The 57,671-nt window shown below is 40.3% G+C and carries 58 protein-coding genes (1 of these 58 running past the window's edge); 51 read left to right on the top strand and 7 right to left on the bottom strand.

Annotated features, from left to right (window positions below):
* The 17 genes from ACFQZ9_RS27205 to ACFQZ9_RS27125 all read left to right on the top strand — a co-directional run.
* A protein-coding gene (locus ACFQZ9_RS27205; protein WP_498946504.1) for an ATP-binding cassette domain-containing protein crosses the window boundary here: on the top strand, positions 1–336 show its final stretch. Its footprint begins 663 nt before the window's first position; the window shows 336 of its 999 coding nt (coding positions 664–999); its start codon lies off the left edge, out of view; the stop codon is at positions 334–336.
* A gap of 148 nt (positions 337–484) precedes the next feature.
* Positions 485–2,197 carry a putative 2-aminoethylphosphonate ABC transporter permease subunit gene (locus tag ACFQZ9_RS27200; RefSeq protein WP_498946744.1) on the top strand — a complete coding sequence of 571 codons (1,713 nt, stop codon included), beginning with the start codon at positions 485–487 and terminating at the stop codon, positions 2,195–2,197.
* A 191-nt stretch (positions 2,198–2,388) separates the two neighbouring features.
* Positions 2,389–3,723 carry an MFS transporter gene (locus tag ACFQZ9_RS27195; RefSeq protein WP_498946503.1) on the top strand — a complete coding sequence of 445 codons (1,335 nt, stop codon included), beginning with the start codon at positions 2,389–2,391 and terminating at the stop codon, positions 3,721–3,723.
* A 44-nt stretch (positions 3,724–3,767) separates the two neighbouring features.
* Positions 3,768–4,901: a 2-aminoethylphosphonate--pyruvate transaminase gene (phnW, locus tag ACFQZ9_RS27190; protein ID WP_498946502.1), complete on the top strand. Its 1,134-nt coding sequence runs from the start codon at positions 3,768–3,770 to the stop codon at positions 4,899–4,901.
* Between the two features lie 127 nt (positions 4,902–5,028).
* Positions 5,029–5,820 (top strand): DeoR/GlpR family DNA-binding transcription regulator, encoded by a 792-nt coding sequence (locus ACFQZ9_RS27185; protein ID WP_498946501.1) that lies wholly within the window; start codon positions 5,029–5,031, stop codon positions 5,818–5,820.
* 61 nt (positions 5,821–5,881) lie between these two features.
* Complete coding sequence (locus ACFQZ9_RS27180; protein ID WP_498946500.1) at positions 5,882–6,400, top strand: MgtC/SapB family protein; 519 nt, start codon at positions 5,882–5,884, stop codon at positions 6,398–6,400.
* 205 nt (positions 6,401–6,605) lie between these two features.
* A complete protein-coding gene (locus ACFQZ9_RS27175; RefSeq protein ID WP_498946499.1) occupies positions 6,606–7,802 on the top strand; it encodes a saccharopine dehydrogenase family protein in 1,197 nt (398 codons plus the stop codon).
* Positions 7,803–7,958: 156 nt separating this feature from the next.
* On the top strand, positions 7,959–8,771 hold the full coding sequence (gene phnX / locus ACFQZ9_RS27170; protein WP_498946498.1) for a phosphonoacetaldehyde hydrolase: 813 nt from the start codon (positions 7,959–7,961) through the stop codon (positions 8,769–8,771).
* A gap of 72 nt (positions 8,772–8,843) precedes the next feature.
* Entirely contained in the window at positions 8,844–9,353 is a 510-nt protein-coding gene (locus ACFQZ9_RS27165; RefSeq protein WP_498946497.1) for a BMC domain-containing protein, read from the top strand.
* Positions 9,353–10,828, top strand: coding sequence for an aldehyde dehydrogenase family protein (locus tag ACFQZ9_RS27160; protein WP_498946496.1), 1,476 nt, complete (start codon positions 9,353–9,355; stop codon positions 10,826–10,828). Before ACFQZ9_RS27165 ends, ACFQZ9_RS27160 begins: the two co-directional genes overlap by 1 nt.
* Before the next feature lie 13 nt (positions 10,829–10,841).
* Positions 10,842–11,123 carry a BMC domain-containing protein gene (locus ACFQZ9_RS27155; protein WP_071355009.1) on the top strand — a complete coding sequence of 94 codons (282 nt, stop codon included), beginning with the start codon at positions 10,842–10,844 and terminating at the stop codon, positions 11,121–11,123.
* 3 nt (positions 11,124–11,126) lie between these two features.
* A complete protein-coding gene (pduL, locus tag ACFQZ9_RS27150; RefSeq protein ID WP_498946495.1) occupies positions 11,127–11,909 on the top strand; it encodes a phosphate propanoyltransferase in 783 nt (260 codons plus the stop codon).
* The gene (locus ACFQZ9_RS27145; protein ID WP_498946494.1) at positions 11,906–12,733 is read left to right on the top strand and encodes a hypothetical protein; all 828 of its coding nucleotides are present in this window, start codon (positions 11,906–11,908) and stop codon (positions 12,731–12,733) included. Before pduL (ACFQZ9_RS27150) ends, ACFQZ9_RS27145 begins: the two co-directional genes overlap by 4 nt.
* A 6-nt stretch (positions 12,734–12,739) precedes the next feature.
* Positions 12,740–13,012: a EutN/CcmL family microcompartment protein gene (locus ACFQZ9_RS27140; protein WP_498946493.1), complete on the top strand. Its 273-nt coding sequence runs from the start codon at positions 12,740–12,742 to the stop codon at positions 13,010–13,012.
* A 61-nt stretch (positions 13,013–13,073) separates the two neighbouring features.
* Positions 13,074–14,420 (top strand): aspartate aminotransferase family protein, encoded by a 1,347-nt coding sequence (gene pbfA / locus ACFQZ9_RS27135; protein ID WP_498946492.1) that lies wholly within the window; start codon positions 13,074–13,076, stop codon positions 14,418–14,420.
* Positions 14,421–14,596: 176 nt separating this feature from the next.
* Complete coding sequence (locus ACFQZ9_RS27130) at positions 14,597–16,222, top strand: ATP-binding protein (RefSeq protein WP_498946491.1); 1,626 nt, start codon at positions 14,597–14,599, stop codon at positions 16,220–16,222.
* A 132-nt stretch (positions 16,223–16,354) separates the two neighbouring features.
* Positions 16,355–16,837 (top strand): PaaI family thioesterase, encoded by a 483-nt coding sequence (locus ACFQZ9_RS27125; RefSeq protein ID WP_498946490.1) that lies wholly within the window; start codon positions 16,355–16,357, stop codon positions 16,835–16,837.
* Between the two features lie 125 nt (positions 16,838–16,962).
* Here ACFQZ9_RS27125 and ACFQZ9_RS27120 read toward each other — a convergent pair whose 3' ends face one another.
* A complete protein-coding gene (locus ACFQZ9_RS27120) occupies positions 16,963–17,853 on the bottom strand; it encodes a TetR/AcrR family transcriptional regulator (RefSeq protein WP_498946489.1) in 891 nt (296 codons plus the stop codon).
* Positions 17,854–18,041: 188 nt separating this feature from the next.
* Between ACFQZ9_RS27120 and ACFQZ9_RS27115 the strand changes: the two genes are divergently transcribed.
* The 3 genes from ACFQZ9_RS27115 to ACFQZ9_RS27105 all read left to right on the top strand — a co-directional run bounded on the left by ACFQZ9_RS27115 (position 18,042) and on the right by ACFQZ9_RS27105 (position 20,966).
* Positions 18,042–19,568 (top strand): efflux MFS transporter permease, encoded by a 1,527-nt coding sequence (locus tag ACFQZ9_RS27115; protein WP_498946488.1) that lies wholly within the window; start codon positions 18,042–18,044, stop codon positions 19,566–19,568.
* A gap of 124 nt (positions 19,569–19,692) precedes the next feature.
* Entirely contained in the window at positions 19,693–20,148 is a 456-nt protein-coding gene (locus tag ACFQZ9_RS27110) for a branched-chain amino acid aminotransferase (protein ID WP_198311668.1), read from the top strand.
* Positions 20,149–20,198: 50 nt separating this feature from the next.
* The gene (locus tag ACFQZ9_RS27105) at positions 20,199–20,966 is read left to right on the top strand and encodes a cobalamin-binding protein (RefSeq protein ID WP_498946487.1); all 768 of its coding nucleotides are present in this window, start codon (positions 20,199–20,201) and stop codon (positions 20,964–20,966) included.
* Positions 20,967–21,003: 37 nt separating this feature from the next.
* On the opposite strand, the gene ACFQZ9_RS27100 is transcribed toward ACFQZ9_RS27105, so the two are convergent.
* Positions 21,004–21,303 carry a hypothetical protein gene (locus ACFQZ9_RS27100; protein ID WP_498946486.1) on the bottom strand — a complete coding sequence of 100 codons (300 nt, stop codon included), beginning with the start codon at positions 21,301–21,303 and terminating at the stop codon, positions 21,004–21,006.
* Positions 21,304–21,589: 286 nt separating this feature from the next.
* Between ACFQZ9_RS27100 and ACFQZ9_RS27095 the strand changes: the two genes are divergently transcribed.
* The 28 genes from ACFQZ9_RS27095 (at position 21,590) to ACFQZ9_RS26960 (ending at position 50,234) form a co-directional block, all read left to right on the top strand.
* Positions 21,590–22,102, top strand: a complete 513-nt coding sequence (locus tag ACFQZ9_RS27095) for a YbaK/EbsC family protein (protein WP_498946485.1) — start codon at positions 21,590–21,592, stop codon at positions 22,100–22,102.
* Between the two features lie 145 nt (positions 22,103–22,247).
* A complete protein-coding gene (locus ACFQZ9_RS27090) occupies positions 22,248–22,856 on the top strand; it encodes a chromate transporter (protein WP_498946484.1) in 609 nt (202 codons plus the stop codon).
* A gap of 11 nt (positions 22,857–22,867) precedes the next feature.
* Complete coding sequence (locus ACFQZ9_RS27085) at positions 22,868–23,407, top strand: chromate transporter (RefSeq protein ID WP_498946483.1); 540 nt, start codon at positions 22,868–22,870, stop codon at positions 23,405–23,407.
* 21 nt (positions 23,408–23,428) lie between these two features.
* Positions 23,429–25,675, top strand: a complete 2,247-nt coding sequence (locus tag ACFQZ9_RS27080) for an AAA domain-containing protein (protein ID WP_498946482.1) — start codon at positions 23,429–23,431, stop codon at positions 25,673–25,675.
* Positions 25,676–26,180: 505 nt separating this feature from the next.
* Positions 26,181–27,530 carry an NAD(P)-dependent oxidoreductase gene (locus tag ACFQZ9_RS27075; RefSeq protein ID WP_498946743.1) on the top strand — a complete coding sequence of 450 codons (1,350 nt, stop codon included), beginning with the start codon at positions 26,181–26,183 and terminating at the stop codon, positions 27,528–27,530.
* 40 nt (positions 27,531–27,570) lie between these two features.
* Positions 27,571–28,854 carry an NAD-dependent dihydropyrimidine dehydrogenase subunit PreA gene (gene preA / locus ACFQZ9_RS27070; RefSeq protein ID WP_198311661.1) on the top strand — a complete coding sequence of 428 codons (1,284 nt, stop codon included), beginning with the start codon at positions 27,571–27,573 and terminating at the stop codon, positions 28,852–28,854.
* A 13-nt stretch (positions 28,855–28,867) separates the two neighbouring features.
* Positions 28,868–30,283 (top strand): dihydropyrimidinase, encoded by a 1,416-nt coding sequence (gene hydA, locus ACFQZ9_RS27065; protein WP_498946481.1) that lies wholly within the window; start codon positions 28,868–28,870, stop codon positions 30,281–30,283.
* Positions 30,284–30,393: 110 nt separating this feature from the next.
* Positions 30,394–30,609: a hypothetical protein gene (locus ACFQZ9_RS27060; protein WP_498946480.1), complete on the top strand. Its 216-nt coding sequence runs from the start codon at positions 30,394–30,396 to the stop codon at positions 30,607–30,609.
* A gap of 58 nt (positions 30,610–30,667) precedes the next feature.
* Complete coding sequence (locus ACFQZ9_RS27055; protein WP_498946479.1) at positions 30,668–32,281, top strand: PucR family transcriptional regulator; 1,614 nt, start codon at positions 30,668–30,670, stop codon at positions 32,279–32,281.
* Positions 32,282–32,447: 166 nt separating this feature from the next.
* Positions 32,448–33,908 carry a CoA-acylating methylmalonate-semialdehyde dehydrogenase gene (locus tag ACFQZ9_RS27050; RefSeq protein ID WP_498946478.1) on the top strand — a complete coding sequence of 487 codons (1,461 nt, stop codon included), beginning with the start codon at positions 32,448–32,450 and terminating at the stop codon, positions 33,906–33,908.
* Positions 33,909–34,011: 103 nt separating this feature from the next.
* Positions 34,012–35,367 (top strand): aspartate aminotransferase family protein, encoded by a 1,356-nt coding sequence (locus ACFQZ9_RS27045; protein ID WP_498946477.1) that lies wholly within the window; start codon positions 34,012–34,014, stop codon positions 35,365–35,367.
* A gap of 281 nt (positions 35,368–35,648) precedes the next feature.
* Positions 35,649–36,608, top strand: coding sequence for a DNA-binding transcriptional repressor DeoR (gene deoR / locus ACFQZ9_RS27040; RefSeq protein ID WP_198311655.1), 960 nt, complete (start codon positions 35,649–35,651; stop codon positions 36,606–36,608).
* Positions 36,605–37,282, top strand: coding sequence for a phosphate propanoyltransferase (gene pduL, locus ACFQZ9_RS27035; RefSeq protein WP_498946476.1), 678 nt, complete (start codon positions 36,605–36,607; stop codon positions 37,280–37,282). The genes deoR and pduL (ACFQZ9_RS27035) overlap by 4 nt, the downstream gene beginning before the upstream one ends.
* Complete coding sequence (locus ACFQZ9_RS27030; protein ID WP_498946474.1) at positions 37,260–37,973, top strand: hypothetical protein; 714 nt, start codon at positions 37,260–37,262, stop codon at positions 37,971–37,973. Before pduL (ACFQZ9_RS27035) ends, ACFQZ9_RS27030 begins: the two co-directional genes overlap by 23 nt.
* A gap of 14 nt (positions 37,974–37,987) precedes the next feature.
* Complete coding sequence (locus ACFQZ9_RS27025; RefSeq protein ID WP_498946473.1) at positions 37,988–38,287, top strand: EutN/CcmL family microcompartment protein; 300 nt, start codon at positions 37,988–37,990, stop codon at positions 38,285–38,287.
* Positions 38,288–38,289: 2 nt separating this feature from the next.
* Positions 38,290–39,708: an aldehyde dehydrogenase family protein gene (locus ACFQZ9_RS27020; protein ID WP_498946472.1), complete on the top strand. Its 1,419-nt coding sequence runs from the start codon at positions 38,290–38,292 to the stop codon at positions 39,706–39,708.
* Positions 39,709–39,806: 98 nt separating this feature from the next.
* Entirely contained in the window at positions 39,807–40,085 is a 279-nt protein-coding gene (locus ACFQZ9_RS27015; protein WP_026576337.1) for a BMC domain-containing protein, read from the top strand.
* An 11-nt stretch (positions 40,086–40,096) separates the two neighbouring features.
* Entirely contained in the window at positions 40,097–40,924 is an 828-nt protein-coding gene (tpiA, locus tag ACFQZ9_RS27010) for a triose-phosphate isomerase family protein (protein ID WP_498946471.1), read from the top strand.
* Positions 40,921–41,376 carry an RpiB/LacA/LacB family sugar-phosphate isomerase gene (rpiB, locus tag ACFQZ9_RS27005; RefSeq protein ID WP_498946470.1) on the top strand — a complete coding sequence of 152 codons (456 nt, stop codon included), beginning with the start codon at positions 40,921–40,923 and terminating at the stop codon, positions 41,374–41,376. Before tpiA ends, rpiB begins: the two co-directional genes overlap by 4 nt.
* Positions 41,377–41,391: 15 nt before the next feature.
* Entirely contained in the window at positions 41,392–41,676 is a 285-nt protein-coding gene (locus ACFQZ9_RS27000) for a EutN/CcmL family microcompartment protein (RefSeq protein WP_198311648.1), read from the top strand.
* 3 nt (positions 41,677–41,679) lie between these two features.
* Positions 41,680–41,955: a BMC domain-containing protein gene (locus ACFQZ9_RS26995; protein WP_026576341.1), complete on the top strand. Its 276-nt coding sequence runs from the start codon at positions 41,680–41,682 to the stop codon at positions 41,953–41,955.
* Complete coding sequence (locus tag ACFQZ9_RS26990; protein WP_198311647.1) at positions 41,955–42,218, top strand: EutN/CcmL family microcompartment protein; 264 nt, start codon at positions 41,955–41,957, stop codon at positions 42,216–42,218. The genes ACFQZ9_RS26995 and ACFQZ9_RS26990 overlap by 1 nt, the downstream gene beginning before the upstream one ends.
* A 174-nt stretch (positions 42,219–42,392) precedes the next feature.
* On the top strand, positions 42,393–43,040 hold the full coding sequence (deoC, locus tag ACFQZ9_RS26985; RefSeq protein ID WP_498946742.1) for a 2-deoxyribose-5-phosphate aldolase: 648 nt from the start codon (positions 42,393–42,395) through the stop codon (positions 43,038–43,040).
* A gap of 97 nt (positions 43,041–43,137) precedes the next feature.
* Positions 43,138–43,338 (top strand): helix-turn-helix domain-containing protein, encoded by a 201-nt coding sequence (locus ACFQZ9_RS26980; protein WP_498946468.1) that lies wholly within the window; start codon positions 43,138–43,140, stop codon positions 43,336–43,338.
* Between the two features lie 377 nt (positions 43,339–43,715).
* Positions 43,716–45,026, top strand: coding sequence for an FAD-dependent oxidoreductase (locus ACFQZ9_RS26975; RefSeq protein WP_498946467.1), 1,311 nt, complete (start codon positions 43,716–43,718; stop codon positions 45,024–45,026).
* Positions 45,027–45,351: 325 nt separating this feature from the next.
* Positions 45,352–46,476, top strand: coding sequence for a glutamate 5-kinase (proB, locus tag ACFQZ9_RS26970; protein ID WP_498946466.1), 1,125 nt, complete (start codon positions 45,352–45,354; stop codon positions 46,474–46,476).
* Positions 46,473–47,714: a glutamate-5-semialdehyde dehydrogenase gene (locus tag ACFQZ9_RS26965; RefSeq protein ID WP_498946465.1), complete on the top strand. Its 1,242-nt coding sequence runs from the start codon at positions 46,473–46,475 to the stop codon at positions 47,712–47,714. The genes proB and ACFQZ9_RS26965 overlap by 4 nt, the downstream gene beginning before the upstream one ends.
* 240 nt (positions 47,715–47,954) lie before the next feature.
* A complete protein-coding gene (locus ACFQZ9_RS26960) occupies positions 47,955–50,234 on the top strand; it encodes a helicase C-terminal domain-containing protein (protein WP_498946464.1) in 2,280 nt (759 codons plus the stop codon).
* 36 nt (positions 50,235–50,270) lie between these two features.
* Here the strand turns inward: ACFQZ9_RS26960 and ACFQZ9_RS26955 are convergent, their stop codons facing one another.
* The 3 genes from ACFQZ9_RS26955 to ACFQZ9_RS26945 all read right to left on the bottom strand — a co-directional run bounded on the left by ACFQZ9_RS26955 (position 50,271) and on the right by ACFQZ9_RS26945 (position 53,435).
* Positions 50,271–51,497, bottom strand: coding sequence for an MFS transporter (locus ACFQZ9_RS26955; protein WP_498946463.1), 1,227 nt, complete (start codon positions 51,495–51,497; stop codon positions 50,271–50,273).
* A gap of 17 nt (positions 51,498–51,514) precedes the next feature.
* Entirely contained in the window at positions 51,515–52,396 is an 882-nt protein-coding gene (locus ACFQZ9_RS26950; protein ID WP_198311640.1) for a LysR family transcriptional regulator, read from the bottom strand.
* A 193-nt stretch (positions 52,397–52,589) separates the two neighbouring features.
* Entirely contained in the window at positions 52,590–53,435 is an 846-nt protein-coding gene (locus tag ACFQZ9_RS26945; protein ID WP_498946462.1) for a class I SAM-dependent methyltransferase, read from the bottom strand.
* Between the two features lie 201 nt (positions 53,436–53,636).
* Between ACFQZ9_RS26945 and ACFQZ9_RS26940 the strand changes: the two genes are divergently transcribed.
* Positions 53,637–53,906, top strand: a complete 270-nt coding sequence (locus ACFQZ9_RS26940) for a DUF1292 domain-containing protein (RefSeq protein ID WP_198311638.1) — start codon at positions 53,637–53,639, stop codon at positions 53,904–53,906.
* A 36-nt stretch (positions 53,907–53,942) separates the two neighbouring features.
* Here ACFQZ9_RS26940 and ACFQZ9_RS26935 read toward each other — a convergent pair whose 3' ends face one another.
* The gene (locus ACFQZ9_RS26935) at positions 53,943–55,232 is read right to left on the bottom strand and encodes an NCS2 family permease (protein WP_498946461.1); all 1,290 of its coding nucleotides are present in this window, start codon (positions 55,230–55,232) and stop codon (positions 53,943–53,945) included.
* A 252-nt stretch (positions 55,233–55,484) separates the two neighbouring features.
* Here ACFQZ9_RS26935 and ACFQZ9_RS26930 point away from each other — a divergent pair, with 252 nt between their 5' ends.
* Positions 55,485–55,733 (top strand): hypothetical protein, encoded by a 249-nt coding sequence (locus tag ACFQZ9_RS26930; protein WP_133335264.1) that lies wholly within the window; start codon positions 55,485–55,487, stop codon positions 55,731–55,733.
* Positions 55,734–55,796: 63 nt separating this feature from the next.
* The gene (locus tag ACFQZ9_RS26925; RefSeq protein WP_498946460.1) at positions 55,797–56,093 is read left to right on the top strand and encodes a 4a-hydroxytetrahydrobiopterin dehydratase; all 297 of its coding nucleotides are present in this window, start codon (positions 55,797–55,799) and stop codon (positions 56,091–56,093) included.
* A 20-nt stretch (positions 56,094–56,113) separates the two neighbouring features.
* Here the strand turns inward: ACFQZ9_RS26925 and ACFQZ9_RS26920 are convergent, their stop codons facing one another.
* The gene (locus tag ACFQZ9_RS26920; RefSeq protein ID WP_498946459.1) at positions 56,114–57,484 is read right to left on the bottom strand and encodes an aldehyde dehydrogenase; all 1,371 of its coding nucleotides are present in this window, start codon (positions 57,482–57,484) and stop codon (positions 56,114–56,116) included.
* Positions 57,485–57,671 lie beyond the last annotated feature (187 nt).

Raw genomic sequence — 57,671 nt, 5'->3', positions numbered from 1 at the left:
GAAATCTATGAAAATCCGAAAACACCTTTTGTTGCTGATTTTATCGGAACAGTCAATATGCTTGCTCATGAGGGAACAACCGCTGCCATTCGGCCAGAACATATTCAAATTATGGAAACTCCCTCTCACACTAGTATTCAAACGGTTGTAAAAGCGATGGAATTTCGCGGGGCTTTTTATCGGTTATTTTTGGACATTACCGATCCGAACTATCAGGTTGAGGACGGACTACTAGCCGTCGATGTATCCGCCTCAGTAATTAAAAAGCTAAATATTGATAAAGAAAGTGTTTTGAATGCAGAGCTGCCGCACAACCATCTCGTTACATATGCCTAAGCGGTTCAGGTAAATATGCAATCAGGTAGAGGTGGAAAAGAATGCTGAGGTGATAATGTTGATTAGTGAGGAACAAGTAATAAATCCACCAGAGGTTCCAGTACAAAGTAATGTACATCGAAAGAAAATCCGCCAAAAGACCGGTAAAATGGAATGGTTTCATAAATCATTAATTGTCCTGATGCTATTAGGACTAATTATTGGAATTGTCCTGCCGTTAATTCAGTTATTTTTTGAAGCACTTAAGGATAAAAATGGAGCATATGCCGGCTTTGTCAATTTTGTTCATTATTTTCAAACCCCATCTCTCGTTCAGTCCATGTACAATACCTTAAATATTTCAATTTTAACAGGAGTAATCTCGGTAGTGCTGGCATTTTTCTATGCTTATGCATTAACCCGGACGCAAATCCGCTGGAAGGGTTTTTTTAAATATATCGCTTTTCTCCCCTTGTTTGCCCCTACGATGATGCATGGAATTGCGCTGATTTATTTATTTGGTAATAAAGGGGTATTCACAACAGGCTTTTTTGGCTTTTTTGAAAAAATATTTGGAACTCCTGTCGGAATGGATATCCATTTATATGGGCCTGTCGGAATTGTAATCTCTGAAGTCATCTACACCTTTCCACAAGCGTTTTTAATTTTAATGGTGGCGATATCTGTTACGGATTACAGGCTTTATGAAGCAGCGGAAACACTTGGATCAGGGAAAATGAAGAAGTTTTTTACGGTAACGATTCCCAGTATTAAATATGGTTTGGTTAGTGCCTTTTTTGTAGCCTTTATTTTAAGCTTTACAGATTTTGGGGCGCCAAAGGTTGTTGGGGCTCAATACAATGTGCTTGCAACGGATATTTATAAGCAGGTGGTCGGACAGCAGAATTTAAGCATGGGTTCAACCGTTGGGATTATTTTAATCATACCGGCTTTGATTGCGTTTCTTGCTGACCGAATGATGCAAAGGAAACAAAGTGCTTCGTTTTCTTCAAAATCTGTTTCCTATAAAATTAAGAAAAATCCTTGGCGTGACAGGGCTTACTTTGTATATTGCCTTTTGATTTCCTTAGGTGTTTTATCCTTAATCGGTGCCATCATTGCTGCTTCCCTTGTGAAGGTCTGGCCCTATAATTTTTCATTGACGCTCGAGCATTTAACTTTTAAAAACGTCTCCGGGAATGGGCTTGAGCCTTATTTTAATAGCCTTTATGTATCGCTTATTACCGCTATTATTGGTACGATGGTCATTTTCTTTGGGGCCTATCTCATTGAAAAAACAAGGTTTATGAAGGTAACAAGGCAGGTAAGTTACTTTTTATCAATTTTACCGCTGGCATTGCCTGGACTTGTTATTGGGTTAGCGTATATCTTTTTCTTTAATAAACCGGAATTTCATTTTTGGGGGCTGACGATTGTTAATCCGTTTCAATCCCTATATGGAACGTTTATGATTATCATCATAGCGAATATTATCCATTTTTATTCGGTCAATCTCATTACGGCAACCACTGCCTTGAAAAAATTAGACAAGGAATTTGAGCCGGTTTCTGAATCAATGAATATTCCTTTTTATAAGACATTTTTCAATGTAACGGTTCCAATGTCGCTTCCAGCTATTTTGGAGATTGGAATTTATCTGTTTGTTAACTCAATGACTACAATCTCTGCGGTCATTTTCCTTTACACAGCGGATACAAAGCTTGCTTCGATCTCGATTGTTAATATGACAGATGCAGGAGATACTGCCCCTGCAGCTGCTATGTCCTTCATCATTGTTCTCACCAATATTTTCGTTCGGGTCGCTTATGAATTTGCTACCAAGAAAATTAGAAAACGAACGCAGGCATGGCAGCAGCGATAAAAAAATCTTGTGGATGTAGAGAGCCTCTACATCTTTTTTTTATAAAAAGTACCAAGTAAAACAAATAAAAACCAATTAAATATCGAAAAAACTATTCACAATTATCTGAAAACGTGATATTCTTATTTACAAGATACGTAACGAAAGCGCTTGCAGACGTAGCTTAGTCCCAGAAAAACAGGAGGTTGTATATGTCGACAAAAGTTCATTCAAAGAAGGTGAGGGTAAAAGCATTAGTTGCTAGTTTGATAGGGAGTTCAATCGAATATTATGATTACCTTCTCTATGGAACAGTTGCTGCACTCGTTTTTAACAAGCTTTTCTTTCCAAACTTCGATCCAACCGTAGGGCTTTTAATTTCTCTGGCATCGTTTGGAATTCCTTATTTCTTTCGTCCGCTTGGAGGAGTAATCTTCAGTCATATCGGCGATCGGCTTGGAAGAAAGAAATCTTTGGTTTTAACCCTTGGAATCATGGGAATAAGCACTGCGCTAATTGGAGTATTACCAGTCTATGGCAATATCGGTCCATGGGCTCCGATATTGCTAGTAGCTCTTAGACTCATCCAAGGGATTGCCGTTGGCGGTGAATGGGGAGGCGCTGTCCTTTTAGCAGTGGAATATTCCGAGAAAAAGAAGCGTGGGTTTGCCGGGAGTGTTCCGATGATGGGTGCAGCCGTCGGGATGATTTTAGCGACAGGAACAATCTCCTTAATGAGATTGCTGCCGGATGCCCAGTTTCTTGCATGGGGCTGGAGAGTTCCGTTTGTTGCGAGTCTATTATTGGTAATCCTTGGCTTGTGGATTCGGAATGGTTTAGAAGAGACACCTGATTTTCAAAAAGCAAAAGATGAAGGAACCGTCTCCAAATTGCCGATTGCGGACACCTTTAAAAATCACTGGAAAGAAGTGATTTTAACAACTGGCGCAAAGGCAATCGAGACCGCACCCTTTTATATCTTTGCAACCTTTGGAATTTCCTACGCGACCAATACACTGAAGATGCCTGAAGGCCCTGTTTTAAATGCTGTAACCATTGGTACACTGATTTCCTTGGTCATGATTCCCACCATGGGTCATTTATCTGACCAATTTGGCCGGAAAAAAATATTCGTTATTGGGACAATCAGTGTCATTTTATTTTCCATGCCTTACTTCTTTTTGCTTTCAAAAAAATCAATCCTCTTATTAACCATTGCCGTTATGATCGGATATGCCATCTGGTCAATCATCACCTCTGTTTTAGGCACCATGTTTTCTGAAATGTTTCGTGCAGAAGTTCGCTATACTGGTATTTCAATGGGCTATCAGCTTGGCGCTGCCATCTTTGGTGGTACCGCCCCGTTAATCGCCACATCATTGGTTACCGCTTTCCATGGTTCCTGGATTCCAGCTGCACTCTATTTGATGCTTCTCGGAGTCATGTCCCTTATTTGTGTTAGTCTTATGAAAACCATGAGTGATAAAGAATTAGATAAGCCTAGAAAACAATCGAAACCATCGCTCCAAAAAGCGGCTAATAAATAAAGAAACCTTTACCTTAAATAATATTTTTAAAGGAGAATATACGAATGAATAAAAATGATTTCACAAACAACCCATACTTATTGCTGACTCCGGGTCCTTTAACGACTACGGATACTGTAAAACTTGCAATGATGAAGGACTGGTGTACATGGGATGATGACTATAACAATATTGTCCAAGATATCCGAAAAAGGCTTGTCGGGCTTGCAACTGAATCAATTGATCAGTACTCAGCTGTATTAATGCAGGGAAGCGGTACCTTTAGCGTAGAATCCGTCATTGGTACTGTTTTACCGCAGGATGGAAAATTATTGGTGATTGCAAACGGAGTCTATGGAAGCCGAATCGTTAAAATCGCTAAAACGCTTGGGATAAATACTGTCGTTTTAGAAAGCGGTGAGGTGGAGGCTCTTGATTTAAATCGTTTAACGAATGAGTTGGAAAATGATTCGAAGATTTCCCATGTGGCGATCGTTCATTGCGAAACCACAACAGGCATGCTGAATCCAATTGAAAAAGTAAGTGAAATTGTTAAACGATACAACCGCGTGTTTATTGTCGATGCGATGAGCAGCTTCGGCGGTGTTGAAATGGATATCGCCTCGCTAAACATTGATTACCTCATCAGCAGTGCCAATAAATGTATTGAAGGTGTCCCTGGATTCGGGTTTGCGATTGTCAAAAAGGCTGAATTTGAGAAGTGTAAAAATAATGCCAGGTCTGTTTCTTTAGATTTATATGATCAGTGGAAAACGATGGAGGAACAAAATGGGAAGTGGCGCTTTACTTCGCCGACGCATGTTGTTCGTGCCTTTGCTCAAGCCTTAAAAGAGTTAGAGGTTGAAGGCGGAATTAAGAATAGAGCAAGCAGGTATAAGACCAATCAAATGGTTCTCTCCGAAGGAATGAAAAAGCTTCAGTTTGAGCCAATCCTTCCTGAGGAATTGCAATCCCCAATCATTACGTCATTTTATTATCCGGAGTCTGAAAAGTTCGACTTTAAAGTGTTCTATCAAAGGTTAAAAGAAAAAGGATTCGTTATTTATCCTGGAAAGGTTTCAGCTTTAGATACCTTCCGGATTGGGAATATCGGAAACGTTCATCAGAAGGATATTGAGGGTTTATTACAAGCAATCGAACAAAGCAGCTTTTGGCTCGACGCTGTTTCTAAGAATTAATCACCCAAAATCGATCTGTTTTCTCACTATAATTTTGTTTTAGCAAAATAAATAATCAAAATAATTCTATCTTTTTCCAATGTTATAGTAAAATTATAGTGGATATTTATATCGTGGGGTGAATGAGTTGTCATTAGCAGGGGAAGAAAGAAAAAGGAAAATACTTGAACTCCTTGAGATAAGCGGGAAAGTTAAAGTTAATGAATTGGCAGAAATATTAGAGGTTTCAACTGAAACCATTCGTAAATATTTAGATGAACTGCAGCAGGAAGAAAAATTAAAAAAGGTTTATGGCGGGGCAATCAATATATCCTTTTTTAATGAGGAGCCTCCAACAGTAGAAAGAGAGGTGATCCACTCTGAAGCCAAACAACGAATCGGAGAGTACGCGGCAAGCCTAATTAATGATAATGATGTCATTGCGATTGATGACGGAAGCACGCCGCTGCAGCTCGTTAAAAACTTGCATAAAAAGCGAAATTTAACGATTTTTACTACCTCAATTTCGGCTCTATCGGTGTTAATCGACTTGCACCAGCAAAATATTTTCACAGGGAAGATTATTATGCTTGGCGGGGAGATAAACACCACCCATCATCGTGTAACGGGAAGTTTTACGATTGAAATGCTGGAAAATCTTTATGTGGATAAATATTTTATTTCGGCTGACGGTATAACAAAGGAAGCAGGAATAACGAGCTTTGATTCTTCCAAAGGAATGGTGACGAGAAAACTAATCGATCATTCGAATAAACAAATTGTTCTGATTGACTACTCCAAAGTCGGGAAACGCACCCACTATAAGATGGCTGACTTGCAGGATATCGATATCATCGTTTCCGATAAAGAACATCCGGAAGATTGGGAATATTTATTAAAGGAAAATGATGTAAAATGGCTGGTTGCCGACAAAAAATAAATCCTATCTTAGACTCTCTAAACAATGGGCAAACGAGCTCCATGAGTAAAGGAGGATATGTATGGAGCATTTGGGAGTCTTATATGAAGAGCATTTCTTGAAAAATATCGAAATTTATCTTCGCTTAGTCATCAGTGCGCTCCTTGGGATGTTTATTGGCTGGGACCGAAGTGCCAAAAATAAGCCCGCCGGTTTAAAAACCTTTACCTATGTTTCCGTTTCGTGCACGCTCATTACGCTCGTTTCCATTTATAGTGCGGAGATTTTTGGCAGTTCTAATCCCAATAACCGTATGGATCCTATGAGACTAACAGCGCAGATTGTTTCCGGGCTTGGCTTTTTGGGGGCTGGCTTGATTTTAAAGGATGGTTTACAGGTTAAAGGGTTAACATCTGCGGCGATGATTTTTTTTGCAGGCGGCGTTGGGATTGGCATAGGAGCTGGTTTTTATGGCTTGGTTTTTGCTTCGGTCCTAATTACTTTTATCCTAGCAAAAATAAGCCAGGTAATTGAACACCGTCATCTTATGACATTGGAAAAAGAAGAGGAAAAACACGGCTTCCATCGAAGTTCAGGATAAAAGTAACGGCAGATTCTAGATTGCTAGAATCTGCCGTTTTTCTATTGTAGGAAACCAACTTGGAAATACAAACTAAAACCAACTAAAATGAATCAAAAAAATTTAAAAAATAACAACTAAAACCAAGACAATCCAATTAATTTGTGATACAATCAAATCAACTCAAGAGTTGAGTGAATATTTTTAATCTTCAGGAGGCGGAAGAATGAAGGTTTTTTGTTTAGGTGGAGCAGGGAGAATTTGTCGGGAAGCCGTTTTAGATCTTGTCGAGCATTCTGATTTTGATGTCATTACCATAGGTGATTTTAATGAGGAGTTGGGCCTTGAATTAGTAAATGAACTGAATGATCCCCGTGTAAATTTTGTGAAGGTAAATGTATTTAACCATGAGGAAACAGTCAAACAATTGAAAGGCTACGATATTGTCATGGATGGAACAACGATCACCCTAAACGGCCTTTCTACTGCCTGTATTGCAGAAGCCGGCTGCCATGGGATCAATTTAAACGGCTTTGGAGCAGAAGATGAATTTACCGATATCTTCAAGAAACATAATCGAACCGCGCTTCCCGGTTTTGGAATGACTCCGGGTGTTACACAAATGATGGCAATGCACGCTGCCAACCAATTAGATGAGGTAGAAACAGTACGAGTAAGCCACGGCTCTTTCCGGCCAATTGCATTTTCAAAATCGATTACCGAAACCACCACCTACGAATACGACCCAGACCTTCCTGGACGAATCGTTTTTGAAAAAGGCGAATTCGTTCAAGTCCCTCCTTTTGCAAGACCAAGAAAAATTCAGCTCCCAGAGCCTTATGGCGAAACCATTCAATACATTATTCCGCATTCAGAAACTCGTACCCTGGCAAAAGCGCTTGCGAATAAAGGTGTACAGCTGATTGAAGTGCGGGGAACCTGGCCAAAACAGAACATGCAATTAGTTCGTGCCCTCTATGATTATGGAATCATGCGCAACCCAAAGGTTGAAATTAACGGTCAAGAGGTTGGTGTAATGGATGTAATAGGTGAGTATCTCCTTCAATCAAAAGAAGGCCAAGAAACAGAGTTGTACGGATATTCGCTGCATATTGAAGTCGTTGGGAAAAAGGCTGGAATACGGAAACGCCATATTTTATACCATACGCATCCTGCCAGTGATGGAACTGTTAAAGGATGGGAAAAATTACGCGCTTATACCCGAAATGTTGGGATTCCGATGGCAATTGCAACTGAGTTGATTGCCAAAGGATTAGTTAAAAAAACGGGCGTGTTAATTCCGGAAGAGGCATTTGAGCCAACCGTCATTTTTGAAGAACTGAAAAAACGCGGCATCCATATTCACGAAGAAATTGAAGTAGTGAATGAAAGAGTCGAAGAAGAAACAACAATCCAAGCATAACAATCTATAACTACTGACAAGGCAGGTATTACATAAAAATAATTTTAAATGCCTGCCTTTAATAAAAAACTACCAACCAATAATTTTTATTTTTCCTTTTGCACATCTATGTGACGAAGACGATTGTATTGGTTGTTGATAAAGGAGGTTCGTCTTTTGAGTAATTCATCTCCCCAGATTGAAGCAGTTATCTTTGATTGGGCAGGAACAACAGTGGACTATGGCTGCTTTGCGCCATTGAATGTATTTTTAGAGATTTTTAGAAAAAGAGGAATCGAAGTAACGGATGAGGAAGCACGGGCACCAATGGGGCTTTTAAAATGGGATCATATTCGCGCCATGTGCGATATGGACCGGATTGCCCAATCGTGGAACGTAAAATTCGGCAGAATACCAACGGATAAGGATGTCGATGATTTATATGCCGATTTTGAACCAATGCTGTTCTCAAGCCTCCGCAATTATTGCACACCAATCCCAGGGGCACTGGATTTAGTCGGAAGACTAAGACAGAAGGGAATAAAAATTGGGTCGACTACCGGTTATACATCGGAAATGATGGCGGTTGTTGCCCCTGAAGCAAAGAAAAAAGGATATGCTCCAGATTACCTGTTTACACCTGATGATGCACCGGCAGGGCGCCCGTATCCATGGATGTGTTACTTAAATGCTATGAATTTAGGGGTATTCCCAATGAAACATATTATCAAGGTTGGAGATACGGTTAGTGATATTAAAGAAGGCGTCAATTCCGGGGCTTGGAGCGTTGGTGTGATTAAAGGCGGAAGTGAACTAGGTTTAAAGGAAGAAGAAGTCAATTCAATGGATCCGGATTTATTGGCAGATAAGATGGAAGTTGTGGCGAAGCGTTTTAAAGACGCAGGTGCTCATTATGTGATTGATAGTATTGGTGAATTAGATAAACTCATTCCGAAAATTAATCTGCGACTGGCAAATGGTGAGGATTAAGTGAAGTTTTTAAATTAGAGGCCTTTGGTGGAATGATTCTATAAAAAGCCAAAAGGTGAAGAGGTGAATGGATTGCAAAAACATGCCTATGCACTGGGGATGATCGAAACAATAGGCTTTCCGGCACTGATTGCTGCGGCAGATGCTGCTTCAAAGGCAGCGGATGTGAGGGTTGTCACCTACCAGGGAGCAGATTCGGGTATAGTGACTATTTACATCATCGGCGATGTCGCAAGCGTAAAATCAGCTGTCGAGGTTGGGACAGAAGCTGCCAAAAGGGTTGGTCAATTACGTCATTCTCATGTCATTGCCAGACCGGATGATCATATCATTCAAATGCTTTTTCCGGCGCTGTTAAAGAAAGCCGAGGATAAAACGGAACCGTCAGAATTTAAAGAAGTAAAAATTAAAGAACAAGAAAAACCAAAGGAATGGACTAAAAGTAGTCTTCAAGAGCTAAGAGAACTTGCTAATTCATACGAAGGTTTTCCTTTATCGCCCCAAGAAATTTCTTCGGCTAAAAAAGAGGATTTAGTAAAACAGATTAGCAGGTTCCTAGCTGAGAAAGGTGGCGATAATTGATGTCCTTGGATCAGGATCTGGAATCGATGCAAGAGGGAAGACGAAATCTCGAGCAAGCAAAACAAGCACAAAAAACGCTTGGCGCTTTGACACAGGACCAAGTGGATCAAATTGTCTACAGTATGGCCCAAGCGGCTATCAGGGAAGCAGGCAGGCTTGCGGCATTCGCGGTGGAAGAAACAGGGTATGGGAATGTCGAAGATAAACGGGCCAAAAATCTTTTTGCCGCGAATGGTGTGTATGATTCGATAAAAGATAAGAAAACAGTGGGGATCATCTCTCGTGATGAGGAGAAGCAGGTTTGGGAGGTGGCTGAACCAGTGGGCACGATTGCAGCGGTTATTCCTTCGACAAACCCAACTTCAACAGTGATTTTTAAAGCTTTGATTGCAATGAAATCAAGAAATGCCATCGTTTTTAGCCCGCATCCCTCTGCAGCAAAATGCACGAATGAAGCTGTTAAGGTGATGAAGGAGGCTGCTGTGGCAGCAGGTGCACCAGATGGAGCCATTTCCTGTATTTCAAAGCCGACGCTTGCTTCGGCCCAGGAAGTGATGAATCATAAACTGACTGATTTGATTTTAGCGACTGGTGGTCCGGGTATGGTAAAGGCAGCCCATAGCTCAGGAAATCCGGCATATGGAGTTGGACCCGGGAATGTACCAGTGTATATCCACTCAAGTGCAAATATTGGGAAAGCAGTCAGTCAAATCGTTCAGAGTAAAACCTTTGATTATGGAACAATCTGCGCCTCCGAACAAGCACTAGTGGTGGACGGGTCCGTTAAACGAAAGGTTAAAGCAGCTCTAGAGCAAGAAGGAGCTTATTTCCTTGATGACTATGAAAAGAAGAAATTAGAAGAGATTATTTTAAAGAATGGGAGTCTGAATCCGGCATTGGTCGGAAAATCTCCGCAAGTCTTGGCACAATTGGCGGGAATTCTCGTTTCTCAGGATACAAGATTGCTAGTGGCGGAAGAGACAAACGTTGGCATAGCCTATCCATTTTCTCTTGAAAAGCTTTCCCCAATTCTTGCTTTTTATACGGTTGAAGGCTGTTCCGAGGCGAGGATTGTGTGTAACGAATTATTGGAACTTGGTGGTTTGGGGCATACCATTGGGATTCATAGTGAAGATAAACAAGTCATTGAAAGCTTTGGTCTTTCACAAAGGGTTTCGCGGGTTGTCGTGAATTCAGGGACGACATTTGGTGGAATCGGTGCGTCAACCGGTATTTCACCATCGATGACACTTGGCTGTGGTACCTACGGAAACAATATTTCGTCTGACAATATTGGTCCGGAGCATTTATTGATTACAAAACGGATCGCTTTTGGCATCAGGGAGATGAAAAATGAAGCACCAGCAGTGACTTCAGGTTCACAGCTAACAGTTTCAAACAATGAAACGCTTATTTCTAAAGCTGAGGTTATGGAAATTGTAAAGAGTATTTTAAAAGAATTAAATTTTAAATGAGGAGGAATAAACAATGAGTGGAGAAGCATTAGGAATGATTGAAACAAAGGGTTTGGTTGGGGCTGTTGAGGCAGCTGATGCGATGGCAAAAGCAGCAAATGTAAGATTAATAGGAAAGGTTCATGCCGGCGGCGGGCTAGTGACCGTAATGGTTCGCGGAGATGTCGGAGCTGTAAAAGCTTCCGTAGATGCCGGGGCTGCAGCTGCAGAAAGTGTAGGAGAATTGATTTCTGTCCATGTTATTCCGCGCCCGCATTCAGATATTGAGTTGATTCTTCCGAAATTGGAAGGATAGACCATGACGATCATTACGGAATCCAAACTAAGAGCCATGCTGAAAAATGGGATTCCTAATCCTTTCACCCTTGATGAGGGGGAAAAGCTTACCCCTTCTGCAAGGGATTTTCTTCGCGAAAGACGGATTGTTGTAAAGCAACAGCACATGATTAAAAAGGCAGCGTCTGTTAATGAAATCGCTGAAATCCATTTAATTCCTGTAGGTGTATCTAACCGGCATGTCCATTTAACATTGGCAGATGTGGAGACCCTATTTGGAAACGGTTATTTGTTAACACCGTTTCGGGAATTATCACAGCCGGGTCAATTTGCTGCCGTCGAGCAGGTGACCTTACTGGGGCCAAAGGGGATTATCCAAAATGTAAGAATTCTCGGACCTGCCAGGGGAGAAACACAGGTGGAAATTTCCATTACGGATGGATTTCAATTAGGAGTCCATCCCCCTGTCCGTTTATCCGGTTCGATTGAAGGCACACCCGGACTGACCCTCGTTGGTCCAAAAGGGTGTGTGGTGATGGAAAAAGGAGTAATTATTGCGAAACGCCACGTTCATCTTTCGCCTAATGATGCAAAAGAACTCAATGTGGAGCAGGGGGATCGACTATTCCTCGAAACCGTCGGGGACCGGCGGATTATTTTTTCAGATGTGGTTGTCCGTGTGAATCCTTCTTATCATAAGGATTTCCATGTAGACCTCGACGAGGGGAATGCTGCGGGATTAAAAACGGGTGACCTTGTTAAAATCATTGGAAAAAATGATCAGTTTTATTGGCAAGGGAGGTGAGGAGCATCGATATTCGAGCGATGATTGAGTCGGTTGTGAAGGAAGTTGTCCAATCAATGAAAGTTGAAAAGGAAAAAGAGCAGATTGGGAAAGTGTTATTCGTTTTTTGTGATAGTTCGGCACATGAGCCGTTTGCTGATCAGTTTATTAAATTAAAGAACAATAAAATCGGGTATGACTTGTTATTTTTAGATGGTGAAACTTCTTCCTGGCTGGGGATGCAGCGAATTGAGTCAAGCGGTTCTGAAAGAATGATCGCGGCCGATGAATATTCGCCTGCTGCGATCGAACTGCCGAAGGAATACGATGGGATCGTCATTCCGGAAATTGATTTGGATAATGCAGCGAGAATCGTAACAGGCTTAAAAGGTACTATTAAGGCTGAATTGATTTTTTCGGCGATTATCCTGGAAAAGTTTCTAATTGTCGGGTGTGAAACTCCTGGAATTATGAGAGCCGACCGCCGCTGTTTAAAAGTACTTTCTTTACCAGGACCTTACCGGAAACGGTTTGATTCCTATGTGGATGGGATGAAGGAGCTAGGTATTGAGTTTTTGCCGCAAATGGAGTTAGCAGATGCAGTAATTGAAAAATTCAGTAATCGGCTGGCAAAGATGCCAGCTGCTAAAACGGAAGAAATAAATCATGCAGATGATGGAGGTTTGACCTTCAAGAAAAAACTTCTCACCCCCGAATGGATTAAGGCCCAGCAGGAATTTCCGAATCATACCCTTACCCTACCAAAAGGCGTTATTATTTCCCCTTTAGCAAAGGATTTGTTAAAAGAGAAAAAATTGACAATCAAGTATATCGGTAAAGGATGATGTAGAGTGCGGCTAGCGAGGGTGGAAGGAAGTATCTGGGCGATTCAAAAGGAAAAGGGAATGGAAAACATCAAACTTCTCATTGTTCAGCCTATTAATGTGGAAAAACAACCTGAGGGAAATGTCATCATTGCGATGGACCGAATTGGTGCCGGAATTGGTGAATTTGTCATCATCACTCAGGGAACGCCCGCACAAAAATTGATGGGCGAAAAGTGCGCCCCCATTGATGCAGCAATTGTGGGAATTGTCGATTCCTTAGAAGTGCCTGTGAACTAATCAGTTCTTTTAAACTCAATTTTTTTAAAATGGGAGTCTTTTAAAAAATGGGGTGGCAAATATGAGAAACCTTGATTCTGAGCTATTAAGAACGGAAGGAGATATTAATTTATCTCAAAATCGTAAAGAATGGCAGGAGCGCCATCTAAGTAAAGAAGCCTTTCAACTTTTAGAAGAAGATTCCGAATATTATCTGCATCAGTCGCTTTCCACCCCATGCTTAAATGTGGTTGAAAAAAGCTATGGGATTTACCTTGAAGATATTGATGGAAGAAAATATATGGATTTCCATGGGAACAGCGTTCACCAGGTTGGCTATGGAAATGAGTACGTGATCAAGGCGGTAAAGGATCAGTTGGATGTTCTGCCTTTTTCCCCGCGCCGTTATACGAATAAAACAGCGATTCAATTGTCGAAACAACTGGTGGAACTTGCTCCGGGAAAATTGAATAAAGTACTTTTAGCGCCAAGCGGAGCTGCTGCCGTAAGTATGGCCTTGAAGCTCGTCCGTAAGGCAACAGGAAAGTTTAAAACCATTTCAATGTGGGATTCCTTTCATGGAGCTAGTTTGGATGCGATATCCGTCGGCGGCGAAGCTATTTTTCGCAATGGAATGGGTCCGCTTATGCCAGGAACCCTCCAGGTGATGCCTTATAATTCCTATAGATGTTTTTTCGGGGATTGTAATGCCAGCCATGAGAAGGGTCTGGATTATCTTGAGTATGTTTTGGAGCGGGAAGGGGATGTAGGTGCAATTATCCTTGAACCGATCAGGTGCACAGATGTACAAATACCACCGAAGGCATATCATCAACGATTAAGACAAATTTGTGATACCCACGGAGTATTGTTGATTTACGACGAAATACCAACGGCACTGGGCCGAACAGGGAAAATGTTTGCCTTTGAAAATTTTGGGGTCCTTCCAGATATTGTCCTGCTTGGCAAAGGCCTTGGGGGCGGTGTATTTCCGATGGCGGCGATGCTCGCCCGCGAGGATTTAGATGTTGCCGGGGATATTGCTTTAGGACACTTTACACATGAAAAAAGCTCCCTTGGCTGTGCGGCCGCACTCGCCACCCTCCGATATATTGAGGAATTCCATTTGCTAGAGCGAGCAAACTCCTTAGGTGAATATATGAAAACTCGATTGCTAGAAATGCAAAACCGAATTGAACTGATTGGGGATGTCCGCGGAATCGGTCTGCTATATGGGGTGGAACTGGTTCTTGACCGTAAGACAAAAGCAAAGGCCATTTCCGAAGCCGAACAAATCATGTATAAATGCATGGAAAAGGGATTAAGCTTTAAGGTATCACAGGGGAATGTATTAACCCTTGCCCCGCCATTAACTATTAACGAAAAAGAATTAGAAGTGGCAATGGATATACTTGAGAAGTCTTTTTAATGGTGATACTACCCGAATTTTACCTAAAAAAGTTGCTGCATTCCCTATCTGGCGGGCAGCAACTTTTTTATTTGAAAATGGTGGCGGCCATGTATAAAATTATTTTTTTAGTATGGAAATGGTAATAGCTCTAGTTTATGATTAAAGAAGAATACATAAAGTTTGGGTGAATACATTTGATTCTATTGGACTACATTGTAAATCTTTCTATTTTTTCACTCATGGTCAGTACGCCTTTGGTCATTCGTTCATTTAGTAGTCATCGATCCCTAAAACAGTTAAGAGTTTGGGTAGGGGTATATGCAGGGATCGTTTCCATACTATTGGTAGCATTATCAATCCACCAGCAAGGATATTCCTATGATATTCGGTATGCCCCGGTTATTTTAGTTTTTGCCTATCTTGGACCTGTAGCCGGCACCATCACAGGCAGCTTCGCCCTGATTGCCAGATTGTTTTCTAGTGGACACTGGACACCGGCTATTATTGGCTGGATCCTAATTATGATAAGCTTCATCATCATCCATTTTTTGACAAAGCGTTACATGCCTGTAAAAAAATGCCTTTATCTATTTGTTACCTACGTTGCCATTTATATTGTCACTGTGCCGATTATCTATAATGTTTTCAGACATGAACCTATTTTTCACTTCCAATACCTGCTTTTTGTCTTATTGGGGGTCATTCTTGGGGCATTATTGATTGAGTCATATGAACGGCTCCACCGGATTATTATCGAAAAAAAGCAAATGGAGAAAACCTTAGCTGAGAGTGAATCAAATTATCGATTAATAGCAGAAAATACTTCTGACCTCATTATGGTGATGAAACGCGACCATTCCGTTCAATATTTTTCACCTTCTCATGAACATGTTTTGGGATATAATGGGGTTAAGTTGGAAAAATTTGAATTATGTAAGTTCATTCACCCTGATGATGTAGGGATGTTTAGAGAAACGATTGAGTGGATGTTTGAAAATAAAGAATCCGTTTCGATGGAGTTCCGCTTTCATCATAAGGACGGTTATTGGGTTCAGTTTGAATCCCGATGTATGCCGGTAGAATGTGAAAATAATTCTGTCGAACATATTGTGATCATAAGCAGGGATATATCTGAACGTAAAAAGTCAGAAGAAATTCTCCTTCAATCTGAAAAGCTTTCCATTGTAGGGGAATTAGCTGCCGGAGTGGCACACGAAATCCGAAATCCATTAACAACAATTAAAGGCTTTATACAGCTATATAAAAAGGAAAATGGTCCAATTGAATATAATGAACTGCTTCTCAGTGAATTAGAGCGAATTGAAACGATTACAAGCGAACTGCTTTCGTTGGGAAAACCGCAGGCCATCCAACTTAAGAAAACGGATTTACGGGACTTGGTTGAAAGTATTCTTGAGCTTTTAGCACCGCAGGCGTTAATGAATAATATTCAATTAAAATTAACGTTCGAAAATCCAGATTTTCTGATCATTTGTGAGAGAAATCAATTAAAACAGGTATTTTTGAATCTCTTAAAAAATGCCTTTGAAGCAATGCCGGAAGGCGGGGAAATCCATGTTCACTTAAGAAATGGCATCGACGGAACGGTGGTTATTTCCGTTCGCGACGAGGGCTGCGGGATTCCTGAAGAACTGCTGCCGCGCTTAGGTGAGCCTTTTTACACATTAAAAGAAAAAGGGACTGGGCTTGGTTTAATGATCTGTCACAAGCTCATTAAGCAGCATCATGGCAGAATACATTATCAAAGTAAAATAGGAGAAGGTACACTGATCGAAATCACTTTGCCTTTAGCTAGCTAATGGAACAATACTGGGAAGTAAATCTCATAAATTTTAAGTTTAACCAAAATCATTTATATAAAAGCCAGGAATCCTCCTGGCTCTATTTTTGTCCAAAATATGGTATAATTTTCTGAAAAGGGAGGAGAGAGTGTGGAAGAAAAGGTTATTAAAGCGGTTCAAGATGAATATCCGGATGATTTTGCCTGGTGTTATGGGTGTGGCCGTTTAAATGAGGAAGGTCACCATTTTCGCACTGGTTGGCAGGGAGACCAGACGGTAACGATTTATACACCTGAAGCAGCCCACTTGGCTCTGCCAGGATTTGTTTATGGAGGGATTATTGCTTCTTTGATTGATTGCCATGGGACAGGTTCGGCTGCACTAGCACTACATCGAAAAAATGGTCATGAGGCTGGAGACGGGGTTGAGCCGCCTCGTTTTGTAACCGCTTCCTTAAAGGTGGATTTCTTAAAGCCAACTCCGCATGGTATCCCGTTAAAAGCAGTCGGAACAGTTACAGAAATTCATCCGAAGAAGTGGAAAGTGGATGCAGAGGTCTTTGCAAATGATGAACTTTGTGCACGCGGTGAAGTTGTCGCAGTTGTTATGCCATGTACGTTTATATCCAAATAGTTTCAATAAAAAAGCAGTGAACTTCAATTAAGCTGAAATTCACTGCTTTCTTATCGGCAGAGGTGTCCACCCCATATGGACAAAAGAAGCAAAAAGTCCACGGGCGGTGCCTGTCACTTAAACCGTCACCCAAAATGGGCAATAAGCTTCTCCAGTTGCTGAAGTTCTTTTTGGGCAAAGGGTGATATTTCTGTTGTTAGGGCTGAGAGGGTACTCTCAATTAAATGTTTGCGTGGTGCTCTTATTTGCAGGAGTTCATCTTGAATAAAGTCCAATAATTCAAGATGTTTTTCTTGATCCCCTTCATTTGGGCAGTTTTTCGTAATCATTTTCTTTAAAGCAGAACTTAATTGAAGCAGTTGGTCTTTTAGCTCCTGTCCATTTTTTTTACATTCCGGAATCCATTTTGCCAAAAGTTCCGGACTAATTAAATAATCTCCAGATTCCACGACCTCACCAACTATGCCTACCATCCGCTCAACACTATATCGGACAACCCGGCTGAAATCGGTATTCGCTCCATTAGCAAGGTGGTCGAAGTGGATGTTTTGCTGCAGAATCCCCATGAACATGATGGCACAATCCATTAAATAAGCCTTTTTATCCTCACCAAATAAGTCAATAAATCGGTTATAGAGCCAGCGGAGCATGAAAAATTGTCCTCTTTTGAGAAATTCCTTCATTTCCGCATCATTCGAGAATAATACCTCCTCAAAAAGGGTAAAAAGCCGATTCTTTTTATTTGACCTCATTTGTATTTCCATTTGTTTAATAAATATTTCGATATCAGCTGGGTCTTGTCCGATTAGTAACTCATTCCGCTCCCTGTCCATGTTTTTAAAGATGGACTTAAAAATGGCGATTAATAATTCGTTTTTCGAAGAAAAATAATTATAGAAGGTCCCTTTCGAAATTCCGCTAAAATCCAAAATATCCTGAATAGATGTTGCTTGGAATCCCTTCTCAATAAATAATTGATGTGCTTTTTCAATCACGTGCTGCTTTCGATCTTTCATCTATATCACCTTAAATTTGAATTATACCTCTTGTATAAATCTATAGTACCTTATTTTCATTGTTAAAACAAACCCAATAAAAAACATGAAATTTTCTTGTTGCAAAAATTGAACTGCTGGTATATGATATTGTCTATGTGAAATAGCAGTACAAAAAAATGAACTGTTAGTTTATAGGGGGTATTACAATGGATAATTCTGTTAAAACAATAGATCGGCCACCGTGGGGGATTCTAGCAATTCTAATGATTGGCGCTTTTATTTCCATGCTAAACGAAACATTATTAAATGTCGCTTTACCATCCATAATGAAAGACCTTGATGTTTCTGCATCAACTGTTCAATGGCTTTCAACCGGATATATGCTTGTAAATGGAGTCATGATTCCTGCTACAGCCTTTTTAATCCAAAAGTATACAGCAAGACGTTTATTTTTAACAGCCATGAGTTTATTTTTAATTGGTACCATTCTTGCTGGTTTTGCAACTTCCTTTCCTATTTTACTCGTGGCAAGGATGATTCAAGCCTCTGGCTCTGCGATCATGATGCCTTTATTAATGAATGTCATGCTAACAAGCTTTCCTCCTGAAAAAAGAGGGGCTGCGATGGGGCTTTTCGGCTTAGTCTTCATTTTCGCACCTGCAGTTGGGCCTACCTTATCAGGCTGGTTAATTGAACACTTTGATTGGAGAATGCTCTTCCATTTTGTTACACCGATTGCAGCAATTGTTCTTGTGATTGCAATCTTTTTGCTTAAAGATAAAAAGAAAGATGTCGAAATCCGTCTTGATTTTCTATCCTTTTTATTATCAAGTATTGGTTTTGGCGGTTTATTGTACGGTTTTAGTTCCGCAGGGAATAAAGGCTGGGACAGTCCGCAGGTTTATATAACGATTATTGTTGGGGCAGTCGCAATAGTCCTATTCATTTGGCGTCAATTAAAGCTTGAAGTACCAATGCTTAATTTCCGAATTTACAAATATCCAATGTTCACATTATCATCGGCGATTTCGATCGTCATAACGATGGCAATGTTTTCTGCGATGTTGCTTTTACCAATCTATGTTCAATCGATTCGCGGTATTTCGCCAATCAAGTCTGGATTACTCATGCTGCCTGGTTCTATTTTAATGGGGATCATGTCACCGATTACTGGTAAATTATTTGATAAATATGGCGGCCGTTTATTAGCCATTACTGGTTTATCGATTACGATTATCACAAGTTACTTCTTAAGCACCTTAACACTTCATACTACTTACACGGAATTAATCCTAATTTACTCAGCGCGGATGTTCGGAATGTCGATGGTTATGATGCCGGTTATGACAAATGGTTTAAACCAATTGCCTGCCCATCAATATCCTCATGGAACAGCAATGAACAGTACTCTGCAGCAAGTTTCAGGTGCAATTGGCTCGGCATTATTGGTTACCATCATGTCTAATCGTACAAAAACGCATGCAACAGACTTAGCAGCTTCAGCGATGAAGCATTTGACTGGAAAACCAACTCCTGAGGCATTAGCTGAAATGAAACACCAAATTGCCATGAAAGCGATGCTTGAAGGAATTAATGATTCTTTCTTAGTATCAGTTGGAATTGCTAGTATCGCGCTAATTCTTGCTTTCTTTATTAAAAGGGTTAAACCAGCAGGTAACCCACATGAGGGAGCACCCGATAAAAAAGTTGTTACGAAATTAGCTGAAAATTAATTCGAAGGTAAACAGGGAGCAGCGAGATTGAATCGTTGCTCCTTTGTTTTGTTATTTAAAAGTTGCTATCAAACGATGATTATTGGGATAATATAGTACAGTTAAGAGATTTAGGAGGAATACGATGTCAAATCAACAATTTTTAGAAGATGCTTTTATTGAACGCTGTGACAAGGAAACAGAAGAATTGATTGCTAAAGAAACAGATTCATTTTTAAGCCAGCCCCTTGATCACTTGAAAAAACATAAGAAGGAATTTTTATTCTTAGAGTCCAAACAGTTTGAGGCAATACATGTCGATGCTGTTTCTTTAGAGGTGGATGATGTTTTTGGTACATATGATGTAATGTTAGGCCTTAAACTTCAAAAGAAATTTGGTAATGTGTTAAAAGAAGAGTTAAATCAAAATTTAAAAGGCAGTGAGGCTAAGTTTGATTTATTGTTCAGCAATGAGGACGGGCTGTGGGATTTAAATTTTGCTTTGAATTATGTGGATGGGTTTAGAGAAGATTTATCCATTGGAGAAGCTTTTGAACTTATACATCAATTTTTAGTGAAATTGGTTGAAAAAGTCAAATAGGCGTTTGTATCTAATTTTAAAAATTTGTAGAAACAATGAGAGGTGAAACCGTGCGAGTTATATCCATATGCCCCAGTAACACAGAATTGATGGAATATCTAGGATTAACACATCTTCTAGTGGGAGTTGATGATTTTTCTGATTGGCCGGCTCAGATTGTAAATCTTCCGAGATTAGGCCCGGATTTATCAATTAACATGGATTTGGTCGAAGAGTTGAAACCGGATATGGTTTTAGCTTCTTTAAGTGTGCCTGGGATGGAAAAAAACGTGGAGGCACTTGTTGAAAGAGGAATCCCCTATATTGTGTTAAATCCACAGTCCTTATCCGATATTGAAGAAGATTTGGTAAAAACGGCTGAGGTTCTTAAGCAGCGAGAACGCGGGATCGATGCAGCCAAGGAATTTCGATCTAGAATAGAAAAGGTAAAAGAAAGAGGGAAGACGATTCAACATCGGCCAGCGCTTTATTGGGAATGGTGGCCAAAACCGATTTTTACCCCGGGAAAAATCAATTGGCTGACCGAGATTTCAGAAATAGCCGGAGCAAGAAACATTTTTGCAGATGTTGAACTTGCTAGCGTTCAGACTGATTGGGAGGATGTTTTATCTCGAAAGCCTAATTTTATCTGCCTTGCCTGGGTCGGTGTTCGAAAGGCGAAGGTGCAGAAAAGTGTGGTTATGAAACGTCCAGGCTATGAAAAGCTAGATTATAAGAATGAGAGCCAAATTCTGATTTTGGAAGAAGAATTGTACTGCCGACCATCACCTCGTTTATTGGAGGGCCTTGAAAAACTTTATAGTATCATTCATTCATAAAAATAAGTCTTTGCGCAAAAGCGCAAAGACTTATTTTTTAAGTAAGGCCTTCATCCTGAATGGAATATGGGGAACCAGATGAAGTATGTTCATTTACCCAGCCAAGAGACATCTCGGAAACAGCTGCCCAATTAGGGATTTCATTACTATGCTGTTCGACCCAGCTCATGCAGAACTGTGGATCTATATTATAATCTAAGCACTGAGATAAAAACGATTGAATGGTCGTTTCGGTGCAGTTTTGCCATGAACCACATGTATTGAGCCAAACATTTTCCATTTTCGTTTGTAATGAAAGCTCATTTATAAAATCGCTGAATTGATTTTCGTAAGTCATTTTGAACCTCCTTGTCATAAATTTCGTATTTTTTCACAAAGATACTTCATAAGTATGTCCAAGGAAAATTGAAAAAATCACGGGCGTTTATTATTTATATTCAAAAGGAAAATGGATGGCGAATCAAAATTGTAAGTAAAAAGTCTGACAAAGCTTAAGTTGTGATTAGCTGAATAATAACGAAAAAAACACACGGGTTAAAATAACCTATGTGTCTCTTTTTATGTTTATTTTTTAAATTGTGATATTATTCTACATAAAAGTGATAGGGAAAGGATGAAATAAATTGTCATTTGAAAGTGTGAAGGCTCATTTTAAACAATGGAATCGTGAGCAAGATATTATGGAATTCGCGACCTCTAGCGCAACAGTAGAGTTGGCCGCAGAAGCCATTGGTGTAATTCCCGCTCGAATTGCCAAGACATTATCCTTTAGGGGCGAAGAGGAAAAAGCAATTTTAATCGTCGCAGCAGGAGACGCAAAAATTGATAATAAAAAATTTCGCCAAACATTTGGCTTCAAAGCACGGATGCTAAATCCCGACGAAGTGCTTGAACAAACGGGGCATGCGATTGGCGGGGTATGCCCTTTTGGATTAGCAAAGGATTTGGATGTGTACTTGGATGTTTCAATGAAACGGTTTGATACCCTGTTTCCGGCCTGCGGCAGCTCTAACTCGGCCATCGAATTGACCCTCGATGAATTATCCCAATATTCCTTTGCAAAGGACTGGGTAGATGTTTGTAAAGGATGGCAGGAAGCAGAGCTCGAAGAAAAAGTTATTCAACATCATAAATAAGCAGTGAAAATAAGTAGTCGTCTTTTCAAACGACTGCTTATTTTTATGCAGATTTTGTCAATCTTCTGATAACAAAGGGATTCTATTATTTTTGTACTATAATAGAAAAGTAATCTCAATGCTTATTCGAGAAAGTTGGCTTGTGATGAAATCAAATTTGAAATTATTAATTGAATTATTTTGGATCTTTTTTAAGATTGCCCCTGTGACCTTTGGCGGCGGTTATGCAATGATCCCATTAATTGAACGGCAATTTGTTCATAAAAAACAATGGCTGAACATGAAAGACGTTTCCGATATTTTCGCCTTATCCGGGACAGCGCCGGGGGCGATTGCCGTGAATTGTGCCACCTTTATTGGTTATCGATTTGGAGGTTTTTGGGGAGCCATTGCAGCTTTGGCGGGTATTCTATTTCCAACTGTTTTAATTGTATGTTTTCTCAGCATATTTTTTATTTTATTTAAGGATAATTCATATTTTGAGGCAGCATTCCTTGGGATTCGTGCTGCTGTAGTCGCTTTAATCCTTTATGCGGCCATCGAAATATCAAAAACAGCTTTATTGGATAAATCAACCTCTATCCTCTGTGCAGGCATGGTTGTGATGATGCTAGTTTTCCATTTACACCCCGTTATCGCGATTTTTTTAGGAGCATTATTCGGAATTATGATCGTCAAAGTGAAAAAATGGTTAGGAATCGCTGTTCGATTAGAAAAACTACAGGATCCTCAAAAGGGTAAAAAAGCAGGGTAGGAGGGAAAGGTGTGTTACTGCAATTATTTTTATTATTTTTCTTGATTGGTGCCGTTTCTTTTGGCGGCGGATATGCGATGATCCCCGTTATTGAACGGGAAGTGACACAGCGCGGCTGGCTGACCACCTCTGAATTTACCGATTTTGTTGGTTTATCCGGTATGGCTCCCGGTTCCATTGCCTCAAATAGTGCGACAACCGTAGGGTATCATATAGGAGGGATTTACGGTGCGCTGATTTCTTCTCTGGCGATTACCCTTCCATCGTTAATTTTCATTCTTGTGATGGCTAAAAATTATGAAAAAGTGAAAGATCTTCAACTCATTACTTCAGCCTTTTATGGGCTGCGTCCGATTGTTACCAGTTTAATTATTTATGCAGCCATCAATTTTGCGCTGTCAAATGGGGTTATTGCCTTTGATTTTTCAACAAAAATGGTGCGAATGTTCATCATTTTTACGGTATCCTTATGTTCACTCCTATTTTTAAAACTCCATCCGACGATCGTGATTATCGCAGCAGGCATCCTCGGAATGTTCGTATTTAGATAATAATTTATAAGGAAGGATTTAATGAATTCAATCATTACATTAATAAAAGAATGGCAGCAAGCACTGCAGAATGAAATCAATTATTTAAAAAAATTTGGCAGTAATAAGCATATTGTTTCAAATGGTCGTTTTTTAACAAATGACCATTCGTTTACCTATTATTTTGATACCGCAGCCCCTTTAAAAATTCCAGTCGGGTCTACGATAAGACTAGAGTGGGGCGGGCTAAAACAAAACGGGCGGATTTTATCATCAGAGGGCAGAGGAATCATCATCGCCCTAGAGCAATCATGGGGAGATTTGATTCCGGAGGCTTTTTTATTTCATGATCCGTGGGAACTATTGGAACATCTTATCCAACGCTTGGATGAGATAAAAAAAAGCAAGCAAAAACGCCTTAGAGTAAAAAGGTTAATGGACCCTTCCATGCCTGCTAAGCATCCTCTCGATAAAATTAAAAGCAATGTCCACGAATTGGTATTAAGGTCAAAATACAATCCTGTCACATTTGTCTGGGGACCGCCTGGAACAGGGAAAACCTACACGCTTGCTAGGGTGGCAGCAAATAAATATTTTCAGAAAAGAAGAGTTTTGATCCTTTCTCATAGCAATCAAGCTGTGAATGTATTAATTAGTGAAATTTCTCATTTTATCAACAAAAAGCAGCGTTTTCAGGAGGGAGAGGTTCTTCGCTACGGGTTTCATTCCGGTGAAGGTTTGCCTAACGGGGAAGCTCTGACCACAAGCCAGTTAATTGAAAAGCAGGATCCGGGACTTGCCGAAAATAAAAACATCTTGTTGGAAGAACGGAGGATGTTGAAACAAGATTTAGCTCGATCCTTTAGCAAAAGGGACTCCAATCAGCTTTTAGAGCTTGAAACCAAGATTGCCAAGGTATTAGAGAAGATTCGCCAAAAAGAATTGCAGTTTGTTAAGGATGCACTTATAGTCGGGACAACGCTTGCGAAAGCCGCTAGTGATGCTTCTATTTATGAAAAGGATTTTGATGTGGTTATTTTGGACGAAGCAAGTATGGCCTATGTTCCACAAGCAGCTTTTGCTGCAACCCTCGGTAAACGAATCATTATTTGCGGTGATTTTAAACAATTGCCGCCGATTGCTTCAAGCCGTGATGCTTTAGTGGCGGAATGGCTGAGGGAGGATGTGTTTCATCGTGCCGGTGTTGTGGAATGGGTGAATAAAGGAGAGCTCCACCCTCATTTATTTTTATTAAAAGAACAAAGAAGAATGCATCCGGAAATTTCTGCGTTCACAAATCGCTTTATTTATCAGTCGCTGGTCAGTGACCATGTGAGCGTTCATGGCAGCCGCAGCCAAATCGTTGAAAAAGCACCGTTCCCACAAAAAGCATCCGTCATGGTAGACACAAGCTATACTGGAGCCTATTGTATGACAGAGCGGACCTCCAATTCGCGCATGAATGTTTGGCAGCTTTTGCTTTCCTTCCAATTGATTCACGAATCCTATTTAGCCGGAGCAAAATCAATTGGTTATGTGACTCCTTATCGTGCTCAAGCAAATTTAATGGAGCTTTTACTGAATGAATTGTTTCAAAATGAACGGATGTCTGCTGATATAATCGCTGCTACCGTCCATCGGTTTCAAGGTAGCGAGCGGGATGTAATGGTATTTGATACCGTTGACGGCTGGCCTCTGGAACGGGCTGGAATGCTGTTAACTGGCAAGGATAGTGAACGCCTCATCAATGTTGCGATTACAAGAACAAAAGGAAAATTCATCCATGTCGGTAATCAGACATTTATCCGCCAACATATTTATCAGGGAAAAACCTTAAGGCAGCTTGTCGACTATCAGGGGAAAAAAAATCAAATGGTAACGCAAAAAGAAATTGGGAACTGGATTCAGCATCAGCTTCCCCGATTGCGGTGGGTACATGCATTAAAACTGGAGAAGATTTTTCGGGATCTTGATAGAACAAAAAGCTCGATTGTTTTATCGCTGCCGGATCATACCGTTCTTCCTGAACATTGGAAGAAAAAATTAATGAACCGTAATAAACATGTGAAATTGACGATTCTTTCTTCCAGTCAATGGACAAATCTTCAACCGAATGAATGGATTTCGAACAGTCCAACCTTCCCTTTTTTGATGATGGACGAACGTATTCTATGGCTTGGAGTACCATTTGAAGGAGCCAATGAGGTGCGGCCGCCTTTTGTTGCTGCACGAGTGGATTCCGAAAAATTAGCAAATTATTTACTGGATCAATTTCAAATTCATTTGTAGGATTAAAAAGAACTTTTTTGAATAAGTGCTCTTAGATGAAAAGAGCACTTATTTTTTGATACTTTTTTAGATAGTGTCGAAATATTTATTGCTCAATAGTAGAGATTTATAAAAGTATTCGTGATATTTTTACAAATTTTTTAATTTGATTATGATAAATTGGTAAAGTATCCATAAAAAGTACAAGATGATACCCTCACAAATTCTGCTTTTCAATTCTAAACCTACACATTTTACATCATTTACTATTTTTTCATTTAATCGAGTCAGAAAATTCATTTTACATATTGGTTAATAAAACGCTTACATTATTTTACAGGTTGTGTAATGAAAAGCCTTTCTAGTATCTGTAAAATAGAATGAGATGCAGAATTTTCTGTAATATTTTTTGAAAAGGAGGCTGGACTTTTCATCTAGTAAACCAATCGATATTTTGTGAAGCGCTTACATTTTTGCTAGAATCCTATTCATATATAAGGAGGGTTTCTCATTGGCAAGTGAAAACATGCAGCGTATTTCCTTAACTAATCTTGAAAAAAACTTTCAAGAGGTAGAACCGGCCCTAACAAACCGCGAGGCAATGGAAGAGGCAAATCGTTGTCTTTATTGTTATGATGCCCCATGTATTAAGGCCTGTCCGACCGGGATTGATATTCCAACCTTTATTAAAAAAATTGCCTCTGGAAATTTGCTTGGATCAGCGAAAACGATTATGTCTTCCAATCCTGTCGGCGCCAGCTGTGCAAGAGTATGTCCCACAGAGGAGCTTTGTGAGGGTGCATGTGTCCTAAATCATTCTACAAAGCCGATTATGATTGGAAACTTGCAAAGATATGCAACGGATTGGGCGATTCAAAACGAACAAACTCTTTTCCAGCCTGGTGAATCTAACGGAAAGTCAGTTGCCATTATCGGCGGCGGTCCTGCGGGATTATCAGCTGCGAGGGAACTTGCCCGGTTTGGGTATGATGTAACGATTTTCGAAGCTGCAGAAAAAGCGGGCGGATTGAATACCTTTGGGATCGTCTCCTTCCGTTTACCACAATCTATTTCCTTCTGGGAAGTCCATCAAGTTGAAAAATTAAATGTGAAAATCAAGACGAATACGATGGTGGGCAGAGATGTATCGCCTGAATATTTAAAGGAAAACTTTGATCTAATTGTTTTAGCAGCAGGGATGGCACATGTTCCTAACCTTGGTATTGAAGGAGAGGAACTAGATGGTGTGCATGATGCAATCGAATTTGTAAAGGCAACAAAGGGCGGCCGTCTTGTAAATGACTTGGTAGGAAAGCGTGTAGTTGTGATTGGGGCGGGGAATACGGCAATTGACGGTGCAACCTGTTCCGTTCGTTTAGGTGCCGAAAACGTCAAGATTCTCTACCGGAGAACGGAAGAGGAAATGACCGCTTATGACTTTGAATATGAATTTGCCAAACAAGATGGTGTTGAGTTTCGCTGGTTAACGGCACCAAAGAGAATCCTTGGGGAAAACGGCAAGGTAACTGGTATTGAGTGCATAAAAATGAAGCTTGGTGAACCGGAAAAAGACGGCCGACGGAGCCCTGTTCCAATCGAAGGCTCAGAATTTGTCCTTCCGGTTGATGCGGTGATAAAAGCAATCGGACAAACAAGGCATTTATCCTTAATCGAGGCACTCGGACTGAAACATAAAGGTGGAGTCGTACAAGTCAATCAGGAAACTTGCCAAACCTCAGAACCGAATATTTTTGCCTGCGGTGATATTGTGTTCGGTAAAGGAAAAGGGGATGCGATGGTCGTTACAGCGGCTAAGCAGGGGAAACAGGTTGCTCATGCAATTCACAAACAAGTCACTGCGGTAGGAACCGTTTAATAGATTGATATTATTTGGAAATTAGAAGGGAGTAAAAAGGATGGCAGATTTACGAATTAATCTTGCGGGGATCAAGTCTCCAAATCCGTTCTGGCTTGCTTCGGCACCTCCTACAAATTCCGGCTACCAGGTACAGCGAGCATTTGAAGCTGGCTGGGGAGGAGCCGTTTGGAAAACTTTAGGTGACCCAATTTTAAACGTTTCCTCACGGTTTGCGGCTGTCAGCTTTAATGGGCAAAGAGTAGCAGGCTTTAATAATATTGAATTGATTACCGACCGGCCATTGGAGGTCAATTTAAAAGAAATCTATGAAACGAAAAAACGCTTCCCAAACCATGCGATTATCGCGTCCTTGATGGTGGAGCCAAAACAGGAAAAATGGCATGAAATCGTCAAGCGTGTTGAGGATGTTGGGGTTGACGGTCTTGAACTCAACTTCGGCTGTCCGCATGGTATGGCGGAGCGGGGGATGGGAGCTGCTTCTGGACAGGTTCCAGCTCTTGTTGAACGCCAAACCTTCTGGGTCAAAGAAGTAGCGAAAACACCTGTTATAGTAAAATTAACGCCGAATATTACCGATATTACGGCAACGGCTGAAGCGGCTGTGCAAGGTGGTGCAGATGCCATTAGTATGATCAATACGATCAACAGTTTAGCTGGCGTTGATCTAGACACGTGGAATACGATTCCGCATGTTGCTGGCAAGGGTGCCCACGGCGGCTATTGCGGTCCGGCTGTTAAACCAATTGCCCTCAACATGGTGGCTGAATGTGCCCGCCATCCACGAATCAATGTGCCAATCTCCGGAATTGGCGGAATTTCAAATTGGCAGGATGCTGTTGAATTTTTATTAATGGGTGCAACTGGCGTTCAGGTGTGTACAGCGGCCATGCATCACGGCTTCCGAATTGTTGAAGACATGATTGAAGGGTTAAGCAATTATCTTGACCAAAAAGGAATTTCTGCCGTTTCTGAAATAGTTGGCAAATCTGTACCTAAATATTCCGATTGGGGAAATTTGGACCTTAACTATAATATTGTGGCAAAAATTAATACGGATGTCTGTATCAATTGTAATAAATGCCATATTGCATGTGAGGATACGTCTCACCAATGTATCGATATGCTGACAGATGCAAACGGAAAGGGCTATCTCAAAGTGCGTGAAGAGGACTGTGTCGGCTGTAATTTATGTTCGATTGTCTGCCCAGTCGACGGGGCCATTGACATGATTGAGGTTCCAAGTGAACTGCCTCCGATGACATGGAATGAACGCCAAGCAGCACTCAATGCGGCAACGGAATGTAAAGTAGATATAAAATAGGAGGGATATTCCCATGAAGAAAATAATAAAAAATGGAACAGTTGTTACTGCTTCCGATACCTATCAAGCGGAAATTTTAATTGAAGATGGAAAGGTAGCTCAAATTGGGACGAACCTTGAAGCTCTTGGAGCAGAGGTCATTGATGCAAAGGGCTGCTATGTCTTCCCAGGCGGAGTGGATCCGCACACCCATTTCGATATGCCTTTTGGCGGTACCGTTACAAAGGACGATTTTGAAACAGGTACGATTGGTGCAGCTTTTGGCGGCACGACAACAGTCATTGATTTTTGCTTAACAGACAAAGGGGTACCATTAAAAAATGCCATCCAAACCTGGCACGAAAAGTCAGGAGAAAAAGCAGTCATTGATTATGGATTCCACCTAATGATTGGTGAAATTAATGACGATGTTCTTGCCCAGCTTCCGCAGGTAATTAATGAGGAAGGGATTACATCCTTTAAGGTTTTCATGGCCTATAAAAATGTTCTGCAGGCAGATGATGAAACCTTATACCGGACGCTTGCTTTCGCAAAAGAACACGGCGCGCTCGTTATGGTCCATGCAGAGAATGGGGATGTCATTGATTATTTAACGAAAAAGGCACTGGCGGATGGAAATACCGATCCAATTTACCATGCGTTAACAAGACCACAGGAATTAGAAGGAGAAGCAACTGGCCGTGCTGCAAAGCTTACCGGACTGGCAAATTCGCAATTATATGTGGTCCATGTCACCTGTGCGGATGCAGTAGAGCAGATTGCTGAAGCGCGCAAAAAAGGTTTTAACGTCTGGGGAGAGACTTGCCCACAATATTTGGTTCTCGACCAAAGCTATTTGGAAAAACCTAATTTTGAGGGAGCAAAATATGTTTGGTCTCCGCCACTTAGAGAAAAGTGGAATCAGGATGTGCTGTGGAATGCCTTGAAGAATGGGGAGCTGCAGACACTTGGTTCTGATCAATGTTCCTTTGATTTCAAAGGACAAAAGGAATTAGGCCGCGGTGATTTCTCGAAAATTCCAAACGGCGGGCCAATTGTTGAAGATCGTCTTTCCATCCTATTTTCGGAAGGCGTAAAGAAAGGCAGAATCAATCTGAATCAATTTGTTGAACTAACTTCAACAAGGGCTGCTAAACTATTTGGTTTATTCCCGAAGAAAGGAACCATCGCAGTGGGAGCAGATGCTGATATCGTCATCTTCGATCCAAATGTTGAACGTGTGATTTCAGCTGAAACGCATCATTTGGCTGTTGATTATAATGCTTTCGAGGGCATGAAGGTAACGGGTGAACCGGTTTCTGTTATGGTTCGTGGTGAATTTGTTGTGAGGGATAAGCAGTTAGTTGCAAAACCAGGAACTGGTCAATTTTTAAAGAGAGCAAAATACAATACTCCAGTCATTCAAAGTGAATCATTACCAATTAACTAAATTAACTCTTCGAATCTGTAATTGTTTTATCAAGAGATTGTAGATTCGATATTTTGGAAGGAAACAGAGGCCGTTTTGTAGAAAGTATAGAATTGAATCGGAGGGATACCATGTCGGAGCATCAGCAGTTTCTAGCTGAACGGGATAAAATCGATTTTCTTATTCAAAATGGTTTTCGTATTCAGCGGGTCAATGAACATTTAAATGGTGCATCTGTAGATTTTGTACATCCTGAAGAAAAAAAGACAGAAACACTTCTGATTGGAAATGCAAATGCCAGAAAATATTTTTCTAGTTTGCTTATTCAACAGAGGCAAAGCGGATAAATTGAAAAAGGATTGGTGCCCGCACCAATCCTTTAATACATATAAAGGGGCCAGATACATGAAAGAAAATTTCCAGCTTAAGGTCTCCGATATCTTACGGCGCAAGCACTTTGAAAATGCGATTGTGGTTGCTGGTGCTGAGGGGCTGCATCACATTGTCAAATGGGTTCATGTCGTTGAAGTAAAAAATATCCGAAATTTACTAAGCGGTCAGGAGCTTATTTTATCAACAGGTGTCGCCTGGAAGGAAGACCATCTATTTTTTACAATGGTTGAACAATTAATTGAAAATCAGGCGGCTGGCCTATGCATTGAACTAGGAACCTATTTAACTGAAATACCAACTGAAGTGATTGAAATTGCCAACCAGCATCATTTTCCCATCATTGCTTTTCAACAAGAAGTTCCCTTCGTTGAAATTACACAGGATATTCATTCCGTGATGATCAATCAACAATATCGAATGATTTCTGATTTAGAGAACTATTCACAAAGCCTGAATAAAAGGCTGTTATCCATTGAAACGCATGAGGATATCCTCCAATTTATTTTTTCGTCCTTAGATGTTCAAATTATTTTCCGCCTTAGAAATCAGGAATACGAGTTTGTTCCTGAAATCAATGGAGATGATCAAAAGGCTTTAATTAAAGAACTGGAAGGTGCAAAAGCCGGGATCAATCGTCAATTTGCCCTTGCACCAATTTATTTGTTTGGCCAGGAATATGCTGAGTTATATCTGTACTCACCTGAACTTCCAATCAGTGAATTTGATTTACTGATTTTAGATCGCACCGCAACAGCCTTGGCACAGCATTTATTAAGGGATTTGTATGTGGAGGAGAAAAAACGGGTTGAAGAATTTGAATGGCTTCAAGGGTGGTTAGACGGAGAACATTCAGAGGAAGGGATAAACGAGTATTTACTTGAGCAAGGGTTCAAGCCAAAAACAAGTGATGCAGTTGTTTTAATTGCAAAGGTTTCTGCGGTAAAGGAAAAATCCAGTCAAGATGTAACCTACTTAAAACTATTATTCCGCTCTGTGTTTGAACAAAATGGCTTTGCTGCATTTTCGGTCGAGAAACGCAATTCCTTGGTATTTATTTTGTTGAACAATCGAACGAAAAAGAATTTAAAGGAACGAATTAAAAAGGCTATTGAGTCTATCCATGAATCTGAGTTTATGAAAAAGCAAAACACAGCCAAAATGTTTATTGGAACCGGCAAGTTTGTCGAATCTCTTTGTAAACTCCATAAAAGCTATTTTACCGCAAGGGAAACAGTAAGAATTCATCAGGAAATGACAAAAAAAGAACTCTACACCTTTTATGAAGATTTACATCTCTATCGACTCATTTCGCAAATTAATAAACATATAGATTTACAGGAGTTAGTCTTGGAATACTTACAGCCTGTTATACAATATGACCAAAAATACAATGGTAAGCTGCTTGAAACCTTAAAGGCGTATTTGGAATGTAATGGGTCGAAACAAGAAACTTCCAATAGGCTTTTTATCGTGAGACAGACCCTTTATCATCGTTTGCAAAAGCTCGAAAATCTGTTGGGTCCGGACTTTATGGAGCATGAAAAACGGGTAGCTATTGAATTTATGATTCTTGTTAATGATTATTTAGCACCATCTGGGCAAAAAAAAGAATTTAAGGCAAGGTAGTCTTGAATATTCGAATAATATTCTAGAAGAGTGTTCATAATGTTGAAAAAATAATGCTCGCCATTTTACACTTTGTCTAATGAAAGCCTTTTAATTATGAGCGATAATTAACACATAGGGATTTTTAATATTCATAAAATTATGGGTAAAAATAGGAGGCCAAAATATGAGCGTAATAAAAAATGATACTTTAGTTTTAAAAAACTATATTAACGGTGAGTGGGTTAGCTCCAACAGCGAGCAAACATTAGATGTGCTGAATCCGGCAACCAATGAAGTAATTGCAAAGGTTCCAGTTTCAACAAAGGAAGATGTCGAAAAAGCTGTCGCAGCTGCAAAGGCATCCTTTAAAGCGTGGAAAAACGTTCCGGTTCCAAAAAGAGCGCGTATTCTATTTAAATTTCACACTCTCTTAACTGACAATCATGAAGAGCTTGCTAGATTAATTGTTCGGGAAAATGGTAAGGCTTACAAGGAAGCCCACGGAGAGGTGCAGCGCGGGATTGAATGTGTTGAATTTGCAGCTGGTGCTCCAACCTTAATGATGGGTGAAACTCTATCGGGGATTGCGGAAAATATTGATTCGGAAATGTTCCGTTATCCGCTTGGAGTTGTGGGAGGAATTACGCCATTTAACTTCCCAATGATGGTTGCCCTTTGGATGTTCCCGATGGCTGTTGCTTGCGGGAATGCCTTTGTTTTAAAACCATCTGAGCGCACACCGCTTTTGGCTAACCGTTTAGCTGAACTATTTACAGAAGCCGGGGCTCCAAAAGGAATTTTAAATGTTGTTCACGGTGCTCACGATGTTGTAAATGGATTACTTGATCATAAAGATGTTGCTGCTATCTCCTTTGTAGGATCTCAGCCGGTTGCCAAATATGTATATGAGCGTGCAGCCGCGGAAGGCAAAAGAGTCCAGGCATTGTCCGGTGCGAAAAACCATCATATCGTAATGCCGGATGCTGATTTAGATAAGGCTGTTCAAAATATTATCAGTTCTACATTTGGAAGTGCCGGCCAGCGTTGTATGGCATGTAGTGCCGTGGTCGTTGTTGGGGATAATGCTCCATTTATTGAGGCATTAAAAAAGGAAGCAGATGAATTAATCATTGGAAATGGGATGGATGACGAGGTGTTATTGACTCCTGTTATTCGGAAAGAACAACGGGAACGAGCTCTTGGATATATCGAAAAAGCGCTTCAAGAGGGTGCTGATTTAATCCGGGACGGTCGCAGAGAAATGAATGATCTTCCGGAAGGAAATTTCTTAGGTCCTACTATCTTTGACCATGTAACACCGGATATGACGATTGCGAAAGAAGAAATTTTCGGTCCTGTTTTAAGTCTTCTGCGTGCAAAAGACTTAGATGAAGGTTTGGAATATATCCGTAAATCAAGGTTTGGTAACGGAGCAACCATTTATACAAATGATGCAAAAGCAGTCCGTCAATTCCGTGAAGAAGCAGAAGCGGGAATGCTCGGAATTAACGTAGGTGTCCCTGCAACAATGGCCTTCTTCCCATTCTCCGGCTGGAAGGATTCCTTCTACGGTGATCTCCATGTTAATGGAAAAGATGGCTTAAACTTCTATACTCGTAAAAAAATGATTACCTCACGTTTTTAATTAGCCTTCTTGCTGAGATGGGGCTTTTACCAAAGCCCCCTCGGCGCATCATAAATAGTGAAGAATATACTATTAAAAGAGCATGAAATGGAGTGTGGAGAGAATGGTTCAAACAAGTGGATCACAGGAAACATTACTTGAACAGGATGATCGTTATCTTTGGCATGCGATGAAGCCTTATAATCCAAAAGCAACGATCGTGGCCCAGAAGGCTGAGGGTTCATGGGTTACCGACAACGACGGAAAACGTTATTTAGATGCTATGGCTGGTCTATGGTGCGTCAATGTTGGCTATGGAAGACAGGAGCTCGCAGAAGCTGCCTATGAGCAATTAAAAGAAATGGCCTATTTCCCGCTTTCCCAAAGCCATGTTCCAGCTATTAAACTGGCAGAAAAGCTAAATGAAATGCTTGGGGATGAATATGTCATCTTTTTCTCCAATAGTGGTTCTGAAGCAAATGAAACTGCATTCAAAATTGTACGCCAATACCATCAGCAAAAAGGCGACCACAATCGCTATAAAATTGTTTCCCGATACCGGGCGTACCACGGGAACTCAGGTGCCGCTTTAGCAGCAACTGGCCAGGCACAAAGAAAATACAAATACGAGCCGCTTTCTGCTGGCTTTGTTCATATCGCTCCTCCGGATTCTTATCGTGATGATACAAATGTATCCGATCCGCATCAATTGCAATCTGTTAAGGATATTGACCGTGTTATGACGTGGGAGCTTAGCGAAACGATTGCCGCAATGATTATGGAACCAATTATCACTGGTGGAGGAATTCTTGTACCACCGGAAGGGTACATGAAGGCGGCTAAGGAAATTTGTGAGAAGCATGGTGCCCTTTTAATTGTGGATGAAGTCATTTGCGGATTTGGCCGCACCGGGAAACCATTCGGATTTATGAACTACGGTGTGAAGCCTGATATCATTACGATGGCAAAAGGTATTACCAGTGCTTATCTTCCATTATCCGCAACAGCTGTTCGAAAGGAAATTTATGAAGCGTTTAAAGGTACGGAAGAATATGATTATTTCCGCCATGTCAACACCTTTGGCGGGAACCCGGCAGCTTGTGCCTTGGCATTGAAAAATCTTGAAATCATGGAAAGTGAAAAATTATTTGACCGTTCCCGTGATTTAGGGGCAAAGGTATTGAATGACTTAAAGAACTTGCTGCAAAACCATCCATATGTTGGCGATGTCCGCGGTAAGGGCCTTTTAATCGGACTTGAATTAGTAAAGGATAAGGCGACAAAGGAACCACTGGATGTTGCTCTTGTCAACCAGGTCATTGCAAGCTGTAAGGAGAAAGGTTTATTAATTGGTAAAAACGGGGCAACAGTTGCCGGATATAATAATGTTTTAACCCTTTCTCCACCATTAAATATAGAAGTGGAAGATTTAGAGTTCATTGTAAAAACATTAACGGAAGCATTAAATAAATTGGTATAAAATAAAGAATCGCTCGCAATCCTAGGATTGCGGGTATTTTTTGTGTTACTGTCTATAATTTATTTTATAGACAGTTTCTTGGGAATCGAAAGAATTTAGTCTAATATATTTTAAAAAAATGTCGGAATTTTTCGAGAGAGACAATTGACAGTAAAAAATGGTAAGTTATAATAAAATTAACAAAAGTTCAAAAAAATTTTTACATAATTTCAACCTTTAAAAAATTTAAAGGTTGATGAAAACGTTTTCTTTTCAAAAACATATTCTTAGGAGAATTTACGATGGCGGATGAAAAACTTTTGCGCTTGGTGGAAGCAGCTAAAATGTACTACCAACTAGATTACGGTCAGCAGGAAATTGCCAAGAGACTAGGTATTTCCCGTCCAACCGTATCCAGGCTCCTTGTCCAGGCAAAACAAGAGGGTATTGTTCAAATTAAAATTTTTAATCCAACCGAAGATGTTGAGCAAATTGCACGGCAAGTGAAGGAAAAGTTTCAGCTTAAACACTGTGTTGTTACCCCTGTAGCAAGCTTTGAAGATCCACTAATAAAAGAAAAACTGGGTGTGGCCGCGGCCGATTATCTTTATAAGATTGTGGAAAGCGGTGATACAATCGGGATTACATGGGGAACCACAATATATCAACTCGTGAAAAAAATGCAGCCAAAGAATGTAAAGGACGTTACCATTGTCCAGTTGAACGGTGGGGTAAGTTATTCAGAGTCCAATACATATGCAGCAGAGATTGTTAATGGATTGGCAAACGCATTTAATACAACTCCTCACTTTTTACCAGTACCTGCCATTGTGGATTCGAATGTTGTCAAAGAGGCGATTGTGGCTGACCGACATCTGAAAAAAACACTAGAGCTTGGGAAAAAAGCCAATATTGCCATTTATACAGTAGGGGAACCTGGTGTGCAATCGACTCTAATGCAAGCAGGCTATTTTTTCGATAAGGATATTGAAATATTAAGGAAAAACAAGACAGTTGGGGATATTTGTTCGCGGTTTATTAATCAGGAAGGGCAAATATGCAATGAAACCTTAAATGAACGTACCATAGGAATTCAACTGTCAGATTTAGCTGAGAAAGAATATGGGATTTTGCTGGCAGGGGGAGCATCGAAAATTGACGGTATCTACGGTGCGCTAACCGGCGGCTATGCAAATATTCTGATTACCGATCAATATACAGCGAGGTCATTACTGGAAATGGAGAGTGATGACCCGGAATGAATAAAGAAAAAATTCGAGCGATTGTCGAGGGAGTTGTAAAAGCATCACTAAAAGAATCAAAATTTGTGCCGATTGCAGCTTCAAATCGGCACATCCACTTGTCAGTAGAGCATGTAGACCGGTTATTCGGCAGGGGTTACAAATTAACAAAACTTAAGGAGTTATCGCAACCGAACCAATTTGCTGCTAAGGAAACCGTGACACTGATTGGTCCTAAAGGAAAAATCAAAAATGTCCGCGTCCTTGGCCCTTCTAGGGGAAAGACCCAAGTGGAGATATCCTTATTCGACGGCTATACACTTGGGGTAAATCCCCCAATCCGTCAATCAGGTGATCTTACAGGCTCGGAAGGGATTACGATTCAAGGACCGAGGGGGCAAATTCAAATTCAAGAAGGGCTTATTTGTGCCGCACGTCATGTTCATATGCATCCAAGTGATGCTGAAAACTTTGGCGTTTCAGATGGTGATTATGTTCAAGTGAAAACATGGGGAGAGCGGGGAATTATTTTTTCCAATGTTCTTATTCGTGTTTCTCACAAGTACAGACTTGAGATGCACCTTGATCTAGATGAGGCAAACGCTGCCAACCTTAAAAATGGACTATTGGGAGAAATTGTTTCCATTGAGAGGAAAGGTGGTGGCCAATTGAATGGATTTGAGCGACACAGTTAAACAAATTGTTCAGAACGTAGTCGAAGATTACCTACAGCAACTATCACAACATCATAGCAGGAAGCCGATTACTATTCTATTAGGTTATCAAACTATCAATCAAACAGAAGTTTTGGAAGCGGTTTCTACATTCCAACAGTCCTATGATGTTAAAGTCCTTTTAACAAAGGATTGGGTGCCGTCTGAACTGAACGAAACTAAGTACATTCTTATGCAGGATGCAACACAACAGGAATTGATGGAGATCATTAACCAAACATCTATTTTGGTTATTCCGGCTGCGTCCTATCAGCTTTTAACAAAGCTTGCATTATCCATTGATGATGAAGCAGCCGTCTGGTTCGCGATTCAAACCCAATTACTCGGGAAGCCGATTGTGATTGCCAGTGATCAGGTTGAACCCAATGTTTATCAACAAATACTTGCACCACCATCCGTCCTGCAGCGTTTACAAGGCTATATTCGTCAAATCCAGACAGATCAAGTGAAATGGGTGCCATTACGCAAGTTAGTCCAGACGGTTGAACAGCAATTGAAGGATCATGAGGATAAGCAGCCTCTTATTCTAGGTAAACATATTGAAAAAGCATATCAAGAAGGGTTAAAGGAAATTTCCACACCTTTTAAAAGCAAGGTAACACCTGTTGCCAAGGACCTCGCAAAAGAATTCAACATTAAAATTAATCCTTGAAGGGGGTGAAGCTTGTGATCGTTGGAAAAGTGGTTGGATCGATTGTATCCACCACAAAAGCAGAGAAATTAGTCGGGAAAAAGCTTCTGATTGTTACACCGCTGGATATGAAAACGATGAAAGAAGACGGTAAACCGCTTGTTGCGATTGATACAGTCGGTTCTGGAGAAGGTGAGGTCGTGTTAGTTGTCAGCGGCAGCTCTGCTAGGCAGACAGAAATCACCAATGGAGTCCCTGTTGATGCGGCAATTATTGGGATTGTCGATCAAATTGAAATAGAAGGGGCGTTAACTTTCCTTAAAGGAGGTTCATAGGTTTGCAGATTACCGAATCCGATATTAAAAAAATGGTAGAGCAAGTGCTACAGCAGTTAGACACGAAAACAGTTCCACCAGAACCCGTAGATGAAGTAAGTCTCGGACATGGTGTGTTCACAACCGTAGACGAAGCGGCAGCTGCTGCAAAAGTGGCATGGGAGAAGCTAAGGAAGCTCCCAATTGCTACAAGAAGAAGTATGATTGAAAAAATGCGTGACGTCAGCCGTGAACATGCGGAAGACTTAGCAAAACTCGCGGTTGAAGAAACTGGCTTAGGTCGCGTGGAAGATAAAATTGCTAAAATCCTGCTGGCCACAAATAAAACACCCGGGGTTGAAGATTTGGTCAGTACATCTTTTTCCGGAGATAATGGACTGACGGTTGTGGAATATGCACCAATTGGTGTATTTGGCTCGATTACACCGTCAACCAATCCGGCTGCAACGGTGATCAATAATTCCATTTCGCTCATCGCAGCGGGTAATACAGTGGTCTACAACCCACACCCAAGTGCAAAACGTGTTTCGATTAAAACCTTACAGCTGCTAAATCAGGCGATCGTAGCTGCAGGGGGTCCGGAAAATACCTTGACGTCTGTAGCAACCCCAAATCTAGAAACTTCAGCACAAGTGATGAATCACCCGCTTGTGAATGCACTAGTGGTGACAGGCGGGGGCCCTGTTGTCAAAGCGGCGATGGCCGTTGGGAAAAAAGTCATTGCCGCCGGTCCAGGAAATCCTCCTGTTGTCATTGATGAAACTGCAGTATTATCAAAGGCTGCTGTCGATATTGTGAAGGGTGCAAGCTTTGATAACAATATTTTATGTACCGCAGAAAAAGAAGTCTTTGTTGTAGATAAGGCCGCCAATACCCTCAAAGCAGAAATGGTGAAGAATGGTGCTGTTGAATTAAAGGGTTTTCAGCTAGAAAAAGTATTGGAGAAAGTTTTAATTAAGAAAAATGATAAGTTCTATCCAAACAGAGATTATATTGGAAAGGATGCCTCTGCCATCTTACAAGCAGCAGGAATACAGGCAAGCCCAAATGTAAGATTAATAATTGCTGAAACTACAAAGGACCACCCGCTTGTAATGACAGAAATGCTGATGCCAATCCTGCCAATCGTTCGAGTACCAGATGTTGATCAAGCAATTGAACTTGCGGTAATTGCTGAAAAAGGAAATCGCCACACAGCCATCATGCATTCGCAAAACATTACGAATTTAACAAAAATGGCGCAGGAAATCCAGGCCACAATTTTTGTGAAAAATGGTCCATCTGTAGCAGGGTTAGGCTTTGAAAGTGAAGGCTTTACAACCTTGACTATTGCCGGACCAACCGGTGAGGGGCTAACCTCTGCTCGAACCTTTACTCGCCAGCGCCGCTGCGTTTTAGTAGATGGATTAAGAATTATATAAAGTGGTGAAGTAGATTGCCAGAATTACTAAAAGAAGGTCAGAAAGAAACAAATAAAAAGAAAAATACAATACCAAAGGTCCAAAGAGGAGGAATAAACATGAGTCAAGAAGCATTAGGAATGATTGAAACAAAAGGATTAATCGGTGCCATTGAAGCAGCAGATGCGATGGTGAAGGCCGCAAACGTTACATTAGTTGGCAGAGAATTTGTCGGTGCTGGTCTTGTTACGGTTATGGTTCGCGGCGATGTTGGTGCTGTGAAGGCGGCAACTGAGGCTGGAGCTGAAGCTGCACAGCGTGTTGGAACGCTGCTTTCTGTACACGTGATTCCACGTCCAAACAGCGAGGTTGACGGAATTTTACCGAAAGCAGAATAAGGTGAATCCAAATGGAACCGTCCATTGAAAACTATATTAAAAATCTGGTCAGAGATGCAATTTTAAATCTGCAGTTTCAAAACGATCGGCAAACTTATGTGATTGCCAATTGGAAAATGAACAAAACGATCGCGGAAGCAAGTGAATTTTTTCAAAATTTAAATGGCAGGCAGGATGTAAATATTGTCGTTTGTCCACCGGCACCGCTGTTATATCCCGTACAGCTCCTTATCGAGCAATTTAAGAAGCCGATTGGTTTAGGTGGACAAAATGTCCATTGGGAAGAAAAAGGTGCTTATACGGGTGAGATTTCTACAGAAATGCTAAAGGATGTTGGCTGCGAATATGCCATCATCGGACATTCTGAAAGAAGACAGTACTTTCTAGAAGATGATGCAGCAATTAACGGAAAAGTAAAAAAAGCCTTAAAGGCTGGTCTCATACCCATTCTTTGTGTGGGTGAAACATTGGAGGAAAAAAATCTCCTCCAAACGGAACAGGTTTTGTCCAGACAGCTATTCGGAGCTCTAAAGGATATAGAGACAAGTCAGTTGATTATTGCCTACGAACCGGTTTGGGCGATTGGGTCAGGGCAATCCGCAACAGCGGATCTGGCTGAGCAAACACACGCCTACATCCGTTCCGTTTTAGAGCGGGTCCTTGGGAAACGTGCTGAAAGCATTTCGATTCTGTACGGCGGGTCCGTAAATGGAGAAAATGCGGCTGATTATAGTAGGATGCCCAATATTGATGGCGTACTTGTTGGCGGAGCCAGCTTGAATGCTGCATCTTTTGATGAAATCATTGATGTATTTGCCAAAGGAGAACCTAACAAATGAAAAAAGTTGCAATTGGCTGTGATCATGGTGGATACGAACTTAAGGAATCCTTAAAAAAATATTTAACCGAATTAGGCTATGAATATCTTGATTTTGGCTGCCATGCAAAGGAATCAGTTGATTATCCGGATATTGCCTTTTTAGTCGGCGAAACTGTTGCCACAAACACTGATTATGTCGGTATCATGATTGATGGTGTCGGGATTGGCAGTGGCATGGTGTTAAACAAAATTCCAGGTATCCGTGCTGGGGTTTGCTGGGACCTATCCTCTGTGATTAACAGCCGCGAGCATAATAATGCAAATGTACTCTCGATTGGAGGGCAATTTATCGGTGAGGGCTTGGCTAAGCAATTAGTGAAGGCATGGCTGAAAACAGATTTTGCCGGCGGCCGCCACGATCGCCGTGTAACGAAAATTATGGAGATTGAGAGTCGTTTCTTACATCGCTAGAAAGCGGGTATTAATATGTTTGTAGCCAAAGTGATTGGGAAAATGATCTGCACACATAAAAATGATAATTTAAGAGGTTTAAAGCTGATGGTAGTTCAACCAGTTGACGACCAATTAGAGGATAAAGGAAAACCAATTGTGGCTATTGATACGATTGGGCAGTCCGGTGAGGGAGACCTTGTTTACCTAGCCAAAAGTAAGGAGTCTTCCATCCCGCTTGGTAAAGATTTAGTTCCTTCTGATGCAGGTATTATGGGAATTATTGAGTATTACAATGTGGAAAAGAGAATGGAGGAATAATAGATGAGTAACGCTTTAGGAATGATTGAAACAAAAGGTTTAGTTGGTGCAATTGAAGCTGCAGACGCGATGATGAAAGCGGCAAATGTTTCTTTATTAGGAAAAGTTCAGGTTGGCGGCGGTTTGGTTACGGTTATGGTTCGCGGCGATGTTGGTGCGGTTAAAGCAGCAACCGAAGCGGGTGCAGAAGCAGCGCAGCGCGTAGGCGAGTTTTTATCCGTGCACGTGATCCCACGGCCACATTCTGATATTGAAAAAATCCTTCCAGCAGCTAAATAATGAAGCTGGCCAAAGTCGTTGGAAATGTCGTATCAACGATTAAAACGCCTAGTCATCAAAACAAGAAGCTTATGGTTGTCATCCCTGTGGATGCAACTGGAAAAGAGTGCGGCGATGCAATGATTGCCATTGATCATTTTCATGCCGGGGTTGGCGATTATGTTCTTGTTATTGAAGAAGGCGGTTCGGCACGTGAGATTTTGGGTGACCCAAAGGGTGCATTTGATGCCGTGATTGCCGGAATCGTTGACCGATTACATTAATGTGGGGTGAACACGTTGCAAATTGAAGCATTAGTTGAACAAATTACCAATCAAATTTTACAACAACTAACCAATAAACAAGAATTAAATGAGGCCAAGCCGACTCTTTCTGGAAACGTGAGTTATAAGGAAGGCACTTCTTCAAATATTATCACAGGTCCAGCTGTTGGCCGTATGATCGACCATACCTTATTAAAGCCTGAAAGCACTAAGGAGCAGATTATTAAGCTTTGTGAGGAAGCAAAAGAGTATCATTTTACTACGGTATGTGTCAATCCCTATTGGGTTTCAACTGCTGCCGCTGAATTGAAAGGATCTGGAGTGGGAGTCACAACGGTTGTCGGTTTCCCTCTCGGCGCGACAAGTACATTTGTGAAAATTGCCGAAACCCGCGATGCGATAGCAAATGGGGCAACGGAAATCGACATGGTCATCAATATTGGCGCACTTAAATCAGGAGATTTTGACGCGGTGAAAAAGGATATTGAAGGCGTTGTTCAAGCCGCGAAAGGCAATGCTCCTGTAAAAGTAATAATTGAAACTGGCCTTCTTGAGACAGAAGAGAAGAAAAAAGCTTGTCTTCTTGCAAAAATGGCGGGGGCAGACTTTGTTAAAACTTCTACCGGCTTCGGGCCTGGTTGTGCAACAGCAGAAGATATTAAGCTGATGCGCGAAACAGTGGGACCGGAAATGGGTGTGAAGGCTTCCGCGTGTGTAAGGGATTTAGATACAGCGAGAAAGCTAATCCAGGCTGGTGCAACGAGAATTGGTGCTAGCTCTAGTATTGCAATTATTACGGGTGGAAAAGGTACTGGCTATTAATTTTGAATGAGTTTCTCCTAAACTGAGTTATAGGAGGAGCTCTAATCCTATTTTTGTAGAATTGTAATCGCTTACATGCTTTAAGGAGATGAAGTGAATGAACCCTATTGGCCAGCAGCTAAGGAAAATAAGAGTAAATCGTGAGATGGAAAGGGAAAAGCTTGCTTTACTAGCAGGAATTAGCGCTGAAACAATTGCTGCTATTGAAGAAGGCGAAATGGATGTGCAAGTTTCAGCTTTATATAAGCTATCAGATGCCTTAAATTGTACATTTGCGATCGGGGATGTATCGATTTAATCGGTTGATGTGGGGGCTCTTGGTTTAGACCAAGGGCTTTTTTTATATTGGCAAATAAATAGATTAAGGTGGAAAATAAATGATTGGAAGTCGCAAATATCTAGAAAAAGTGGCAAATAAAACGATTGAAGTAGATAATAAAATTAAATTAGGGATTTAATCCTATCAATTTTAACGAAAAATAAACATTTTTTATGTAAACCTAATCGGAGAAAGGCATTTTCCCCCTTTTTTAGAGAAAAAAGAGAAGAATGGCAAATAAATTAATGGAAGTGGCAAATAACTTAATAAAAGTGGAAAATAAAATTATATTTTACAACTTTTTCAGACCACTAGTTTAAAATAAACAAGTATAATATCCTCATCGGAGGTTCTATATGAATAAAAACAATCTTACAAAAACAGCCATTATTATCGGTGGAGGAATGGCGGGTAAACTCATTGCCGCAGCCATTTCCCCCTATTTTAGCAAAGTACAAATATTTGAAAAGGATAATAAACCACGCCAGGAAAAAGAGATTCGTCCTGGTGTCTCACAAGCGAATCATATCCATGCATTGCTCCATGCAGGTGATCAAGCACTAGAGACATTGTTTCCAGGATTCAAAGAGGATATGGTGGCACTGGGTTCGGTTAAAATTGATTCCATCAAGGACCTAGCATGGTTTCACCATGGTGTTTGGAAGCAGCGCTATAGCACTGAATTAACGACACTTCTTCAGACAAGACCATTGTTAGAGACATATGTAGAAAAAAGAGTGAAACAACTTAAAAATATTACCTATACATACGGTGTTAAAGTAGAAAACTATTTGATACAAAACCAACGGGTTTGCGGAGTTTATACAAAACAAGAAACGTTCACAGCCGATCTTGTCATTGATACAAGTGGTGCAAGTGCATTATTAAAATTATGCTTAGAAAAACAGGGTAAGAACGTACTAGAGGAAAAGGTAGAAATCGGTCTCTGCTATGCCACGAGATTATATGAATTGCCGGAACAGGATCGAGATTTCAAAATAAAACTCATTTATCCCAAGCCGCCTGAACAAATGTTGGGGGGGACACTCTCTATGATTGAGAATCAAAAATATATTGTTACCCTAATAGGATACTTGAATTCTATTGATCCCGCAGAAATAAAAACTGAAGAAGGCTTTTCACAATATGCAAAAAAATTACCTTTACCAGATTTTGCACAAGAATTAAAAGGCGGGAAATCCTTAACTGAAACAAAAATCTATCAAATTCCTCATATTGTCTGGAGACGCTTTGACCAAATCCAACTACCGGAAGGACTGCTAGTTGCCGGTGATTCATTTTGCCGGGTTGACCCGGTATTCGGACAGGGGATGAGTGTCGCTGCATTGGAAGCACTTGCAATCAGGGAGTTTTTCGCTTCAACTCCACCACAGATGAACCTAAATAAATTGCAGAAGAAATTAGCAAAAATCGTTGCCCCAGTCTGGTCCATGGTTCTTTGTGAAGATTTCCGATACGAAGCAGTCAAAGGAAAAAGACCTTTTGGACTGAAGTTTCAGCAGTGGTATGTAAAACAAATCTTTCTACTTTCCGCAAAAAACAGAAAAATTTACGATGAATTTATTAAGGTAATGAACTTAGTTAGTCCACCAACCATACTTTTTAAGCCCTACGTCCTTAAGGAAGTTTTTAAAAGAAAAGGATAAATTGAAATTTTCAAAAAATATCTTGACAAAATGCGTTTTCATTTGGATAATATCTAGTAAATCTTGAAATCGGAAAAGTATGGGACTAGTAAATCTTTGGAACGTGTTAGAGAGTGAAACCCGCTGGCTGAAAGGTTTCTCACCGAAAGAGGATTGAACCTGCCCTAGTAGGCTGCTTATGCAAACATAAGCCGTTTCCCTCGTTACGGGGTTAAAGTTGGGTGCTTGGCACCAATAAAGGTGGTACCGCGGAAACGATTCTTCCGTCCTTTTCTAAGGGCAGAAGAATCGTTTTTTTATTTTAAAGAGGAAAGGTCGAACAGATATGAAAAAACAACTCGTTGTTGTGAAAATTGGGAGCAGTTCGCTTACAGATGCGTCCGGAGCTATTTCTAGAGAAAAAATGTCCGATCATGTCCAGGCACTGGCCTTTTTAAAAAAACAAGGCCATGATGTGATTCTGATTTCATCAGGTGCGGTTGCAGCAGGATTTTCATCGCTCGGATATCCGGTTCGTCCGAAAAATACGGCTGGAAAGCAAGCTTCTGCCGCTGTCGGGCAAGGATTACTTATGCAGCATTATCATTTACTATTTCAAGAGTTTCAGATAACACCCGCACAAATTCTTATCACACGCGAAGATTTTTACAGCCAAGAACGTTTCCACAATCTTTTTTCAACTATACATGAATTGCTGCAAAGAGGTGCTGTTCCAATTATCAATGAGAATGACTCAGTTTCCATTGAGGAATTGACTTTTGGAGACAACGACATGTTGTCAGCACTGGTCAGTGGATTTTTACATGCAAATGCTTTAATGATCTTAACGGATGTGGATGGGCTTTACGATGGGAATCCGAAACAATCTAAGGATGCAAAAAAATACCATTTCATTGCCGAGGTCTCCGATGAACTGCTTGGGGTAGCAGGAGACTCCGGATCATCGGTTGGAACCGGAGGAATGAAATCCAAACTGCTGGCTGCGAAAAAAGCTTTATCGCTCGGGGTTAGTGTATTTGTCGGCACTGGCAAAGGCAAAGAGAAGCTTGTAGACATTTTAGCTGGCAAAGGCGATGGAACCTATATTGGCGGCCGGTTTCAAACGCAAATGCAAATGCGAAAACAATGGATTGCTTATCATTCTCAAGTCAAAGGTACAATTGAAATCGATGAAGGAGCGGAAAAAGCAATTCTCCTGCAGGGAAAAAGCCTTCTACCGGTAGGAGTCACAAAGGTCATCGGGGAGTTTAACCCCTTTGATGTTGTTATTGTTCGAAACCCTAAAGGTCAAATCGTTGGCAAAGGACAAATCTATTATTCTTCTGAGGTTTTACAAAAAGTAAAAGGCTTATCAGGGGATTATTCAAAAAGTTTTTCCATAAATAAGCGGGCAGAAGTCATCCATCGCGATAATTGGGTGGCGATTATAAAGGAGGAAATAGAACGATGAATGAACTAATCGAAAAAGCAATCAAACTTAAAAACGCTGCGAAAACCTTAGGAGGATTGTCGACTGAGGATAAAAACGATGCCTTGGCAAGAATGGCTGACTTTTTAACAAACGAAAAAGAGTTCATTTTAGCAGAAAACTCGAAGGATATAGAGAACGGTCGTAAAAACGGATTGTCTGAATCTTTATTGGATCGTTTGCTTTTAACTGGTGATCGAATCGATGGAATTGTTGGAGGAATTCATCAGTTACTAGACTTAGAGGATCCGATTGGGGAAACAATTGAATCATGGGAGCGTCCGAACGGTTTACAGATTCAAACAGTCCGGGTTCCTCTCGGTGTAGTGGGAATGGTATATGAGGCTAGACCGAATGTTACGGTTGATGCAGGGAGTCTTTGTTTAAAGGCTGGAAATGCCGTTTTATTAAGAGGAAGTTCTTCTGCGCTTCATTCCAATAAAGCCTTAGTTGCTGTCATGCAAAAAGCTCTTGCCGGCTCTAAAATACCTTCAGATGCTGTTCAATTATTAGAGGACACTAGCCGGGAAACAGCTGCGCAAATGTTTAAGTTAAATCAATACTTGGATGTTCTAATACCTCGAGGCGGAGCCGGATTAATTCAATCGGTCATTCAAAATGCAACAGTGCCCGTGCTTGAAACGGGAGTAGGCAATTGTCATGTGTTTGTGGATGAAACAGCCCAGAAAAACATGGCGATTGAGATTGCAGTAAATGCGAAACTGCACCGCCCCTCTGTTTGTAATGCGGCGGAATCGTTGGTAATTCACGAAAAATGGCCTTATATTTCTGAACTTTTGAACGTACTACATGAAAAAGGTGTTGAGTTAAGAGGCGATGAGCGGTTATGCAGCGAATATTTGTTCGTCAGGAAGGCAATAGATGAGGATTGGGGCACAGAATTTTTAGCACCTGTATTATCTGTAAAATTAGTCAAAGATGTGCAGGAAGCTATCGACCATATTGATCAATATGGAACGAAGCACTCAGAAGCGATCATCAGTGAAAACACTGAAAATGTTGGATTATTTTTCAAGCAGGTGGATGCTGCTGTATTGTACCATAATGCTTCGACTCGTTTTACGGACGGGGAACAGTTTGGTTATGGTGCGGAAATTGGGATTAGTACGCAAAAACTTCATGCGCGCGGGCCGATGGGGCTGAAGGCGATTACTACGACAAAAGCATTGGTGCTTGGAACGGGACAGATTCGTGTCTGAATTTTTCGATTCGCAAATACAGTGTATGAATTCGCGGATAAAGTGTCCCGATTCGCTGATAAAGTGGTAAAATTCACTGATAAACCGCTCCGATTCGCTGATAAATGACTAAAATTCGCTGATAGAGTGTAATATTTCACTAAGTGAACTCATTTCAGCAGACAAAAACTAGTTGAAACTATCATAATTTGCTATAATCAATACAAACATATATTCCCTAATCAGTAAGCTGGTGATTTTTTGTCGTATGAAGTTCAAATTTCAGTGCGTTCTTTAGTCGAATATGTTTTTAATAGCGGCAGTATCGATAACCGTTTTCGTTCCCACTCTATGCTTTTGGATGGGACACGAGCGCATCAAAAAATCCAGAAAACCTATCAAGAGGGAGATCAAAAGGAAGTTTACCTGAGTGTGGAAATTCCTTTTGATCACCTTATTTTTACAGTTTATGGAAGATGTGATGGGCTATTAATTCGAGATAAAGAAGTTATTATTGATGAAATCAAGTCATCGAAACGGCCCTTAGAACAGATCGAAGGAGAAGGCTATCCTGTTCACTGGGCGCAGGCGAAAATGTATGCCTATATCTATGCAAAAGATCATGGCTTACGGGAAATATCCGTCCAATTAACCTACGTTCATGTTGAAACAGAAGAGAAAAGATATTTTCAAAAGAAGTATACTTTCTCTGATCTCGAAACATTTGTCCGGGAAGTCGTAAAAGGCTATGCTCCCTATGCAATATTCCATCATGAACATCAAAACAAACGAAATGAAACTAGTAAAAAGCTCCCTTTCCCATTTGATACATACCGGGAAGGGCAGCGAAAATTAGCCGGGTCTGTTTATAAAACGATTTCAGAGGGAAAATCGATATTTGTGAATGCCCCTACAGGAATCGGCAAAACCATTTCCACCCTTTTCCCTGCCGTAAAGGCGATGGGCGAAGGTCATCTATCAAAAGTCTTTTATCTAACTGCTAAAACAACAACCAAAACAACCGCAGAAGAAGCGCTAGGGCGCATGCGTTCCTGCGGAGCCTGTCTCAATTCGGTCACCATTACCGCAAAAGACAAAGTGTGTTTTAAGGATGAAACCAATTGTCAGAAGGAGTATTGCGAATTCGCCAATGGTTATTATGATCGGATCAATGATGCTGTCATCGATATCCTTACAAATGAAAAAAGTCTTACCCGAGAGGTCATCGAATCCTATGCTCGAAAACATACCGTTTGTCCCTTTGAATTTTCAATTGACCTTGCCTATGCCGTCGATGTGGTGATATGCGATTATAACTACATATTTGACCCGCGCGTTTCCCTAAAAAGGCTGTTTGAAGAGCAGAAAAAAGCAACAGGGCTACTAATCGATGAGGCACATAACTTGGTAGACCGTGGCCGGGAAATGTTCTCTGCGGCGATCAATAAAGAATCCTTCCTTGAGCTAAAGAAAGAATTAAAAGGGAAAGAACAAGCCATTTATGAAGCAGCTTCAAAAATAAATTCCATATTTATTGCTATAAAAAAAGAACGCCCAGATCAATATGAGTTCGTCTTAAAGGAACTTAATTCACAACTTATAGAACAACTTCACTTTTTTGAAAAAGCTGCTGAGCAGGCTCTTTTACGTTCCGTAGCCAGCCAAACTCTTTTGGATGCTTATTTTAAGGTTCTGAACTTCCTAAAAATCGTTGACCTCATCGATGAACATTTTGTAATCTATGGCGAAAAAAATAGAAACGATCTGACTATAAAATTATTTTGTATTGACCCATCTAAGCTTCTAAAACAAATGGGAAAAGGCTTTCGCTCCAAAATATTCTTTTCTGCAACACTATCACCGATGACCTATTTTCAGGATATTCTCGGCGGCGAGGAGGGAGATTATAGTCTTGTTCTGCCATCTCCATTTTCAGCGGAACAGGTTGATGTCTTTATTAAACCTTTGTCGACAAGGTATCGTGACCGTGATCGAACGAAAGAAACCATTGTTTTGATGCTGCAATCCTTACTCCAAAAACGCCCGGGCAACTATCTGATTTTTTTCCCATCCTATCAATATATGCTTTCTGTTTATGAACTGTTTAGAGAAATCGATGAGGAGATCAAAACTCTACTTCAAGAAACAGGGATGACGGAAGAGGAAAGAGTTGCTTTTTTAGAGGCATTCCGGCCAAATCAAACGGAAACTTTGATTGGCTTTGCTGTTCTTGGCGGAGTTTTTTCTGAAGGTGTCGATTTAATAGGGGACCGTTTAAATGGTGTGGTGGTTGTTGGGATAGGGCTGCCGCAGCTTTGTTTCGAGCGAAACCTAATGAAGGAGCACTTTTCTAACAATGAGAAAAATGGTTATGAATATGCCTATGTTTTTCCAGGTATCAACAAAGTCCTGCAGGCCGGCGGCAGGTTGATTCGTTCAGAAAATGACCATGGAACAATCGTTCTTGTCGATGACCGCTTTTTACAACAGCAGTATCAAATGCTTTTACCAAAAGAATGGCGGCAATTTACGGTTATTTAAAAAATAAAAGCGGGCAAACCAAATTGGTTTTGCCCGTTAATTGCTTTTTATTAATTGTTTATGAGTGGAAACCGTTATTTTCTTTTTTGAAATATTTCCTAAACGAATCGATACTAGTATGGAAATAATCGCAAGACTGCCAATCATCGAAACTACCCCAATCCAGCCGAAATCACTGTAGAAGATCCCACTTACGGTTCCACCAATACTTGATCCCGCATAATAGAAAAATAAATATAAAGATGCAGCCTGTGCTTTATCGTGAGTTGCCGTCTTGCCAACCCAGCCGCTTGCAATCGAATGGCAGGCGAAAAATCCGAAAGTAAAGATTGCGATTCCTAAAATCTTCACCCATAAATGAGCGTTAAGCGTTACAAATACCCCAATTAATAAAATTAACAACGACAATTGTAAAATTCTTTTTTTTCCATATTGATCCGCCAGCATTCCCATCCACGTTGAACTAAAGGTCCCGACAATATACACAATAAAAATAAATCCAACCAAGGTTTGACTTAAAGAATAGGGCGGTTTGATTAACTGAAATCCGATATAGTTGTATAATGAAACAAAACTTCCCATTAATAAAAAGCCAATGAGAAATAAATAAATGAGTCCAGGTTCCTTAAATTGGCTAAACAAGGAGCGGATTAGTGGTTTCATAGCAAACCTTTGCGGCTGGAAATGGGTTGATTGCGGTAAGGTAAATATAAAAACAACACTTGCTAATAAACTAATGATTCCAATCCCAATTAACGCAATATGCCAGTTAAAATAATCAGTTAAAATCCCGCTGATGATCCGGCCGGACATGCCGCCAATCGAGTTCCCGCTGATGTATAACCCCATCGCCATGCCTAAGCTTTTCGGTTCGATTTCCTCGCCTAAATAAGCCATGGCCACAGCAGGCAAACCAGCAAGTGAAATTCCTTGAAGGATTCTGCCCAAGAGTAATAGATGAAAATTCGGCGTAAAGGCCGTTAAAAGCGCAAGAATGGATGATAAAACTAAAGAGATTGTCATAACCGATTTGCGCCCAAAAACTTCCGATAATGAACCGGCAATTAAAAGACTAACCGACAACGCAATGGTTGTAGCTGAAAGACTTAAACTAGACATGGCCGGTGAAACATGGAATTCCTTTGAGATATCCGGCAGCAGTGGCTGTGTACCCCAAAGGATAGCAAACGTGCTAAAACCACCGGCAAATAAAGCCAAATTGACCATTTTAAATGTTCGTGTCCCACGCTGAATATAACTCATTTTTAATGGATACTCCTTTATTTGATTTTAAATAAACGCTGTACAAACGGAATAAAACGTTCTACGACAGGGGATTTGTAACAATCTTTTAACCACGCAATTCCTATTTCCCTCTTGCATATAGGGTTATTTACGCGTATAAGCCTGATTTTGCTTTTATCCAATACCTGTAAATCTGGAACTAGGGAAACGCCTAATTTAGCACCAACTAATCCGGAAACCGTACCTACATCTTCTCCTTCAAACACAACATTGGGTGAAAAACCTGCTTTGTGGCATAAATGATGAATAATTGCCTGTAATTCATATCCATCTTTAAAGGAGATAATCGGTTCGTTTTCAATTATTTTTAAATCTACTTCCTTATGGTCAGCGAGCCAGTGATCATTTGAAACAATCAGAAACAAATCCTCGGTTAAAAGCGGCTCGTAGATTAGTTCTTTATCATCGTGTAAATGCATGATGAGCGCGAGATCCACTTTTCTCGACTTTAATTGATTAATAATTTGCTGATTGGATGCTTGATGTAATTGAAATTTAACATGGGCAAATTTACCTTGATAAGAACTTAAAATCTTCGGTACCACACTTGTGCCAAGTGATGGTAAGAAAGACAATGCAATCGATCCCTGATCTGGGTGAATTTCATCCCATATTTCTTGTTTGCCAATTTCAATTTGCTTGATGGATTGCTCCACGCGGTTTAAGAACATTTCTCCATATCGATTTAAATATATATTCCTGCCTTTCCGATCAAAAAGCTGAACACCTAATTCTTCTTCAAGATTGGCAATGGATCGACTGAGCGCCGGCTGGGATATGGAAAGTAGTTTTGCAGCCTTTGTAAAATGCTGGACTTTTGCTACGGTTTGAAAATAATTGATTTGATCCCATTCCATTTGATTACCCCATCTGTTTTTTATTTACTCCTTTATCATACTCTTATTTTTAGATAACTTCTAATTGTTAATATGCATAATACTCATGCATATTAGTTATGATGGATCATTTTAATGTTTTGAGGAAAGAGGAAAGGCGAGCGGAGATTGAAGAAAACAAAAATGGCTTGGAAACCAAGCCATTTTTGTGATTTTATTTTGCAATGAAGGCGTGCACTGACAATGGTTTAATCCCTTTCGACTGAATTGCGTCTTTCAACATCTTTACTTCTGAAGGAATGAGACTCTTTATTTTCATGGGCATAGGATGAATTTCTTTTAGTTCAGCATTTACATCGGATAATACTTTCTGTACTTCCCATGTGCCATCCTGCAATTCAGGAGAAATGATTGTAGTATCTCTAATGATGTTCCAGCCCGCATTTTGGGCAATTTCTCTCAAATCATTAGGAGTAAAAAGTGTTCGCACATTCGAATCACTTTCCGTTTTATATGCTTCATATTGCGCCTGGATGAGAATAGAAAGGAGGTGAGGGTACTGTTCCATTTCGGTGATTCGTGTATCCCATTCTGCAAACAAAAGCCGTTTTCCCCATTTTTTCACTTTTTTTAGAACTTCCGTTAATTCTTCGTGAGATTTTAAGTACCAAGAACAATGAGAAAATACAATATAATCGAAAGAATGATCAGGAAAATCAACATCAGGGGATAATAAATCAATTTCAAAATCGATTTTAATTTGTTTACCTAGCGGTGATTTTTTTAAATAGGTAGCAGATTCACCTAATGAAATCGGACTTCCATAGTCTGGTGAACCAGTATCAATACCATGAACCAGTCCATTTTCTCCGACAAAATGGGCTAAAACGGCTGTTGTATCTCCTTGCCCACAACCTACCTCAAGTATCTTTTTTCCATCTTCAATCTTCCAGAACTCAGCTAATTTAATACGATGATTCGTCTGAATTTTTTGAATATCCGACATTCCAACATTTGATGCCATGCATCCGACAATTTTCTCTATAATTTCATTATTCATAAAACACCTCCATGAACATCTATTCGACAAAGCTAATTTCCTTTCCTTTAAAAAATTTCCCGAGTATTTTCCTGGGAAAGCGCAAGAAATGACAAATTTAGTGAAATAAAATACAAAATAGGACAATTTCAGCATGAAATTTCTCCTGTTTTGGGATACTGTTGCTAGGTGCAAATTGGAAAACGAGAGGAGTAAAACAGAATGGAAAAAGTTGAAGTTGGAGAAGTCTTTACGATTGGTGACGAAAATGATGAGGAGCAAGAAGTAGAGGTTCTAGGCGTTTTAACAATTGAAGGAACAGACTATGTAGCCGTCGGTTTTGTTGAAGACGTAGAGCAGGAAACTGAAGAAGATATTGATATTTTCTTTCTTAAAGTAGATGAAGACGGCGATTTGTCAGCGATTGAAAGCGATGAAGAATTTACAAAGGTCTCATATGCTTTTGAAGAAATATTGGACAAGGAAGAATAAAAAGAGAGGAGGCTGCCCCTCTCTTTTCGTTCCACTTTACCCTATGGAGTGAAGCAGAAAATTCGTTAAAAATAAGAAAGAAATAATAAATATCGGTATAGATAACTGCTTATGTTTATTTGTAAACAGCTTGACTAACGGATACGCAATAAATCCGAAGGCAATTCCGTCCACGATACTATAGGTTAACGGAATCATCAGGATGATTAAAAAAGCAGGAAATGCTTCCGTAAAATCCGTAAAATCAATGTTTACAATATTTGTTAACATTAATCCGCCCAAAATTATCAAAATGGGTGCGATGGCAGCATTTGGAACCAATTTGATCAAGGGCAGGAAGAAAAGGGACATTAAAATAAGGATTCCTGTTACAACAGAGGTTAAACCTGTTCTTCCACCAGCAGTAATTCCAGCAGCCGATTCAACCGTTGAAACCGGAGGGCTGGTGCCTAAAAGTCCGCACAAAATCGCAGAAATGGAGACTGCACGCAATGCTTTACCATTTTTCTCAGGTGCCTTAAGCATCCCATCTACTTGTGAATGCAGGATTCCTATGTTCTCAAATACTAACACTAATGTAAGTGAGAAGGTTGCAGTCCAAAATGGGATCGTGGTCATTTTTCCAAAGTCAAAGCTTAAAAAAACATTTCGATAATCGTTTAACGAAATGAATCCTTTATCCATATGGGAAAAATCAATCACACCTAAAAAATAGGATGTAAATGTACCTAAAATGATACTAATTAAAAAATTTCCCGGAACCTTTTTCAAAAATAAAAACAAGGTAATCACTAGGTTAATAATAGAAGCTAGCACAATCGGGGACGATAAGTCACCCAAGGCCACGAAATTATTCGGGTTTTCTACTATTAGTCCGCTTTTTTGAAGGCCAATAAAGGCGATAAACAAGCCAATTCCTACAGTGATTGCTTCTTTTAATGACGATGGAATCGACCTAGAAATAATCGAAGCTAATTTAGAAAAAGCGATAACTGCAAATAACACACCCGAAACGACAACCGCTCCTAAGGCTTCCTGATAACTTAAACCAAGCGATCCAACAAAGGTGTACGTAAATAAGGCATTAATGCCCATTCCGGGTACAATCATTAGTGGTGCATTCGGAACAAAGGCAGCGAGCAAGCATCCTGCAAGCGAGGAAAATATGGTTGCAATGATCCCTGCTTCCAGCGGCATTCCTGAGTCATGCAAAATATGTCCATTTACTGCAATAATATAGACGATGGAAAAAAATGATGTAAACCCTGCCATAACCTCCTTTTTCAAATTTGTTTTGTGTTCTTTAAGCTTGAAAACTCCCTTCATTTTTTATCACACTTTCGTATTCTCCCTCTCCCACCCGCATTTAGTATATTTCTATACTTATGCCGAAAAACATTATAACACAGAAATTCAAAAGGAGAACTGGGAATTGAAAGGTATTTAAAAAATTTAACATAATTATCTGAAAAAGATAATTTAATATAGGGAGAAGGTTGTGTCCGAATATGGTAAAATTATGTATGTATAAATTTGGCTGAGGCATACTATTAGCAAATGAGTAAAAGGAGTTATCAAATGCTAATAGAAGAAGGAACAAAATATCAAATTTCTCAAGGAATCCAAGGTAATTTCAATTCCGCGGAAACGATGACGATTACCAGTAATAATGGAGTCACGGTCCAATTTAGTCTTGGAGAAAACAAAGGTCGAGGTTCCATGCCGGTCGAACATTTATCCTACTTATTGAAAAAGGCGAATCTCACGCAAATTCCAAATAAACGGTTATTAATAAATTTAGAAAATAATGAAGAACAAATTAGCTAGAGAAATAAGACACTGCTTTCTATTTATAAAGTAGTGTTTTTTATTTTAAGGGGGGAGAGGAAAATGCAAAAGTTAACCAATCAGGAAATTCAAGAGAAATTAACGACTGTTCCAAGTTGGAAGCTAACAGACACAAAGTGGATTGAACGAAAGTATCGTTTCAATGAATATTTAAATGGTATGGAATTTGTTCAGCAAGTGGCGGACCTGTCAGAAAGGGCCAATCATCATCCGTTTATTTCTATCGACTATAAAATGGTTACCTTAAAGATTACCTCATGGCATGCCAAAGGGTTAACGGCTTTAGACTTTGACTTAGCCAAAAAATATGATGAATTATTTTTACAAATAAAAAGGTGAACCCAGCCGTTTGGCTGGGTTTATTTTATAAACATTTTAATTTGTTTTAAAGCGTTTTTGCGGTTCGGATAGCGGAAGGGCAGATCAAAAGAGGTTGTTTGTTTTAGGACACTTTTTTCATGAGAAAAGACATCAAAACTGCCTTTCCCATGGTAGGCACCAATCCCGCTTTCGCCAACGCCTCCAAAGGGCAGGTAGGGGGAGCTGAGATGATAAACCGTATCATTAATACAGCCGCCGCCGAATGAAATCTGATTTAAAATGAGTGACTGAAATTCATTGCTTTCTGAAAAAAGGTAAAGGGCAAGCGGCTTAGGATGGGCATTTATTTTTTCAACCATTTTTTCAGCAGTATCATATTTTAGGACAGGAAGGATGGGACCGAAAATTTCATCCTGCATGACGGAATCATTCCACGAAATGTGATCAAGAATGGTAGGTTCAATGGTTAGTGATTTCAAGTCCTTCTTTCCACCGTAGTAAACTTCCCCATTGGAAAGAAAACCAAGTAAGCGTTTAAAGTGCCTCTCACTGACTATTTTTGTAAATGTTCCGCTATTAAATACATTGCTACTATACAGTTCTTCAATGGCGTTAACCAATGCGTTCAAAAATTCTTCCTTAATGTCGCAATGGACATATAAATAATCAGGGGCCACACAGGTTTGTCCTGCATTTAAATATTTCCCCCAGGCAATCCGTTTTGCTGCCAATTTTAGATTGGCATCCTTATGTATAATACAAGGACTTTTCCCACCCAATTCGAGTGTTACGGGAGTTAAATTTTTAGCAGCGGCTTCCATGATGACTTTACCGATAGAAACACTTCCCGTGAAGAAAATATAATCAAAGTTTTCATTTAAAAGGGCCTGGCTTGTTTCAACAGCGCCTTCTACGACGGTGATATATTCTTCAGGAAAGGTTTTGGAAATTAATGTTGCTATTAGCTTTGAGGTGTCCGGTGTCAGCTCTGAAGGCTTTAAAACGGCGCAGTTTCCTGCTGCTATCGCACCAATTAACGGGGCAATCGCTAATTGGAATGGATAGTTCCATGGGGAAATAATTAAAGTAACACCGTACGGTTCCGGATAGATATAGCTTTTGGAACCGATTTGAGCAAGTGATGCTTTTACTTTTCTAGGCTTTGCCCATTTTTTAACATGCTTAAGGGAGAAGCGAATCTCCTCGAGTACAATCCCTAATTCGGTTATATAGGAATCAAATTCGCTTTTATTTAGATCTTTTTTTAAAGCGGCCATGATTTCTGTTTCATTTGTGCGAATCAACTGCCCAAGTGCCTGCAGGGCTTGAATTCGATAGGAAATTTCTTTTGTTTTCCCACTCTGAAAGAAATTTCGCTGTTTTGTTAATAACTCATGATAATTTTTCAAAAATATCCACCACCTAACCTTGTAATGTTATTTTATCATATTGTTTTTGTGTATAGAAAAAGGTGGAACAGAGCAAAAGGTCGATGTAGACCAAAACCTTTCAAGGAAGCAAAGGAATGTCCTTCATAAGGTCGATGAAGGCCAAAACTCATCAGGGAAGCGAAGAAACGTCCTTCATAAGGTCGAT

This window comes from Neobacillus sp. GCM10027624 (assembly GCF_042675345.1).
GTDB classification, from domain to species: domain Bacteria; phylum Bacillota; class Bacilli; order Bacillales; family Cytobacillaceae; genus Neobacillus; species Neobacillus cucumis_D.
The sequence above is the reverse complement of the archived record's forward strand: the minus strand, read 5'-3'. Positions and strand labels throughout refer to the sequence as shown.

Excerpts from the sequence above, each read along its gene's own strand:
- pduL (WP_498946476.1), top strand. The coding sequence starts at position 36,605 with ATGAATAAAGAAAAAATTCGAGCGATTGTCGAGGGAGTTGTAAAAGCA.
- ACFQZ9_RS27080 (WP_498946482.1), top strand. The coding sequence starts at position 23,429 with ATGAATTCAATCATTACATTAATAAAAGAATGGCAGCAAGCACTGCAG.
- ACFQZ9_RS27030 (WP_498946474.1), top strand. The coding sequence starts at position 37,260 with ATGGATTTGAGCGACACAGTTAAACAAATTGTTCAGAACGTAGTCGAA.
- ACFQZ9_RS26975 (WP_498946467.1), top strand. The coding sequence starts at position 43,716 with ATGAATAAAAACAATCTTACAAAAACAGCCATTATTATCGGTGGAGGA.
- rpiB (WP_498946470.1), top strand. The coding sequence starts at position 40,921 with ATGAAAAAAGTTGCAATTGGCTGTGATCATGGTGGATACGAACTTAAG.
- pduL (WP_498946495.1), top strand. The coding sequence starts at position 11,127 with ATGACGATCATTACGGAATCCAAACTAAGAGCCATGCTGAAAAATGGG.
- ACFQZ9_RS27090 (WP_498946484.1), top strand. The coding sequence starts at position 22,248 with ATGAAATCAAATTTGAAATTATTAATTGAATTATTTTGGATCTTTTTT.
- ACFQZ9_RS27060 (WP_498946480.1), top strand. The coding sequence starts at position 30,394 with ATGTCGGAGCATCAGCAGTTTCTAGCTGAACGGGATAAAATCGATTTT.
- ACFQZ9_RS27175 (WP_498946499.1), top strand. The coding sequence starts at position 6,606 with ATGAAGGTTTTTTGTTTAGGTGGAGCAGGGAGAATTTGTCGGGAAGCC.
- ACFQZ9_RS27110 (WP_198311668.1), top strand. The coding sequence starts at position 19,693 with ATGTCAAATCAACAATTTTTAGAAGATGCTTTTATTGAACGCTGTGAC.
- ACFQZ9_RS27155 (WP_071355009.1), top strand. The coding sequence starts at position 10,842 with ATGAGTGGAGAAGCATTAGGAATGATTGAAACAAAGGGTTTGGTTGGG.
- ACFQZ9_RS27160 (WP_498946496.1), top strand. The coding sequence starts at position 9,353 with ATGTCCTTGGATCAGGATCTGGAATCGATGCAAGAGGGAAGACGAAAT.
- ACFQZ9_RS26935 (WP_498946461.1), bottom strand. The coding sequence starts at position 55,232 with ATGAAGGGAGTTTTCAAGCTTAAAGAACACAAAACAAATTTGAAAAAG.
- ACFQZ9_RS27055 (WP_498946479.1), top strand. The coding sequence starts at position 30,668 with ATGAAAGAAAATTTCCAGCTTAAGGTCTCCGATATCTTACGGCGCAAG.
- ACFQZ9_RS26995 (WP_026576341.1), top strand. The coding sequence starts at position 41,680 with ATGAGTAACGCTTTAGGAATGATTGAAACAAAAGGTTTAGTTGGTGCA.
- ACFQZ9_RS26940 (WP_198311638.1), top strand. The coding sequence starts at position 53,637 with ATGGAAAAAGTTGAAGTTGGAGAAGTCTTTACGATTGGTGACGAAAAT.
- ACFQZ9_RS27075 (WP_498946743.1), top strand. The coding sequence starts at position 26,181 with ATGCAGCGTATTTCCTTAACTAATCTTGAAAAAAACTTTCAAGAGGTA.
- ACFQZ9_RS26980 (WP_498946468.1), top strand. The coding sequence starts at position 43,138 with ATGAACCCTATTGGCCAGCAGCTAAGGAAAATAAGAGTAAATCGTGAG.
- deoC (WP_498946742.1), top strand. The coding sequence starts at position 42,393 with ATGATCGACCATACCTTATTAAAGCCTGAAAGCACTAAGGAGCAGATT.
- ACFQZ9_RS27100 (WP_498946486.1), bottom strand. The coding sequence starts at position 21,303 with ATGACTTACGAAAATCAATTCAGCGATTTTATAAATGAGCTTTCATTA.
- ACFQZ9_RS26925 (WP_498946460.1), top strand. The coding sequence starts at position 55,797 with ATGCAAAAGTTAACCAATCAGGAAATTCAAGAGAAATTAACGACTGTT.
- phnW (WP_498946502.1), top strand. The coding sequence starts at position 3,768 with ATGAATAAAAATGATTTCACAAACAACCCATACTTATTGCTGACTCCG.
- ACFQZ9_RS27200 (WP_498946744.1), top strand. The coding sequence starts at position 485 with ATGGAATGGTTTCATAAATCATTAATTGTCCTGATGCTATTAGGACTA.
- ACFQZ9_RS26955 (WP_498946463.1), bottom strand. The coding sequence starts at position 51,497 with ATGAGTTATATTCAGCGTGGGACACGAACATTTAAAATGGTCAATTTG.
- preA (WP_198311661.1), top strand. The coding sequence starts at position 27,571 with ATGGCAGATTTACGAATTAATCTTGCGGGGATCAAGTCTCCAAATCCG.
- ACFQZ9_RS27195 (WP_498946503.1), top strand. The coding sequence starts at position 2,389 with ATGTCGACAAAAGTTCATTCAAAGAAGGTGAGGGTAAAAGCATTAGTT.
- ACFQZ9_RS27180 (WP_498946500.1), top strand. The coding sequence starts at position 5,882 with ATGGAGCATTTGGGAGTCTTATATGAAGAGCATTTCTTGAAAAATATC.
- ACFQZ9_RS26945 (WP_498946462.1), bottom strand. The coding sequence starts at position 53,435 with ATGAATAATGAAATTATAGAGAAAATTGTCGGATGCATGGCATCAAAT.
- pbfA (WP_498946492.1), top strand. The coding sequence starts at position 13,074 with ATGAGAAACCTTGATTCTGAGCTATTAAGAACGGAAGGAGATATTAAT.
- ACFQZ9_RS27120 (WP_498946489.1), bottom strand. The coding sequence starts at position 17,853 with ATGAAAGATCGAAAGCAGCACGTGATTGAAAAAGCACATCAATTATTT.
- ACFQZ9_RS27015 (WP_026576337.1), top strand. The coding sequence starts at position 39,807 with ATGAGTCAAGAAGCATTAGGAATGATTGAAACAAAAGGATTAATCGGT.
- ACFQZ9_RS26950 (WP_198311640.1), bottom strand. The coding sequence starts at position 52,396 with ATGGAATGGGATCAAATCAATTATTTTCAAACCGTAGCAAAAGTCCAG.
- proB (WP_498946466.1), top strand. The coding sequence starts at position 45,352 with ATGAAAAAACAACTCGTTGTTGTGAAAATTGGGAGCAGTTCGCTTACA.
- ACFQZ9_RS27045 (WP_498946477.1), top strand. The coding sequence starts at position 34,012 with ATGGTTCAAACAAGTGGATCACAGGAAACATTACTTGAACAGGATGAT.
- ACFQZ9_RS26930 (WP_133335264.1), top strand. The coding sequence starts at position 55,485 with ATGCTAATAGAAGAAGGAACAAAATATCAAATTTCTCAAGGAATCCAA.
- hydA (WP_498946481.1), top strand. The coding sequence starts at position 28,868 with ATGAAGAAAATAATAAAAAATGGAACAGTTGTTACTGCTTCCGATACC.
- deoR (WP_198311655.1), top strand. The coding sequence starts at position 35,649 with ATGGCGGATGAAAAACTTTTGCGCTTGGTGGAAGCAGCTAAAATGTAC.
- ACFQZ9_RS27115 (WP_498946488.1), top strand. The coding sequence starts at position 18,042 with ATGGATAATTCTGTTAAAACAATAGATCGGCCACCGTGGGGGATTCTA.
- ACFQZ9_RS27000 (WP_198311648.1), top strand. The coding sequence starts at position 41,392 with ATGTTTGTAGCCAAAGTGATTGGGAAAATGATCTGCACACATAAAAAT.
- tpiA (WP_498946471.1), top strand. The coding sequence starts at position 40,097 with ATGGAACCGTCCATTGAAAACTATATTAAAAATCTGGTCAGAGATGCA.
- ACFQZ9_RS26965 (WP_498946465.1), top strand. The coding sequence starts at position 46,473 with ATGAATGAACTAATCGAAAAAGCAATCAAACTTAAAAACGCTGCGAAA.
- ACFQZ9_RS26990 (WP_198311647.1), top strand. The coding sequence starts at position 41,955 with ATGAAGCTGGCCAAAGTCGTTGGAAATGTCGTATCAACGATTAAAACG.
- ACFQZ9_RS27050 (WP_498946478.1), top strand. The coding sequence starts at position 32,448 with ATGAGCGTAATAAAAAATGATACTTTAGTTTTAAAAAACTATATTAAC.